The organism is Trinickia sp. (assembly GCF_057351765.1).
In genome coordinates this window covers 112862-170532 of sequence record NZ_JBMRBK010000020.1, presented here as the reverse complement: position 1 = coordinate 170532, position 57671 = coordinate 112862, and the positions used below count along the sequence as shown (strand labels likewise).

The following is a 57671-nucleotide window of genomic DNA, read 5'->3' as shown; positions in this document are numbered from 1 at the left end:
GTGCGGGTTCGTGCCGGGCCAGTTCGTCTCGGTCAAACGCTATGTCGGCGAGCTCGGTGTCGACCAGCCGCGGCAGTACAGCCTCTCCGATGCGCCGCACGGCAAATGGCTGCGCATTTCGGTCAAGCGTGAAGCGGGGCGGGAAGACGTGCCGGCCGGGCGCCTTTCGACATTACTGCATGAGGGTGTCGAGGTCGGCTCGATCGTCGAAGTCACGGCGCCGATGGGCGAGTTCCGCCTCGATCTCGAAAAAACGACGCCGGTCGTGCTGGTCTCGGGCGGTGTCGGCGTGACCCCGATGATGTCGATGATCTCCACGCTCGTGGCCGCCGCGAGCCCGCGCCGCATCGCGTTCGTGCACGCCTGCCGCAACGGTCGCGTGCATGCGTTCAAGAGCTGGCTTGCACAGACGATGGCGACGCATGCGAACGTTTCGCGGGCAGTGTTTTACGAAGAAGTGTCGGAGACCGACCGCGAAGGTGTCGATTACGACCTCACGGGCCGCATCGATTTCTCGCGCATCGCCCATCGAGCGATTCTGCCCGATGCGGACTACTACCTGTGCGGGCCGGTTCCGTTCATGCAGCAGCAGCGCGAAGCGCTGATTGCGCTCGGTGTGGACGCGGCACGCATTCACACCGAGGTGTTCGGCTCCGGAGCGATCTGAACCGGAGGCCGGAACCGCATTGGCGCATCGATGCTTCAGTTGCCGCCGCCGCGGACGATGCGCCGCTGCTTGACGCTCTCCGCCAACCCCTCCAGCACGCCGACGCTTTCGTCCCAGCCGATGCATGCATCGGTGATGCTTTGGCCGTAGGTCAGCGTACAACCCTCCTGCAGATCCTGGCGCCCCGCGACCAGATGCGATTCGACCATCACGCCGACGATGCGCTCGTCGCCGCCCGCGATCTGCCTTCCGATCTCGGCGCACACGGGAATCTGGTTCTCGTGCTTTTTCGAGCTGTTGGCGTGACTCGCATCGATCATGAGCCGCGCCGCGAGGCCTGCTTTGCCGATGGCGGAGCACGCCGCATCGACGCTTTGCGCATCGTAGTTCGGGGTGGTGCCGCCGCGCAGAATCACATGGCAGTCCTCGTTGCCTGCCGTCGAAACGATGGCTGAGTGGCCGCCCTTCGTCACCGAGAGGAAGTGGTGCGGTTGCGAGGCCGCCTTGATCGCATCCACCGCGATCTTGACGTTGCCGTCCGTGCCGTTCTTGAAACCGACCGGGCACGAGAGCCCCGACGCGAGCTCGCGATGGACTTGCGACTCGGTCGTGCGTGCGCCGATCGCGCCCCAGGAGACGAGGTCCGCGATGTATTGCGGGCTGATCATATCGAGGTATTCAGTCCCCGCGGGCATGCCGAGTTCGTTGATGCCGACGAGCAATTCGCGCGCGGCGCGTAGGCCGTCGTTGATCTTGAAGCTGTTATCGAGGTAGGGGTCGTTGATGAGCCCCTTCCAGCCGACCGTCGTCCGCGGCTTTTCGAAGTAGACGCGCATGACCACCTCGAGCTCGCTCGCGAAGCGCTTGCGCTCGTGCACGAGCCGGCGCGCGTAGTCGAGCGCGGCCGCGGGATCGTGGATCGAGCAAGGCCCGACGATGACGATCAGACGATCGTCCATGCCGTGCAGGATGCGATGCATCGCCGTGCGCGCGCCGTAGATCAGATCGGCGACCGGCTCTGTGCACGGAAATTCGCGAATCAAGTGAGCGGGCGGCGTGAGCTCTTTGAGTTCGCGAATGCGGACATCGTCGGTATTGTGCGGGGCCATGCTGTATTTCTCCTTGTCGATTCGGTGTGGGGCGCACCTCTCGTTCCGTTCGGCGTGGTTCCGCGTGGTTCCGGATACGACGGACGAACAGTGAAGGTGCAGGGCTGGCGGGTCGCGGCGAAAAAAAAACCGCCGGACTCGCCGGCGGTTTTTCGGGAATTCAGGTTCGCGTCACGCGCTAACACCCCTCTCGATCCGCCGGCGGACTGAGATGCCAAAAGAAGTAAAAGTAAAACTTCGGGCTCATGAGTGGGGAAAGCGCGTTGGAAACGGGTATCCGGGCTTTATACGCTCTGCCGGCACGGCTGACAAGCCGTCGGAGGGGAAAAAAGCGAAAAATCCACGCGGGGCGACCGAACAACGGATATTTTTCGCGCGCCCGCGCGGATTCGAAGCCGGTTCAAAGCGTGCCGCCCACCGTCATCTTCTCGATGCGCAGCGTCGGCTGGCCGACGCCGACGGGCACGCTCTGTCCTTCCTTGCCGCACACGCCGACACCGGTATCGAGCGACATGTCGTTGCCGATCATCGTCACGTACTTAAGCGATTCGGGACCGCTGCCGATCAGCGTCGCCCCCTTCACAGGGTAGGTGACCTTGCCGTTTTCGATCATGTACGCCTCGGAGGCCGAGAACACGAACTTGCCGTTCGTGATGTCGACTTGCCCGCCGCCGAAGTTCACGGCGTAAAGCCCGTTCTTGACCGATGCGATGATTTCGGCCGGGTCTTTGTCGCCGTTGAGCATGTAGGTGTTCGTCATGCGCGGCATCGGCAGCGCCGCGTACGATTCGCGCCGCGCGTTGCCCGTCACCGGCATTTTCATGAGCCGCGCGTTGAGCGAATCCTGGATATAACCCTTGAGCACGCCGTCTTCGATCAGCGTCGTGCATTGCGTGGCGTTACCCTCGTCGTCGATGTTGAGCGAGCCGCGCCGGTTCGGTAGCGTGCCGTCGTCGACGACCGTGACGCCCTTGGCCGCCACGCGCTCGCCGATGCGTCCGGCGAACGCGGACGACCCCTTGCGGTTGAAGTCTCCCTCGAGCCCGTGGCCGATGGCTTCGTGCAGCAGTACGCCCGGCCAGCCCGGCCCGAGCACGACGGTCATGGTGCCTGCCGGCGCCGGCCGCGCATCGAGATTGACCAGCGCCGCATTGACGGCATCGTCGACATAGCTCGAGAGCACGTCGTCGGAGAAATAGCCGTAGTCGAAGCGGCCGCCGCCGCCGCCCGAGCCGATCTCGCGCCGGCCGTTTTGCTCCGCGATCACGGTGACCGAGACGCGCACCAGCGGCCGCACGTCCGCGGCGAGCACGCCATCGCTGCGCGCGACGAGCACGATGTCGTACTCGCCTGCGAGCCCCGCCATGACTTGCGTGATGCGCGGATCGCGCCCGCGCGCCATCTTTTCGACACGCTCGAGCAGCTTGACCTTCGCCGTGGCGTCGAGCGAGGCGAGCGGGTCGGCGGGCAGATAGAGATCGCGGCCCGCGATGCCCTTCAGGACACTCGCCGCCTGGATCTTTTGCTTGCCGCCGCCTGCCTTGGCGATCGAGCGCGTGGCCTCGGCGGCCTGACGCAACGCTTCGGGCGAGAGGTCGTCGGAGTAGGCGAATGCCGTACGGTCGCCCGCGACGGCGCGCACGCCGACGCCCTGGTCGATGCTGAAACTCCCCGACTTCACGATGCCTTCCTCGAGGCTCCATGCTTCGCTGCGCGTGGCCTGGAAGTAGAGGTCCGCATAGTCGACGCGGTGCGTGAAGATATCGGCGAGCGTACGTGTGAGCAGCGCCTCGTCGAGACCGTAGGGGGCCAACAAGACTTCCTTCGCCGTCGCGAGATTGCGAATGCCGGGTTCGATGATATTCATGCGGATAGTTCGAGAAAGGAGGCTGTGAATGTCGGAATGGCTGGCCGGGTTCGAACGATGGGTCGGTCGGGCATGGCGGCTAGGAGAGGACGCGGTGGCGCCACGCGGGGAGGCTGCGCCGCACTTCGTCGATGCGCGCGCCGTCGATTTCGCCCGCGACGATGCCGGCGCCTTCGTCGGTGCGCACGTCGACGATCTCGCCCCATGGATCGATCAGCATGCTGTGGCCCCAGGTGCGGCGGCCGTTTTCATGCGTGCCGCCTTGCGCCGCGGCGAGCACGTAGCACTGATTTTCGACGGCGCGTGCGCGCAGCAGCGTCTCCCAATGCGCGCGCCCCGTCGTATAGGTGAACGCAGACGGCACGACGATGAGCGCCATATCGCCCATGCGCCGGTAAAGCTCGGGAAAGCGCAAATCGTAGCAGACCGAGAGCCCCACGCGTCCGAACGGCGCTTCGAACGTGCGTACGTCGCGGCCCGGGCGGATCGTGCGTGCTTCGTCGAACGATTCGGCGCCCTTTTCGAAGTTGAAAAGGTGGATCTTGTCGTAGCGCGCGGCCTCGTTGCCCTCGGGATCGAACACGAGCGTCGTGTTCAGCACGCGCTCGGCGTCGGGCGCCGGATCCGTGACGGCGAGCGGAAGCGTGCCGCCGATGATCCAGATGCCGTGCCGGCGTGCCGCGTCGGCCAGAAACCGCTGGATCGGCCCATCGCCGTACGGCTCGCGCACGGCCAGCTTGTCGGCGTCGCGAAAGCCCATGAAGCAGAAGTACTCGGGCAGCAGGACGAGCCGCGCACCGTTGTCGGCCGCCTCGGCGATGAGACGGCCGGCGTCGTGCAGATTGCGCTCGCGCTCGGGCGTGCTGACCATCTGGACGGCTGCGACGCGAAAAGGCGCCGGGAATGCGTGTGGATCGCTCATGGGGGTCCGGTGGGCCTGGCGCACGGCGTGCGTCACTTGCCTGTCGATTCCGTTGCTTCGGCTGGAGCAGCCATCTTACCCCGATCGCCCGTGAGCCGCTCGACGTGCGGTTGCGACCATGACCCCGTTATTGCGTAGTGCGTGGCAAACGCGTGGGCGATCGACTGCGAGAGGGCGAGATTGGCGAAGAAGGCGCCGAGCCCCAGCAACGGATTGACGATCGTCGCCGCGATCACGGCCGAGCCCGCATTGACCGTCGGGGTCACCTGCACACGCAGATCCTGCGTTTCCTTCGCGAGATCGACCGTGCCCGAGAGGTCCGCCCGCGCCGGCGCCGTGACGAGATGGAAGTCGTCCGTTCGACCGATGCCGTCGGCGATGCGGCCCGTGCCCGTCACGCGCTCGAACGGCAGCCCTTCGCCGATGACGTCCCTGAAGTTGAGCGTGACGACGCGCGCGAGGCTTTGCAGGCTCAGCACGCCAAGCAGTTTCGCGACGCCGGGGTCGACCTTGAGGATCTGCCCATGATGGAGATCGAGCGCCATCTGGCCGCGCAGCGTCGGATAGTCGATGGCCGTCGGACCGCCGCGCCAGCCCACCTTGCCCGACAACGTGCCGGCCCCGCCCTTCACCGTGCGCGGCAGGCCGAACTGATCGAGTAGCGCACCGGCGTTGGCGATGTCGAGCTTGAAATCGATCGCCGTGCGGCGCGGCGAATTCCGATCGATGTCGTCGCCGAGCCGGCGCAGTGTGCGCCAATTCGCGGTCGCCGACAGGTGCGCGGCCGGATTCGCGAGATCGAGCTTGTCGAGTTGCCAGACGGGCACGCCGTCTTCATCGGTATTGTGCGCCTGGATGGCGAGCCGGCCGAAGCCACGCCCGCGTACGCTGAGTTCGTCGACGACGAGATCGATCGCCGGCATCCGTTCTGTTGTCGACGAAGATATCTGCCGCACGAGATCGTTGCCCACCGTGACGGGAACGGCCGCCTTCGAGAGGCGCGCCGTCAGCAGCCCGTTGGGGTTGGCCGGCGTGCCGGGTTGCCACGACAGCGTGCCCGTCACCTGATCCGATGCGAGTTGCGCCCGCCAGTCCTCGTCGGAGCCCGTGCCATCGAAGGCGACGTGGGTCCACTCGCGCTCGAGCAGCTTGAGGGTGTCCACATGCGCCGTCAGGCGAGTCGGCATGAACTGGCTCGCGAGGCCGCCGGCCGCCTTCGGCGATGCGGTTCGTGCCGAAGGCGGCGTTTGGATCGGCCTGGCGGCGGCGCGCAGCTCGGCAGCGATTGCGCGCCAGCCATCGCCGTCGAGCGACGCAAGCTCGGCCGTCGTACTGACGCCTTGGGCCGGCATGCGCGCGGCCGTACCGATGCCGATTGCGCCGCGCACCACCTCCAACGCCTGCGGATCGCCCGGTTCGCGGGCACCGCGCCGCAGCAGGTAAGTCGCGCTCGCGGGTCCCAACTGCAGCTCGGCGCGGGCCAACGCCCCGGTCTGCACGTCGGCGTCGGTTTTCGCCGCGTCGACCGAGAGCGAAAACGGCATCGGCGTGCCGAGCGGCTTGTCGAACGGCGCCGGGAAGTCGAGCCCGAGTCCGCTCAGGTCGGAACGGGCTTCGATCTGCGGTAGACCACTCCTCGTGCCGCGCACCGAGATCGTATAAGGCGCTGTGCCATGTAGGTGGCCGAGCAGTGTTCCGGCGGGACCCTCTATGCCGAGTTCGCGGGCGCTGTCGGCGGCGATGCGTCCCGCGATATCGAATGTATAGGCGCCCTTGGCGTCGAGCGCGCCGTTTGCACGTATCTCTCCGCCGAGCCAGCGTCCCGCCACGCGTTCGACGGCGAGCGTGTGCCCGGTGAAACGCACCCGCCCGGTCAGCGCATCGAGCGGTGGCCATTGTTCGCGTGCGAGGCTGTTCCCCTCGAGCCCGACCGTGCCGTCCACGCTTACGTGAGGCTCGGGTCCGCGCGGTACGGTGAGCGTGAGCGCGAGCGTCGCCGGGCCCGTCCCACGCAGCTTTTGCGTCGCATGATCAGTCAGGCTGGCGGCCGCGCTTTCGTTCAGATAGTCGAGGAAATCGGCGAGAGGCCCGTGCGCTTTGCCCTCGATGACGAGGTCCGAGCCGTGGTTGCCGAGATCGTCGATGCGTCCGGTCACCCGGTCCAGCGTGACGCGCTTGTAGCGCGCCCGACCGATATCGAAACGCAGCACGTTTTCGGCGAGCGAAAAGACGCCATCGATGCCGTCGAGCGCCGGCCAGACATCGGGCGCGCCGTTGGCGAGCGTCTTGGCGGGGAACGGCGAGGGATCGAACCGCGCGCCCGTGAACGGCGCAACGATGCGGAAGATGCCGGCTTTCGGATCGCGCGAGTAGGGGAACTGATCGAGCCCGCCATGGACCTCGATGGTCGCGTTGCGGGCGATGCCGTCTTGCAATCCATGTCCGAGGTAATGGCGCAAATGTTCGCCGATGCTCGTCGGCAAATAACGCGGGATGGAAGGGACTTTGGCGCGTTCGATTTTCGCGGAGAGATCGAGGGTGCCGCGCCCATGGCCCGGATTGGTGTAACTCGCGACGACGCTGCCGGCCGCATCGGCGTTTTCGACGCTGAGTTCGGGAACGGTGATCGCGAAGGCCTTGTGCGGCTGGCCGGGCGCAGCGGTGACGGTCCATTGGCCGCGGCCGCGCACCCGATCGAACGCGAGGCGCGGATCGTCGAATTCGCCGGGCAGCGTGAGCGTCGTATCGGCGGTGTCGACGGTGACGCTGCCATGGGCTTCGTCGGCATCGATCGAGCCCCAGAGGTTTTCGACGCCGGGCAGGCCCGCACGCGGATGCCCGGCCGGCGAAAGCCCCGGTGGCGGCTCCTGCGCCGCGAAGCTGATCCCTTCGAGGTCGCCCTTGAACCGGTAGCGCACGATCGGGGCGGTGCCGGAGACGCGCTGCTCGCTGGCAGCCAGCGCGTTGTCGGGGCGCGCGCGCTCCACTTCGATCACGTAGTTGGCGACGAGTCCGCGCGGGTCGAACCGTACGAGTTCGTCGCGAAAACGCTCCGGCACAGGCAGCGCGCGAGTGAATTCCGCAAGCACGCCCAGATCGACGCGATCGCCCGCCACGCTCATCAACTGACCGTGCTCCACATCGGGCACGCGATAGCGGCCCGTGAGCGTGGCGAGCGAGAGCGTGCGCGAGACCGGCGTGCCATCGGCGAGCGGCGGCTGTCCGAGTTCCGCATGCAGATTCGACAAGCGCAGGCGGTAGTCGCGCTGCGGCTCGATATCGGCGGCCCACTCGAATTGGGCGACGGGCAGGTCGAGCCGTGGCTGCGCGGGCCGAACCTGCAAGACGACATCGGCGCCTTGCAGCCGTCCGCGCGCCGAACGCAGTGCGCCGCCCGAAAAGTTCGCCCAGATTTCGTTGTCGATGCGCCCGCCATGGAGCTTCATCGGAATCTTCAGGTAACGCGCGAGCGCGGGCAGCTCGACGGGTCCCGTCGACAAATAGGCCTGTCCATTCCAATTCGCGGGCTTGCCGACTTCCGCCAGCGGCAGATGACGAAAACGCGCGCGAAAATCGAGCGCTCCCTTGAGCACGGTGCCTTCGGGCGGAGCCTGCAACGCTACGCGGTGTTCGAAGGCTCCGTTGAAGATGGCCGCCCGGATGTGGCGCAGGGCAAGCTCGGGGGCTTTACGCTGGTTGTCGCGCCAGCGCAGCGTGCCGTCGCGCAGCACGATGGCGCGCTGCGTGAGCACCCAATTCGAAAACGTGGTGTCGCTGCCGGTGTGAGTGGTCGGCACCTGCACGCCCGCAACGGTGATGGAGCCGTCTGTCGCGCGCGTCACGAGCACATCGGGGTGCTCGACGACGAGGCTCGCCAGCGCGGGCCTGCCCCGCATGAGCGAACTCCACGAGAGGGAGGCGCGGGCATCGGGCACCGAAAGCGCGATGTTGCCGTCGCGGTCGCGGATCGTGAGCCCGGTCACATCGAGGCCCGGCTCCAGTCCATTCCAGTGAGCGGCAAGTTTTTCGATGCGCAGCTCGGCGTGCAGCCGCGCGGAAATGAACGCCTCGATCCGCGGCCGAAAATCGTCGATGCGCGGCAAGACGACATAACGCAGTCCGATGAACGCCGCGCCGAGCGCGAAGTAGACGACGAGGGCGAATGCCAGGGTGGCTTTGAAAACCCGGCGCAGAAGCGGGGGATCGTGGCGCGTGCGTCCGGCAACGGCTTTTTCGACGGATTCCTTGCTGTCGGACATGCTGCGGCAGATCGGGGGTATGGTAGTTTGGCGTTTCGGACGTCGAATGTAACACAGCGCAGGCGCGGGGCGAGGCGCGCAAAGCCCGTGCCGCGTGGGCTGCCGGCGCGATAAACGCCGGCGCGCTCCTCACCCATCCATGTCGTGCGCAACAAGCGAGCCACATCGTTCATGACTGCAACCGCACTGCTGAGTTCCGCCTATTCGTCTTTTACCGCACGCGCGATCGCCGCGCGGCCCGAGCTGAACGGGCTCATTGCAGACTGGGCGCGCGCGCCGATCACGCGCGAGCACATCGACGCCCGATTGAATGCGCTCGCCGCGCTGGAGCGGCAGGCCCGCGGTAGCGCCGAGACCGGGCCGCTAGACGAGGATGCCCTGCGCCGCGTGCTGCGACGGTTGCGCGTGGAGGTGTTCTGCGCGGTCATGGAGCGCGATCTGGCCGGTCTTGCGGATGTCGACGAGGTAACCGGCACGATGACCGATCTTGCCGAGGCCGCCGTCCAGCATGCGCTCGCCACGCTCGAAGCCGAACTCGAAGCGCTCTACGGCGAGCCGCGCGGGCCGAGCGGCGAGCGGCTCGTGCTGGGCGTGGTCGGCATGGGCAAGCTGGGCGGGCGGGAGCTGAACGTATCGTCGGATATCGATCTCATCTTCGTCTACGAGGACGATGGCGAGACCGCGGGCGCGGCGCGGCCGCCCATCTCGACGCAGGAGTTTTTCACGCGCCTCGGCAGGCGGCTCATCGGTGCGCTGGCCGAGCCGACGGCGGATGGATACGTCTTTCGTGTCGACATGCGATTGCGGCCCAACGGCGACGCCGGACCGCTCGCGTGCAGCCTCGGTATGCTGGAAGAGTATTTCTACGTGCAGGGCCGCGAATGGGAGCGTTATGCGTGGATCAAAGGGCGGCTCGTCTCGGAAGGCGCGAGCGCTGCCGCGAAGCGTCTGGCCGCGCAGCTCGACGCGCTCGTCAAGCCATTCGTTTACCGACGCTACCTCGATTACGGGGTGATCAGCGCGATTCGCGCTTTGCATCGCCAGATCGGCGAGGAAGCGAGGCGCCGTGCCTCGATGCGTCCCGACAAGGCGGACGACATCAAGCTCGGTCGCGGCGGTATCCGCGAAATCGAGTTCAGCGCACAGGTGTTCCAACTGATCCGCGGCGGCCAGGATGCCTGCTTCCGCGTCAGGCCGACGCTCGCCGTGCTGCGCTGCGCGGCGGACCGCGGTCTGATCCCGGCCGCCGTGTGCGAGGAGCTCACGCAGGCCTACCGCTTTTTGCGTGTGCTCGAACACCGCCTTCAATACCGGCACGACGCTCAAACGCATGCCGTGCCCGTCGATGCCGACGAGCGGGCGCGCCTCGCGGCCTCGATGGGTTTCGCGGATTACGCGAGCCTCGCGGCCAAGGTGGACGAGTACCGCGAGCTCGTCGAAACGCAGTTCGATCAGATCTTCGCGGACAAGGTGCGCGACACCGGCGGCGAAGCGGCCGAAGCGCGGGCGGCAAGTATCTGGAGCAGTGCGCTCGACGACGATGCGGCCGCGCCGTCGTTGGCCGCGCGCCTCGAGGCGCTGGGCTTTGCCGACGCCGAAGACCTCCTCGCCCGGCTCGTCGGCATCCGTCGTTCGATGCGCTACCAGGGGCTGCCGGAGCGCAGCCGCGAACGGTTCGATACGATTGCGCGGCGGGCTCTCGAGGCGACAGCGGCGTGGGAGCCCGCCGACAAACGCAGCACGACGCTCGCGCGGCTCTTCGACTTGCTCGAGGCCGTGGGCCGGCGCGGCGCTTATCTCGCGCTGCTGAACGAGTATCCGGCCGCGCTCGATCGCGTACTCGCCGTGCTGGCCGCATCGCGTTGGGCGGCCGGCTACCTGACGCGCCATCCGCAGTTGCTCGACGAACTGCTCGACGACGAAGCGATCGCGAGCCCGTTCGATTGGACCGGGTTCAAGGCTTCGCTGCGCACCCGGCTGGCCGCGGCGGATGGCGTCGAGCATCAGATGGACCTTCTGCGGCACGCCCACCAAGCGGAGGTGTTCCGCATCTTGCTGATCGATCTGGCCGGCAAGCTCAGCGTCGAGCAGGTCAGCGACCGGCTGTCGGAGCTCGCCGATTCGGTGCTCGACGTGACGATCGAAGCGGTGTGGCGCCAACTGCCCAAACGTCACCGCGAATCGCCGCGGTTTGCCGTGATCGCTTACGGCAAGCTCGGCGGCAAGGAACTCGGCTATGCCTCGGATCTCGATCTGATCTTTCTGTATGACGACCCGGACGAAGCGGCCGCCGAAATCTATGCCACTTTTACGCGGCGTCTCATCACGTGGCTCACGACGGCGACGGGAGCCGGCACGTTGTTCGACGTCGATTTGCGGTTGCGGCCGAACGGCGAATCGGGCTTGCTGATCACCGATCTCGATGCGTTCCGGCGTTACCAATTGCGCGAGGGCGATGCAGCCAATACGGCGTGGGTTTGGGAGCACCAGGCCTTGACGCGCGCACGGTTTTGCGCGGGCGATGCGCAGATCGGGACCGAGTTCGAGGCGATCCGCAAACAGGTGCTCACGATGCCGCGCGAGGCGGGGCCGCTTGCGACGGAAATCGTCGCGATGCGCGAGCGCGTCGCAGCCGGCCATCCGAACCGCAGCGACCTCTTCGATCTCAAGCACGATCGAGGCGGCATGGTCGATATCGAATTCATCGTCCAATACTGGGTCTTGCTGCACGCCGCGCGCGACCCCGAGCTCATTCTCAATACCGGCAACATCGCGCTGCTGCGCGAAGTAGCACGCTATGGGCTCATGCAGCCGGAAGAGGCGGAGACCGTAGGCGGCGCTTACCGCGCTTATCGCAAACTGCAGCACCGCTTGCGGCTCGATGGCATGGAGAAGGCGCGTGTACCGGCCGCGCAAATCGCCGCCGAACGCGATGCCGTGCTGCGGTTGTGGCAGCGGGTGTTTGGGTGAGGGCTTGCACCGGCGCCAGCGGGCGGAGCCGCGGGCCGCGAGCCGGCGGTCCCTAAGCCGCGAGCATCTCCTTGGCGTGGCGGCGCGTGGTGGCCGTGATTTCGAGGCCGCCCAGCATGCGCGCCACTTCCTCTATCCGGCTCGTACGGTCGAGCTGCGTCACGGTGGACATCGTGCCGCCGTCCGCCGTACCGGCTTTGGCGACCTGGAAGTGGTGATCCCCGCGCGCCGCGACCTGCGGCAAATGCGTCACGCAGAGCACCTGCCGATCGCGGCCCAGTTGATGCAGCAGCCGGCCGACGACTTCCGCCACGCCGCCGCCGATGCCCGTATCGACTTCGTCGAAAATCAGTGTCGGCGTCGGGCTCGCGGCGCTGGCGATCACCGCCAATGCCAGGCTGATACGCGCGAGTTCGCCGCCCGAGGCGACTTTGGCGAGCGGCCTGGGCGGCACCCCTGCGTGGCCTGCCACGCGAAATTCGATCTGTTCGAGACCGTGCGCACCGCCTTCGGCGAGCGGGACGAGCGCGACTTCGAAGCTGCCGCCGGCCATGGACAGCTCCTGCATGCCCGCCGTGACCGCGGCGCTCAATGCTTTCGCCGCCTTCGCACGTGCTTTCGAGAGCTGCTTCGCCTCGCGCAGGTAGGCTTCATGCGCCGTGGCGACGGCCGCTGTCAGCGTATCGAGATCCGCCGCGGCGTCGAGCGCGGCCAATTGCGCGCGGCGTGCCTCGTGCTCGGCCGGCAGCGTTTCCGGTTGCAACCGGAACTTGCGGGCGAGCGAGTGCAGCGCATCGAGCCGGGCTTCGACCTGCGCGAGCCGATCCGGATCGAGCTCGAGCTTTTGCGCATAGTGGGTCAGCGAATAAACGGCCTCGCGCAATTGAATTTCGGCGGGCTCGAGCGAGGCGAGCGTGTCGCCGAGCGCCGGATCGATATCGGCCAGATCGCGCAGTTTCGAGACGATCGAGCCGAGCCGGCCGAGCATGGCATTGTCCGCCTCCGACAGCGCATCGACGGCGCCGCGCACGCCTTCGATCAGATTTGCGGAGTGCGCGAGCCGACGGTGCTCGGCGGAGATTTCTTCCCATTCCCCGGCTTGCGGTGAGAGCTTGTCGAGCTCGGCAAGCTGCCATGCGAGGCGCTCGCGCTCGAGCTGCAGCTCGCGATCGCGCGTTCGAGCGAGCTCGAGCGCATGTTGCGCATCGCGCCAGCTTCGGTGCGCGCTTGCCACCGTGGCGGCAGACGCCGTGAGGCCCGCATGGGTATCGAAAAGCGTGCGTTGCGCATCGGGGCGCATCAATAACTGATGGGCATGCTGCCCGTGGATATCGACGAGCCGTTCGCCGAGCTCGCGTAATTGCGCGAGCGTGGCGGGCGTGCCGTTGATGAACGCGCGTGAACGCCCGTTGGCATCGACGACGCGTCGCAGCATGACCGCGCCGCCCGCTGCGTCGGGCTCGGGCCGCGCGAGCGCCTGGTCGTCGAGCCAGCGTTCGACCTCCGCCGTGGCGCTGAACTCCGCCGTGATATCGGCGCGGCTCGTGCCGGTGCGCACGACGTCGGCGTCCGCGCGTGCGCCCAGCGTCAATGCGAGTGCGTCGATGAGGATCGATTTGCCGGCGCCGGTTTCACCCGAAAAAACAGTAAAGCCGCGGTCGAATTCCAGGTCGAGCGCGGCGACGATGACGAAGTCGCGTATCGAGAGGTGGCGGAGCATGGGAATGGTGAGGTTGACGTCGTGTTCTCGTATGGGTTGCCGACGGCTGAGGCCGCTCGGGCGCCGTGGTCCGTCGGCGCGCCTCGTCTAGAGCGGCCCTGTCGCGTTGTCCGGTTCCTCGCCGCCGGACGGATGCTCGTTCCAATGGAGCTTTTGCCGCAGCGTCGCGTAATAGCTATAGCCGACGGGATGCAGAAACGGCACGGTGTGACGCGAGCGCCGCACTTCGATCGTGTCGTTGAGCTCGAGCGCGGTAAACGATTGCATGTCGAAATTCACGTTGACGTCGCGTCCGCCGATGATCTGGATGCCGAGCTTGCATTCGTCCGGCACGACGATCGGGCGATTCGACAGCGCGTGCGGAGCGATCGGCACGAGCACGAGACCGCGCAGCTGCGGATGAAGAATGGGGCCCTGCGAGGACAGCGCATACGCGGTCGAACCCGTCGGCGTGGCGACGATGAGGCCATCCGAGCGCTGGTTGTACATGAAGCGCCCGTCGACGAGCACGCGCAGCTCCGCCATGCCGGAAAAACCGCTGCGGTTGACCACCACATCGTTGAACGCGAGCGCGTGATAGATCGGCTCGCCCGCGCGCATGATGCGCGCTTCGAGCAGCGTGCGCTCCTCGCGCTCGAAACTGCCCGCGAGCATCTGCGGCACGCGCTGTTGCATCTCGGAGACGGGGATATCGGTGATGAACCCGAGCCGCCCCTGATTGACGCCGATGAGGGGCGTACGATAGGGCGCAAGCTGGCGGCCGATGCCGAGCATCGTGCCGTCGCCGCCCAGCACCACCGCGACATCGGCCCGCGCGCCGATTTCGGCCGGCGTGAGGGACGGATAGCCGCCGATGCCGATATCGCGCGCGGTCTCGGCTTCGAATACCACTTCGAAGCCCCGCTGCGCGATGCAAGCGGCGAGCGCCGCCAGCGGCTCGCCGATGCCGGGCGTGTTGCTGCGCCCGACGAGCGCAACGGTCTTGAACTGGGTGCCAATATTCATGCCGGCATTACACCATAGCTGGGGTCCTAAAAGAACCGTTGTTCCACCCGGTCCCGCAATATTGATTTGTCGCTAGAATGATGACGTGCCGATGAAGGGCGGGCCGCGCGCCGGGACCCGCCGTGCGGCAACCCGAACGCCCCCAGGCGGCCCGGGGACCATCGGCGATTGGCTAAAATTTTGCGTCATGCTAGAACCACGCGCACAAACCTTGTTGAAAACCCTGATCGAACGCTATATCGCGGAAGGTCAGCCGGTCGGCTCGCGCACGTTGTCGCGCTATTCCGGGCTCGAATTGAGTCCGGCGACGATCCGCAACGTGATGTCGGACCTCGAGGAGATGGGGCTCGTGGCCAGTCCGCATACGTCGGCGGGCCGGATCCCGACGCCGCGCGGCTACCGTTTGTTCGTCGATACGATGCTGACGGTCGAATCCGTCGCGGACGAGGAAGCCGTCACACGGGCCGTCAAACGGACGCTGCAGCCCGGCGAGCCGCAAAAAGTCGTCGCGGCGGCGGCCAGCGTGCTGTCGAACCTGTCGCAATTTGCCGGCGTCGTGCTGACGCCGCGTCGCAGCCACGTGTTCAAGCAGGTCGAATTCATGCGGCTGTCCGACAAGCGCATTTTGCTGATCATCGTGACGCCCGAGGGCGATGTCCAAAACCGCATCATGGCGACGCGGCGCGAATATTCCCCCTCGCAACTCACTGAAGCGTCGAATTACATCAATGCGCACTTTGCGGGGCTCTCGTTCGACGAGGTCCGCCGGCGGCTGCGCGAGGAAATCGACGAACTGCGCGGCGACATGACGGCGCTCATGCACGCGGCGGTGACCGCGAGCACGGACGAATCCGACACCGGCGAAACGGTGCTGATCTCGGGCGAGCGCAATCTGCTCGAAGTGGCGGACCTTTCGTCCGACATGGCGCGGCTGCGCAAGCTTTTCGACGTATTCGACCAAAAGACGAGCCTCCTGCAATTGCTGGATGTGTCGAGTCATGCGCAGGGCGTCCAGATATTCATCGGTGGCGAATCGAATCTCGTCCCGATCGAGCAAATGAGCGTCGTGACGGCGCCTTACGAGGTCAATGGGACGATCGTCGGCACGCTCGGTGTCATCGGGCCGACGCGCATGGCCTACAGCCGTGTGATCCCGATCGTCGACATCACCGCGCGATTGCTGTCGACCGCGCTCAGTCAGCACTAGACTTTGGCGCGGCGTCGGCACCGGTAGGTCGCCGGCGGGCCATGGGCGAATGATGCACGGTGCGGGCAAAGCCCCGCCATTGGCCGGATGGCCGAATGTCGGGCAGCACGGGCGGCTCGCTATAATGCCCTTCACGTGAACCGAGCTTGTGCCGCGCCGCTCAAGCCTTGCTACGATTGCCCATGCGCTTCGATCTCGAGCTGCCGTCGCAGCCTGCCACGTCTCATCGCGTCGCCGTGCTGCTGATCAATCTCGGCACGCCCGATGCCCCGACGCCACGCGCGGTGCGCCGGTATCTCGCGCAATTCCTGTCGGATCCGCGCGTCGTGGAAATCCCGGCGCTCGTCTGGCAGCCGGTGTTACGCGCATTGATCCTGCCGTTCCGGGGCCGCTCGTCGGCCCGAAAGTACGCGTCCGTCTGGATGCAGGAAGGCTCGCCGCTGCGCGTCCACACCGAAAAGCAGGTCGAAACGCTGCGTACGCTGCTGCATGCGAACGACTATCCAGTGATCGTCGAGTATGCGATGCGCTACGGCACGCCGGGCATCGGTGCGATGCTCAACCAGTTGAAGCTGGCGGGCGCCGAGCGCGTGTTGTTGATGCCGATGTATCCGCAATATTCGTCGTCGACCACGGCGACCGCGTTCGACGCCGCATTCGCGGCGCTCGGGCGCATGCGCAATCAGCTCGAAATCCGCACCGTGCGGCACTATGCGGATCATCCGGCCTATATCGGCGCGCTGGCCGAGCAGGTGCGGGCGTACTGGGCTGTCCATGGCACCCCGAATTTCGCCTCGGGCGACAAACTGATTCTCAGTTTCCACGGCGTGCCCAAGCGGACGCTCGATCTGGGCGATCCCTACCATGGCCAATGCCAGCAGACGGCGGCAATGCTGACGACGGCGCTCGGATTGACGGCCACCGAATGCCTCGTCACGTTCCAGTCGCGGTTCGGCCGCGCGCAGTGGCTGCAGCCCTACACCGCGCCGACCCTGCGCGAACTCGGGGCGGGCGGCGTGCGCCGGGCCGATGTCTTCTGTCCGGGCTTTACGGCCGATTGCCTGGAAACGATCGAGGAAATCGGGATCGAGGTCCGCGACGAATTTCTGCATGCCGGCGGCAAGGAATTTCATCGCATTCCATGCCTGAACGCCGCACCGGCCTGGATTGCCGCGCTGGGCGAAATCGTCGCGCAGCAGCTTCAAGGCTGGCCGGCGCAGGCGCCAGCCGCGGCCGGCGCGCTCGCATGACCACGCGGCGCTTCCAAAGCGCACCGGCGTGCGCGCACTTGCGGGCGGCGGGCAGGATCGTTGCGCGCAAGCGTACGGACGCGGTGCGCGCCCCGAGCCCATTTCAGCGATTGCCATGAACTTCAAGATTTCGACGGAACCGGGTGCGCGCCTGCGCATCGACAAATGGCTCTGGGCCGCGCGCTTTTTCAAGACGCGGTCCGTGGCGGCTGACGCAGTGGACAAGGGCCGCGTGCGAATTGGCGGCGCGACCGTGAAGCCAGCCAAGGAAGTCCGGGTGGGCGATCTGGTCGTGATAGAAATCGACCGGCTCAGCTGGGAAGTCCGCGTGGTGGGTGTATGCGAGGTGCGCGGGCCGGCCGCTGTGGCACAGACGCTTTACGAGGAAACGCCGGAAAGCCGCGCGAAGCGCGCGGCCGAGGAGCAACGGCGCCGTACCTATCGCGAGCCGGCAGCCACGCTGCACGGGCGGCCGACGAAGCGCGACAGGCGCGTCATCGACAAACTTTCAGGTGGGGATTGAAAAGTTGCTCGAAAGTGGCATGGACGGCACCATATTCCGTCGTTCTGTCGGTGACGGCGCCGGAGATGCAGATGGTCGTGGTCCCCGCGACGAGTACCAGCGCGACCACCGCAATTGCAAAGGTCAGTTTCACGGTACTCCCCCAATGGAGATGAGCGGGCACGGACACGAAAAGCGGTTCGAAACGATGCTGCCGGGCGCCATGCAGTGCTCGCGGGTCGCGGGCCTTGCACGGAAAAACACCTAGACGAAAACCAGTGTAGGGCAAACCAGAATGGTGCTCAATGCGGTTTCGGTACTGGTGCCGTAACCAGTGTTACCGTTCGTTTCCCATGCACGGGACCGGTGCGAAAAAGCCGCGTTTGCCTCTTGAAACGCCATATGGCGCCCCCATTTGCGCCGGGATGCGTGAGCGTGGAGTTGCTTTTCCGCAACAAACAGCGCTCCGGCGGCGCGGTGACACACACCCGAGCGAGCCGGCGCGCGAAATGCACGCTCTGTACGACTTCACCTTTAGGACGATTTCGCGACATGGAACACCCGCAAGACAACCCCGCTGATCAGAACCCCGCTTCGGCAGGCGATACGGCGCAACCCATGGCTGAGAGCGTCGCCACGCAAGCGGCACCCGCTGCCGAGGAATCGCAGGCGCAGGCCGCCAACCAGCAGGCTGCCAATCAGGCCGAGACGGCACTCGCCGAGGCTCAGGCCAAGCTCGTTGAACTCGAGGAGAGCTTCCTGCGCGCCAAGGCCGAGACCGAAAACGTACGCCGCCGCGCGGCCGAAGACATCTCGAAGGCGCGCAAATTCGCGATCGAGGCTTTTGCCGAGCACCTGCTTCCCGTGGTCGACAGTCTCGAGGCCGCGCTGTCGGACTCGTCGGGCGACATCGCGAAGCTGCGTGAAGGCGTCGAATTGACGCTGCGCCAGTTGACGGCCGCCATGGAAAAAGGACGTGTCGTGGCACTGAACCCTGTCGGCGAGAAATTCGATCCGCACCAGCACCAGGCCATCTCGATGGTGCCGGCCGATCAGGAGCCCAATACCGTCGTATCGGTGTTGCAAAAGGGTTATGTCATCGCCGACCGCGTACTGCGGCCGGCCCTCGTGACGGTGGCCCAGCCCAAGTAACCGCGCCGGGCGCCCGGGCGCAACGCAAAAAACCAATGACCGCATTGGCCCCGGGGCCTTGAAAACGATGCGCGAGCACTCATGTTGAGTGCAGTTATGAATCGAGCAGGAGCGGCTCCCCGGTAGGCGCCGCTGCTACGGACTGAAAGTCAGGAGATTAGGAAAAATGGGCAAAATCATCGGCATCGACCTCGGCACCACGAATTCGTGCGTGGCGCTGATGGAAGGCAATCAGGTCAAGGTGATCGAAAATTCGGAAGGCGCCCGGACGACGCCGTCGATCATCGCGTACATGGAGGATGGGGAAATCCTCGTCGGCGCGCCGGCCAAGCGTCAGTCGGTGACGAACCCGAGGAAAACGCTCTTTGCGGTCAAGCGCCTGATCGGCCGCCGCTTCGAGGAAAAGGAAGTGCAAAAGGACATCGGCCTGATGCCCTACGAGATCGTCAAGGCCGACAACGGCGACGCCTGGGTGAAAGTGGGCGACAACAAGCTCGCGCCGCCGCAAATCTCCGCCGAAGTCCTGCGCAAGATGAAGAAGACCGCCGAAGACTACCTCGGCGAGCCGGTCACCGAAGCGGTGATCACCGTGCCGGCGTACTTCAACGACAGCCAGCGTCAGGCCACGAAGGACGCGGGCCGGATCGCCGGTCTCGAAGTCAAGCGGATCATCAACGAGCCGACGGCGGCCGCGCTCGCGTTCGGTCTCGACAAGGCCGAGAAGGGCGATCGCAAGATCGCGGTCTATGACCTCGGTGGCGGTACGTTCGACATTTCGATCATCGAAATCGCGGACGTCGACGGCGAGATGCAGTTCGAAGTGCTGTCGACGAACGGCGATACGTTCCTTGGCGGTGAGGATTTCGACCAGCGCATCATCGATTACATCATCGGCGAGTTCAAGAAAGAGCAGGGTGTCGACCTCTCGAAGGACGTGCTCGCGCTGCAGCGTTTGAAGGAAGCGGCCGAGAAGGCGAAGATCGAGCTGTCGTCGAGCCAGCAGACCGAAATCAATCTGCCGTACGTCACCGCGGATGCCTCGGGGCCGAAGCACTTGAACCTCAAGATCACGCGTGCGAAGCTCGAAGCGCTCGTCGAGGATCTGATCCAGCGTACGATCGAGCCGTGCCGCATCGCCATCAAGGATGCGGGCGTGAAGGTGAGCGATATCGACGACGTGATTCTCGTCGGCGGCATGACGCGCATGCCGAAGGTTCAGGAAACGGTCAAGGAGTTCTTCGGCAAGGAGCCGCGCCGCGACGTGAACCCGGACGAGGCGGTGGCCGTGGGCGCCGCGATCCAGGGGCAGGTGCTGTCCGGCGACCGCAAGGACGTGCTGCTGCTCGACGTGACGCCGCTGTCGCTCGGCATTGAAACGCTGGGCGGCGTCATGACGAAGATGATCAGCAAGAACACCACGATTCCGACGAAGCACCAGCAGGTGTATTCGACGGCGGACGACAACCAGTCGGCCGTGACGATCAAGGTGTTTCAGGGCGAGCGCGAAATGGCGGCCGGCAACAAGCTGCTCGGCGAGTTCAACCTGGAGGGCATTCCGCCCGCACCGCGTGGCGTGCCGCAGATCGAGGTGACGTTCGACATCGACGCGAACGGTATCTTGCACGTCGGCGCGCGCGACAAGGGTACGGGCAAGGAAAACAAGATCACGATCAAGGCGAACTCGGGCCTGTCCGAAGCCGAGATCGAAAAGATGGTGAAGGATGCCGAAGCCAATGCCGAGGAAGATCACCGTCTGCGTGAGCTGGCCGATGCCCGCAACCAGGGTGACGCGCTCGTGCACAGCACCCGCAAGGCGCTGACCGAGTACGGCGAGAAGCTCGACGCCGGCGAGAAGGAGAGCATCGAATCGGCGCTGAAGGAGCTCGAGGAAACGTTGAAGAGCGGCTCGAGCGACAAGGCGGCGATCGAAGCGAAGATCGAAGCCGTGGCCAAGGTCTCGCAAAAGCTCGGCGAGAAGATGTATGCCGACATGCAGGCGCAAGGCGCCGCGGGTGCGGCCACCGGTGCCGGCAACGGTGCGAGCGCAGGCCAGGCGTCGAGCAAACCCGCGGAAGACGACGTGGTCGACGCGGACTTCAAGGAAGTGAAGAAGGACTAAGCGAAGGCTTAGCCGAAACGGCGGCCGGTACCCTTCGGGGGGCCGGCCGGTGACGCGCCTGGCGAACCTTCGGGTTCTCCGGGCACATTTGCTTTATGGGCGGCGTGCTTGTGACGGCTGCGAAGCGGTAGCCGGCGAGGGGCATGTCCGAACGAGTCGGAAGACTCCACAGCATGTGAAAGGAGCGGTCGTGCGCGCTGCGCGGCCGGTGGTGAGCCGATGGCGAAACGGGATTACTACGAGGTTCTGGGCGTTGCGAAAAACGCGAGCGACGACGAGATCAAGAAGGCGTATCGCAAGCTCGCGATGAAGTATCACCCGGACCGCAATCCAGACAACAAGAATGCGGAAGAGCACTTCAAGGAGGCGAAAGAGGCCTACGAAATGCTCTCCGATTCGCAAAAGCGTGCGGCGTACGACCAGTACGGTCACGCAGGCGTCGATCCGAACATGGCGGGCGCCGGTGCGCACGGCTTTGGCGGCTTCGCCGATGCGTTCGGCGACATCTTTGGCGACATCTTCGGTCAGGCGGCCGGCGGTGGCGGCCGTCGCGCGGGCCCGCAGGTCTATCGCGGCGCCGATCTGCGTTACAGCATGGAAGTCACGCTGGAGCAGGCGGCGCACGGTTGCGAGACACAGATCCGCGTACCGACGTGGGTGGGCTGCGAGGTCTGCCACGGTTCCGGGGCGAAACCCGGCACGAAGCCCGAAACCTGCCCGACCTGTCATGGAGCGGGCGCGGTGCGCATGTCGCAGGGCTTTTTCAGCATCCAGCAGACTTGCCCGAAGTGCCACGGCAGCGGGACCTACGTCCCCGATCCCTGCACGAACTGCCACGGCGCCGGCAAGGTGAAGGAAACGAAGACGCTCGAAGTGAAGATTCCGGCGGGGATCGACGACGGCATGCGTATTCGCTCGTCGGGCAACGGCGAGCCGGGTGTCAACGGCGGTCCGCCGGGCGACTTGTACGTCGAGATCCATATCAAGCCGCATTCGGTCTTCGAGCGCGAAGGCGACGATCTGCACTGCCAGATGCCGATCCCGTTCACGACGGCGGCGCTGGGCGGCGAGATCGAGGTGCCTACGCTTGCAGGCCGCGCGAGCTTCACGGTGCCCGAGGGGACGCAATCGGGCCGGACGTTCCGGTTGCGCGGCAAGGGCATCAAAGGCCTGCGTTCGAGCGTGGCTGGGGATCTATACGTCCATGTGCAGGTGGAAACGCCCGTGAAGCTGACCGACACGCAGCGCGAACTGCTCAAGCAGTTCGAGAAATCGCTCGTGGAGGGCGGGCCGCGCCATAGTCCCCAGAGCAAAAGCTGGTTCGACAAGGTAAAAAGCTTTTTCGATTGACCTCGAGCGAGAGGCGCCGGGCAGTCCGTTGCTGCGGGTATGAACGATGAATGTTGACGAACGCGGCACGGTATTCGCGCTGCTCGACGATTGCGACGCGAGCGCGGCGTGCCGTTCGAGCCGTTTGTACACGCGCTTCGTGCGCGAGCACGTAGCGCGTGAGGCTTCGAAGCTCGACGAAGTGTGCGCTGCCGCCGCGGCCGATGTGCGCGGCGGGCTTCATGCGCTCGTTCTCGGCGATTACGAATTCGGGCGCGACCTGCATCTCGCGCGAACCCATTCGACGCAGCGCGGCTCAGGCTCGCTGCGTTTTTTATTGTTCGAGCGATGCGAGAAGCTCACGCGCGACGAAGTCGACGCTTGGCTTGCCGAGCGCGATCGCCTGGATGGCGCCGCGTTCTCGCAAGATACCGGCATCGACCCATCGGTGGCGGGTACGGCCCATGTTGCGGAAAGCGTGACGCCCGACGAATTCGATGCGGCGATTGCCGCCGTTCACGAGGCATTGCGCGCGGGCGAGTCCTACCAGATCAACTACACCTATCGACTGAAGTTCGATGTGTTCGGCTCGCCGCTCGGGCTGTACCGGCGGCTACGCGCCAGACAGCCCGTACATTTCGGCGCACTCATCGCGCTGCCGGCGGATCGGTGGATCGTTTCGTGCTCGCCGGAACTCTTCATCGAAAAGACCGGCGCGCGGTTGCGCACGCGCCCGATGAAAGGAACGACGGCGCGGGGCCGCACGCCCGAGCAGGATGCACGCGCCGAAGCGTTCCTGCGCAGCGATCCGAAAAACCGCGCCGAGAACCTGATGATCGTCGATTTGCTGCGCAACGACGTCTCGCGCGTGGCGAAGATCGGCTCGGTGCAGGTGCCGGCGTTGTTCTCGATCGAACCGTATCCGTCGATTTGGGCGATGACGTCGACGATCGAGGCCGATCTGATCGACGGCGCCTCTTTTGCCGACATCATGCGGGCGCTTTTCCCCTGCGGCTCGATCACGGGTGCGCCCAAACACCGGACGATGGAACTCATCGACGAGATCGAGACCACGCCGCGGGGGCTTTATACCGGAACGATCGGTTGGTACGACGCCCCTTCCGATAGCACTCCGGACGCGCCGCATCCGTGCGGCGACTTCTGCCTGTCCGTGACGATCCGCACTTTGACACTCGACGCGCCGGACGAAGCAACGGGGTTGCGCGCCGGAACGATGGGCGTGGGCGGCGGGATCGTGCTCGACAGCGTCGCGGCCGACGAACTGGCGGAGTGCCGGCTGAAGGCGAAATTCCTGACCGGCGCCGATCCGGGCTTCGAGCTGTTCGAAACGATGCGGGCTTCGCGCGAGGCGGGCGTGGCGCATCTCGACCGCCATCTCGCGCGTCTTGCAGCCAGCGCGGCCGAGCTCGGTTTTGTTTTCGAGGAGTCGGCACTGCGCGAGCAGATCGCCGAGCGTTGCGCGCATTTGAGCGCCGGCGGCGAACATCGTTTCCGGCTTGCGTTATCGAAGGAGGGGCGGGCCGTCATCGTGACTGCGCCGCTCGTTCCGGTCGTGACGCTCGGCGGACCGGCAAAAGGCGATGAGGCGGAGGGGTCGTTCGTTGGCGTGCTGCTGGCTCCCGAGCACGGATTTGCGCCGATGCGCTCGAACGACTGGCTGTTACGGCACAAGACGACGCGTCGCGCCGAATACGATCGCGGCTGGCGCGAGGCCGAAGCGCATGGTGCGTTCGACACGCTCTTTTTCAACGAGCGCGGCGAGTTGACCGAGGGCGGCCGCTCGAACGTCTTCGTCAAGCTCGAGGGCCGCTGGTGGACGCCGCCCCTTTCCGCGGGTGTGCTGCCCGGGGTGATGCGCGCGGTACTGCTCGACGATCGCGCGTTTGGCGCCGCGGAGCGGGAGCTGACCTTGCGCGAGCTTCACGCCGCCGAAGCGTTGCTGATATGCAATGCCTTGCGTGGCGCGCTGCCGGCGCGGATCGTACCGGTACAGCAGGACGAAGCCGGGCCTCAGTGAGGCTCAAAACTCGTGTTCGGGGCTCGGGAACGTCCCATCCTTGACGGCCTTCACATAGGCCTCGATCCCTGCCGCGATGCTCGGCGCGCCGGCCATGAAGTCCTTGACGAAGCGCGGCCGCTTGCCCGGATAGATACCGAGCATGTCGTGAAGGACGAGCACCTGCCCCGAGCAGTCGAGCCCCGCGCCGATGCCGATCGTCGGAATCCGCAATTCGTTCGTCACGCCCGAGGCCACCGCGGAGGGAATGGCTTCCAGCACGATCAACTGCGCGCCGGCATCCTGAACCGCTCGGGCATCGCTCACGAGCTGCGCGGCAGCGGCGTCGGTCTTTCCCTGTACCTTGAAACCGCCGAACGCATGCACCGATTGCGGCGTGAGCCCCACATGCGCGCAGACGGGCACGGATCGTTCAACGAGATAGCGCACCGTATCGGCGAGCCATTCGCCGCCTTCGAGCTTCACCATCTGCGCGCCGGCGCGCATGATTTTGACCGAGCTGGCAAACGCCTCGGCCGGCGTACCGTAGCTGCCGAAAGGCAGATCGGCCACCACGAGCGCGCGCGGATCGACGCGTGCGACGCAGCTCGTGTGGTAGGCGATGTCCTCGAGCGTGACGGGCAGCGTCGTCGTATGTCCTTGCAGTACATTGCCGAGCGAATCGCCGATCAAGAGCACATCGACGCCCGAGCGATCGAGCAGGGACGCGAAGCTCGCGTCATAGCAGGTCAGCATCGCGATTTTTTCGCCCGCGTCGCGCATCGCCTGGAGCTTCGGCACGGTCACCTTGGGCCGGCTGGTTTCCTGCAGGTAGGTCATCGGATGTCCCGTTCCCGGAAAGAGAGTGGAAAGCGCCCGGCCAGATCGCGGCCGGGCTGCTCACTGTGCTTTGACGAAGCTCGCCTTGCGGCCGCGCATCGTTTCGATGCGCTCGACGACGAGTTCGAGATCCGCTGCCGACTCGAGCGGATTCAAATGCTCGGTATTGACGGTCAACACCGGGCAGGCATCGAAGTGATAGAAGAATTGGTCGTAAGCTTCGGCAAGTTTGCGTAAATATGCCTCGGACATCGGCGCTTCCTCGGGCCGGGCGCGCTTTTGAACGCGCTGCAGGAGCGTCGCGGGGCTCGCTTGAAGATAGACGACGAGATCGGGTACGGGCGCTACGGCGTCGAGATGGCCTGCCAGCTTTCGATAAAGACGCCACTCCTCGTCATCGAGCGTGATGCGGGCGAAGATATCGTTCTTTTGCGCGATGTAGTCCGCGACGAGCGACGCGCCGTTGGCGAGCGCTTCGGCTGCTTCACGCGCTTCGTCGATGCGCTGCAGTGCGAAGTGCAACTGCGTAGGCAGCGCATAGCGCGCCATATCGCCATAAAACCGCGCGAGAAAGGGATTCTCGTTGGCGCGTTCGAAAAGAGGCCGCATCGACCAGCGCTCGACGAGTCGTTCTGCGAGCGAGGTCTTGCCTGCTCCGATGGGCCCCTCGATCGCGAGGTAGCGGCACGGCGCGCGGCGATCCGGCGCCTCGACGGTGATGGCGGGATGAGTCATCGGCAATCGCTGTCGGTGGAAGGAGGCGCCTCGCGCTTGATACCAAGCTTGTCGAGTAACGCACAGCGGCAGGTTTGAACCTTCTCGATGCGCTGATCGGCGACCGCCGCAACGAGCGCCTTCGCGGGACCGACACCGGGAATCGCAAGCTCGGGGTCGATTTCGAGGAGCGGTACCAGCACGAACGCGCGTTTGGCGGCGCGCGGGTGGGGAATCGTCAAATCGGTATCGTCGATGCGCTCTTCGCCGTATAGCACGATATCGAGATCGAGCGTGCGCGGAGCGTTGTGAAACGGGCGCTCCCGCCCGAACTGGTGCTCGATGCGGTGGCACAGCGCGAGTAGGGCATGGGGACTGAGCGTCGTCTCGACTTTGACGACGAGATTGTAGTAGTCGTCGCCTTCGGCATCGATCGGTCCAGTCCGATAAAGGCTCGACTTGGCGAGCACGGTGATGGTGTGCTGTTGGGCAAGGCAGACGACCGCATCCTTCAAGGACTGCCGGGCATCGCCGAGATTTGCACCGAGGCCGAGATAAGCAACCGTCATCACATGGCTTCCTACGACTCCACGACTTGACCACTCCGGACGCGCACAGCCGCGCCCGTCACTCCTCGCGCACGTCGTGCGTGGCGGGACTGACCGCATCGCTCGACGATTCCGCTTCGCCCGTCTTGGCGCGGCTGCGGCCGCCGCGGCGCCGGCGCTTGCGCGGTGCCCGCTCCCGGCCGCCTTCCGAAAGCAGCGCTTCGCGCGCCGCCGAATCGCCCTCGATGAAGGCCGTCCACCATTGGCCGATCGACGGATCGAGTTCGCCCGACTCGCAGCGCAGCAGGAGGAAATCATACCCCGCTCTAAATCTTTGGTGTTCGATGAGCTTGAGCGCGCTGCGCCCCGAGCGTTTTTCCAGGCGCGCCTGCAATCCCCAGATCTCGCGCATGTCGGCCGAGTAGCGCTTGTGGATGGCGAGCTTCTCGGTTTGCTTGTCGAGCACATCGTCCATGGCGCGATGCAGCGCGGGGACGGGATATTCGCCGTCGCGCTCGAATTGCTGTGCGCGCTGTTGCATGTCGTGCCAGAGCAGCGTGGCGAATAAAAAGCCGGGTGAAACCGGTTTGCCGGCGCGCACGCGTGCGTCCGTATTGTTCAGGGCGAGCGTGACGAACGATTCGCCGTGCGGCTGCTCGAGCACGACATCGAGCAAAGGCAGCAGCCCGTGGTGAAGTCCTTCCTTGCGCAACTGCTGGAGGCACGCGAGCGCGTGGCCCGACAGCAGCAGTTTCAGCATTTCGTCGAACAGCCGGGCGGCCGGCACGTTGTGGATGAGATCCGCGAGCGCCGTGACCGGTGCGCGGGTGGCATCGTCGATCTCGAAGCCGAGCTTCGCGGCAAAGCGCACGACGCGCAGCATCCGGACGGGATCCTCGCGATAGCGCGTCGCCGGATCGCCGATCATCCGCAGCATGCGCGCCCGGACATCGGCCATCCCGTTGTGATAGTCGAGCACCGTTTGCGTCGCCGGATCGTAGTACATCGCGTTGATCGTGAAATCGCGCCGCGTCGCATCCTCGTGCTGCTCGCCCCAGACGTTATCGCGCAGTACGCGTCCGCTGGCATCGACGGCGTGCGTACGCCGATCGAGTTCGTCGCGGCGCGACCGTCTGCCCGGCGCGCCGCCCGCGGGCGCCGCTTGCGGCGCGTCCTGCGGCGTGTCGACGAGTGCCCGGAACGTCGAGACTTCGATGATTTCCTGTCCGAACTGGACATGAACGATCTGAAAGCGCCGCCCGATCAGCCGCGCGCGGCGAAAAAGCTTCTGGACTTCTTCGGGCGTCGCGTCCGTCGCGACATCGAAATCTTTCGGCGCAATGCCAAGCAGCAGATCGCGGACGGCTCCGCCGACGATGAATGCGCGGTAGCCGGCCTGCTGCAGCGTATCGGTGACGCGAACCGCGTTGCGCGAGATCAGCGTCGGATCGATGCCGTGAATGTCCGAGGACAGAATGACGGGAACGTCGGGCTCGGGCGGCGCACTCTTGCCGCCTGCGCGCGCAGGCTTGCGGCGCGGTTTCGCGGGACGTGATTCGTTCTCGTCGAGCGGCGGCGAATCCTGGTGCGACCGAGCGGCCTCGGGTGCGTCGACGGGCGCGGGCGAGTCGTGGCCCAGCAGTTTGCGGATGAGTTTCTTGATCACGACGGTTCAAAAAGATCGAGGATGCGCCAGCCTTTCGCTTCGGCGTGCGCGCGCAGCGTTGCGTCGGGATTGGTCGCGATCGGATCGGTGACTTTCTCCAGCAGCGGAATATCGTTATGCGAATCGCTGTAAAAGTAGCTGCGCTCGAACCCGGCAAGCGTTTTGCCGAGCGACGCCAGCCATGACTCCACGCGCACGATCTTCCCTTCGCGGTAGCTCGGCGTGCCGGCGCCTCGGCCTGTGAACGCCGACCCGGGCTGGCCGTCGACGGTTTCGACTTCACAGGCGATCAGCATTTCGACGCCGAACGCGTCGGCGATCGGCCGCGTGATGAATTCGTTCGTCGCCGTGACGATGCAGCAGAGGTCGCCCTTGTCCTGATGGCTGCGCACGAGTTCGAGCGCGACCGGAACCAGTGCGGGCCGGATGACTTCGTGCATGAACTGCTCGTGCCAGGCCGCCAGTTGCTCGCGCGAATACTTGGCAAGCGGCGTGAGCATCGCTTCGAGGTACGCATGGATGTCGAGCTGGCCAGCCTTGTAGTCGGCGTAGAAGCGATCGACGTCAAGCATGAAGCGCTCGGAGTCGACAATGCCCAGCTTGACCATGAAGCGGCCCCATTCGTGGTCGCTGTCGGTCGGGATGAGCGTGTGGTCGAGGTCGAAAAGTGCGAGATGGGTCATGAGGGCGCATTTTACTTGAACCGGCGCGGGCCAGTGGCCTGAGCGCCGGGCGGCGCATCCGCCGATCGTTCGGACGGGCTCGCGTCCACGTCCTGCGCGCCCTGCCAGGCGGCCGGCTGAGCGAGCATGGTGCGCAACAGCGGCAGCGTGACGGCGCGCTTTTGCTCGAGCGAGAAGCGGTCGAGCGCATCGAGCAATGCCATCAGACTCGGCATGTCGCGGCGAAAGTGCGTGAGCAGATAGCTCGGGACGTCCTCGGCTAGCGCAATGCCTCGCTCCCTGGCCGCTTGCCTGAGCACGGCGGCTTTGCGGTCGTCCGGCAGGGGAGCGAGGTGAAAGACCAGCCCCCAGCCGAGCCGGGTACGCAGATCCTCGCGCACGGCCAGCGCGATCGGCGCGGCATTGCCGGTGGCGACGAGCGCCGCCGACGGCTGCGCGCGCACCTCGTTGAAGAGGTTGAACAGGGCGACTTGTTGCGCGCTCGAGAGCTTATCGCAGTCGTCGATCGCATAGATCGGCACGCGCGCGTCGAACGAGAATGCCGCGAGCGCGCTTTGCGGGCCGACGAAGCGGGCGCGCTGGGGCCCCGTGCTATGCACGAGCGCTGCCAGCAGATGGCTGCGCCCGCTGCCCGGCTCGCCCCAGATGTAGAACGTGCGGTCGGCCACCGGGCCGGCCGCGAGCGCGCCGTCGAGCTCGGCGAGCCGCGTGACGAGCTCCGCGTTGGTCCCGGCGAAAAAATTGTCGAATGTCGAGGGCGGCGGCGTGCCCAGATCGAGCGTCAGTTGGCGCAGCACGGTCACGGTCAGTTCTTGTAAAGCCCGCTTGCCAGGTAGCCGCGGCGCACTTCGCGCAGCGCAGTCGAGAGGATGGCACTGACGGGCAGGGCGAGCAGCACTCCGAAAAAGCCGAACAACTGGCCGAATGCGAGCAGCGCGAAGATCACGGCGAGCGGATGCAGGCCGATGCGCTCGCCGACGAGCCGCGGCGTCAGAATGAAGCTTTCGAGAATCTGGCCGATGCCGTAGACGACGGCCACCGCCGCGAAGCCGTACCAGTCGCCGAACTGCAGCAGCGCGGCGAGCAGCGCGAGGATGAGCCCTGTCGCGAAGCCCACGTAGGGAATGAAGACGGCAAGGCCGGTGAATACGCCGACCGGCAGCGCGATTTCGAAGCGGGCGACGCTGAGCGCGGCGGCGTAATAGATGGCGAGGATGCCCATCACGAGCAACTGGCCGCGCAGATATTGCGAAAGCGTGCCGTCCATCTCGATGACGAGCTCGGTGGTTTTCGCGAGCCAGCGCCGCGGCACGAACGAGGCGACGCGCGCAAGCATCATGTTCCAGTCGTACAGCAGGTAAAAGAGCACGAGCGGCACCATGACGAGGTCGCCCACCACCGTGATCATCACGTTGCTGCTGGTGCGCACCGATTTCCAGACCGCCAGCGCGACGGCCTGCGCGCTGCCTTCGATCTGACTTGTCAGCATGTCGCGCAGGCTCGAGAAATCGAAGACGTCGCCAAAGCCGAGGAACGCGAGTTTCGGCTGAGCCCAATCGTGCAGCCGCGCGATGAGCCCCGGGATCTGCTGTTGCAGTTGCGGGCCTTCGCGCCGCACGACGGCGAACACGAGCAGCACCAGCAGCGTCACGAGCAGCGCGAAAAACAGCATCATCACGAGCGCGGCGAGCCCGCGCGGCACGCGCTTGCGCACGAGCCATCCCACTCCGGGTTGCAGGATGTAGGCGAGGATCGCGCCGAGCAAAAACGGGGTGAGCACGGGGCGCAGCAGCCATAGGAGCATGCCGAGGCCGAGTGCGACGGCACCCCAGAAAAGGGCCTGGCGCTGATAAGGCGTGAGAAGCGGAGAGTTCTGCGACAAAAGCGTTTCCTGGTGGGTCGGCGAGCGGTTCGGGACGGCCTGCCGACGAGTAGCACGGAATCGAAGCCGACATCAGTTAAAATCGCATTTTACCGACCTTCTCGCACTCCCCCATGAATCAACCGAAATCGGCTCCGGATGGGCAGCATCCGGCTCAGGGTCTGTCGTACCGCGATGCGGGCGTCGATATCGACGCGGGCGACGCGCTCGTCGACGCAATCAAGCCGTTTGCGAAGAGGACGCTGCGCGACGGCGTGCTGGGCGGCATCGGCGGTTTCGGCGCGCTTTTCGAGGTGCCGAAGAAATACCGCGAGCCCGTGCTCGTATCCGGCACGGACGGCGTCGGAACGAAGCTCAAGCTCGCGTTTCATCTGAACAAGCACGACACGGTCGGTCAGGATCTCGTCGCGATGAGCGTCAACGACATCCTCGTGCAAGGCGCCGAGCCGCTTTTCTTCCTCGATTACTTCGCCTGCGGCAAGCTCGATGTGGGCACCGCGGCCACGGTCGTGAAGGGTATCGCCCAGGGCTGCGAGCTTGCCGGCTGTGCGCTGATCGGCGGCGAAACCGCTGAAATGCCGGGCATGTACCCCGATGGCGAATACGATCTGGCCGGTTTTGCGGTGGGCGCGGTCGAAAAGAGCAAGATCATCGACGGCAGCACGATCGCCGCGGGCGACGTGGTGCTCGGGCTCGCGTCGAGCGGCATTCATTCCAACGGGTTTTCGCTCGTGCGCAAGATCATCGAGCGCGCCAACCCTGATCTTTCGGCGGATTTTCATGGCCGCTCGCTGGCCGACACGTTGATGGCGCCCACGCGCATCTACGTGAAGCCGCTGCTCGCGTTGATGCAGAACATCGCGGTCAAAGGCATGGCGCACATCACGGGCGGCGGTCTCGTCGAGAACATTCCGCGCGTGCTCGGCGAGCACCTGACGGCTGAACTTCGCAACGGCGCGTGGCCGATGCCGCCGCTCTTTTCGTGGTTGCAGCAGCACGGGGGCGTGGCCGATGCGGAAATGCATCGCGTCTTCAATTGCGGGATCGGCATGGCCGTCATCGTGGCGGCGGCGGACGCCGACGAGGCGATCCGACAACTCGGCGCAGCCGGCGAAGCCGTCTGGAAAATCGGCGTCGTGCGTGCGCGGGCCGAAGGCGAAGCGCAGACGATCGTCGTGTAAAGGGCTCGCAAGCGCCGTCGTTCGCGTTCGCGCGACGGGCGGGCCGCATCGAAAAAGCCGCTCGGCCTATGCTCGAGCGGTTTTTTTTCGCTCAGCGCGTATCGAGCGCGCGTTCTATCGCTTCGACGGCGTCGTGCGTGGCCGAGTCCTCGCAGCAATCGATGACGATGCGCTCCGTCATCGCGCGCAGCCAGGTCAGTTGCCGTTTGCACAACTGCCGTGTCGCAAAGATCGCTTTGTCCCGCATCGTGGCCGAATCGATCGTTCCATCGAGGTATTCCCAGGCCTGCCGGTAGCCGACGCAGCGCATCGAAGGCATCGACGGATCGAGATCTCCGCGCGCGCGCAACGCGGCCACTTCATCGATGAATCCGGCCGCCAGCATCGCATCGAAGCGCCGCGCGATGCGCGCATGGAGCGCGCCGCGGTCCGACGGCTCCAGCGCGATCGGCACGAACCGGTACGGCGACGCTTCGCGGCTTCCCGCCGCCGAGGCGAGCAGTGTCGACATCGGCTGTCCCGCAACGAGATAGATTTCCAGTGCGCGCTGAATCCGCTGCGCATCGTTCGGCGCGAGCCTTGCGGCCGTAATGGGGTCGACGGCGGCAAGCCGGGCATGCAAAGCCGGCCAGCCCGCGCGGGCAGCCTGCGCTTCGAGCTCTGCCCGGATGTCCGCGTCGGCGGCGGGCAGGTCGTCGAGGCCGTGCGCCAGCGCCCGGTAATAGAGCATCGTGCCGCCGACGAAGAGCGGAATGTGGCCGCGTGCGCGAACCTCGTCGATCAGCCGCAATGCGTCGGCGCGAAATTCGGCGGCCGAATAACTGGCGGTAGGCTCGACGATGTCGATCAGATGATGGGGTACCGCCGCGCGTTCGGCCGGTGTCGGTTTGGCGGTGCCGATATCGAGCGTGCGATAGACCAGCGCGGAATCCACGCTGACGATCTCGATCGGCAGCCGCTCGGCGCAAGCGAGCGCGGCGGCGGTCTTGCCCGATGCCGTCGGGCCGAGCAGGCAGGCAATGGCAGGCCGATTCATGCCGTCTCGCTCACTGCCCGCGCATGAAGAGGCGATCGAGATCGGCGAGCGAAAGCTGGTACCAGGTGGGGCGCCCGTGATTGCATTGGTCGGCGCGTTCGGTCGCCTCCATCTGTCGCAACAGCGCGTTCATCTCGTCGAGCGTCAGGCGCCGGTTCGCACGCACCGCGTGATGGCAGGCGAGCGTGCCAAGCAGCTCGTGCTGCCGCTCAGTCAGTACGCGCGAGCCGCCGTAGGCCTGCAGGTCGGCGAGCACGGCACGCGCAAGGGCGGGCAAATCCGCGTCTTTCAGCAGCGCCGGTACCGCGCGAATGGCGAGTGTGGTGGGGGAGAGCGCCGCGAGGTCGAAGCCGAGCGCATCGAGCGTCTCGCGTTCTTCCTCGACCGTGCCGATTTCGACGGCGTCCGCGGGCATCGAGATCGGCAACAGGAGCGGCTGCACCGCGATCGCACGCTCGGTGAGCGCGCGCTTGAATTGCTCGTAAAGGATGCGCTCGTGAGCTGCATGCATGTCGACGATCACGAGGCCACGCGCATTCTGCGCGAGCACATAGATGCCGTGGATCTGGCCCAGCGCATAGCCGAGCGGATGGTCGTCGTCCGTTCCGGGTGCGCCGGCATGCGTGGTATAGAGCGGCTCGGCACTGTCGCGGGCTTCGAGCATGCCGCCGACGGCGTGCGTGGCCCCATCGGCGCCGCCGGCTTCGATGTCCTTGCGCCCGAACAACGCATCGTAGAGGGCCAACGGCTGCGCGACCGGCAGCCTGCCCTGCGTCATGCGCGCATCGCGCATCCAGGTCGTGCCCGAGCGGACCGTGGCCGATGGCGTCGCGCCAACCGGTGCCGATGGCGCGAGTCCGCCGGAGCCCGGCCAATTCGACCCCTGCTGCGGCTCGGCCGCGAGGTGAGTGGCGTGTCCGCCGGCCGTGGTTTCCGGCGAGGCGCCCGCTTCCCGCGCCAGCGCTCGCTGCAGCGCGTGAAAGACGAACTGGTGCACGGCGCGGGAATCGCGAAAGCGCACCTCGATCTTCGAGGGATGCACGTTCACATCGACCGCTTCGGGCGGCAGATCGAGAAAGAGCACATAAGACGGATAGCGATCGCCGTGCAGCACGTCCTCGTAGGCTGCGCGCACGGCGTGCGTGAGCAGCTTGTCGCGCACGAAGCGGCCGTTGACGAAAAAGTACTGCTGATCGGCGCGGCCGCGGCTTGCGGTCGGCAGTCCGGCGCAGCCGTAGAGCGCGAGCGGTCCGGCCTGCTCGTCGAGCGGCAGGTGCGCGAGCGCGAAGCCTTCGCCGAGAATCTTCGCGACACGCTGGGCCGGCTCGCTCGCGTTCCAGTGTTCGAGCGCGCGCCCGTTGTGAAGCACCGAAATCGCCACGTCGGGGCGCGCGAGGGCCGCGCGACGGATCATTTCGATGCAGTGGCCGAGTTCGGTCTGCTCGCTTTTCAGGAACTTCCGGCGCGCCGGCGTGTTGAAGTAAAGCTCGCGGATTTCGATGGTGGTGCCAACGGCGCCGGCCGCGGGCGACAATGCGCCCGTTTGAGCGTCGATACGCGTGGCGTGCGGTGCGTCCGCGGTGCGGCTCGTAATGAACGTTTCGGCGACCGAGGCGATCGAAGCGAGCGCCTCGCCGCGAAAACCGAGCGTCGCCACGGCTTCGAGTTCGGCGAGCGATCGAATCTTACTCGTCGCATGACGCATCAACGCGAGCGGCAATTCGGCCGCCGGAATGCCGCAGCCGTCGTCGGCGATCGAAATCCGCTTTACGCCGCCCGCGTCCAGCACGATGCGCAGCGTTTTCGCACCGGCATCGAGCGCATTCTCCAGCAGCTCTTTGACGACGGAGGCCGGCCGCTCGACCACTTCACCGGCCGCAATCTGGCTGATCAACTGGTCGGGCAGCGGGGCGATCGCGCGCAGGGAGCGGGCGGGCGTGCTGTCGGCGCGCGTGGGCGGTTCGGGGAATTCGGACATGCCGCGATTATAGCGATTGGCGCCATGCCGGTCCGGGCGGCGCATCCGGGCGATGCGCTGTTTCGAGGATGGGCGCGGCACTTTCGGTATCATGGCGCGAGCGCTTTGCCGCCTGCGCTGTCGCGCGCGGAATTTTTCTCAAAGGGATGCATTTGGATACGCTGCTTCATTTCGTCGGCCTGGTGCTGCACATCGACGCGTTTCTTGGCGACTTCGTCAATCAATACGGCGCGTGGGTGTACGCCGTGCTGTTTTTCATCGTCTTCTGCGAGACCGGGCTCGTGATCCTGCCGTTCCTGCCGGGCGACTCGCTGCTTTTCATCGGCGGGGCGTTTTGCGCGACGGGCGAGATGAACCTCACCTGGCTCATCCTGCTGCTACTGACGGCGGCCGTCGGAGGCAATAGTCTGAACTACGCGATCGGCCGTGCGATCGGGCCGGCCGTGTTCAATACGCGTATTCGCTATCTCGAGCGCTTTCTCGATCGCGCGGCGCTGCAAAAGACGCACGATTTCTACGAGCGGCATGGCGGCAAGACAATCGTGCTGGCGCGCTTCGTGCCTGTCGTACGCACGTTTGCGCCGTTCGTCGCCGGCGTGTCCGGTATGAGCGTTTCTCGCTTTCAGTTCTTCAACGTGGCGGGCGCCTTGAGCTGGGTACTGCTGCTCGTGCTCGCCGGGTACTTCTTCGGCAATATCCCGTTTATCCGCCAGTACCTGAATATCATCGTGCTCGTGGGGATCGGCGCCGCGATCGTGCCGCTTGCACTCGCGGCGCTTTGGAAGGTGTGGCGCAAGAAGACCGCAGGCCCGGTCGTGCACAAGCAAAGCGGACGTCCTTGAGCGGCGTCGATGCGGGCAAGGCCGTGTGACGGTTCGTCAACGAGAGCCAAGAGCTAAAGCAAAAAGGCGTCGCACGCCTTGCCGACCATGACCATCGATACCGGCCACGCCGCCGCGGCGCACCTTCAGGACCCGAGCCATTACGCGAGCCCCGAAGCCGCGCCGCCGCGTTCCCTGCGGCTCGCCAAAGACGCGCTCGCGGGCGTGTCGATCGCCGGTCTGCTACTGCCCGAAGCCGTTGCTTATGCGGGCCTCGCCAATCTGCCTCCGCAGGCGGGCGTGGTCGCGCTGCTCGTTGGGCTGCTCGTCTATGCCGCGCTCGGCAGCAGCCGGTTCGCGATCGTCTCGGCGACGTCGTCGTCGGCCGCCGTACTCGCAGCGACGGTGAGTGCCGTGCCGGGCGCCCGTCTCGCAGCTGCCGCCGCGCTCGTCGCGGCCGCGGGCGGCCTTTTCCTGCTGGCTGGCGTCGCGCGCTTGGGCGGCGTGTCGGATTTCATCGCCAAGCCGGTGCTGCGCGGATTCGCCTTCGGCCTCGCGTTGACCATCACCCTGAAGCAGATTTCCAGCATCGTCGGCGTGAAGTCGCGATTCCCGGATGCGCCTCGCATCGCCTACGACCTCCTGGTTCAGGCGCCGCAATGGAATCTGCATAGCGTCGGCGTCGGAGCCGTTGCGCTCGCCATTCTCTTCGCGCTCGGTCGCCGCGCGCGGATCCCGGCCACACTCGTCGTCATCGTGCTCGGCATCGGGGCCGGCTATTGGATCGACTGGCATCGCTGGGGTATTCCGATCGTCGGCGATATCGATTTGCGCAACGTGCATTTCGGGCTGCCCGCCTTTCAGCGCACCGAATGGCTCGAAACGGTGGAGCTCGCCTTTGCGCTGATGCTGATTCTTTACGCGGAGTCCTATGGCTCGATCCGCACGTTTGCACTCAAGCATGGCGATAGCGTTTCGGCGAACCGCGACCTGCTTGCGCTCGGGGCGGCGAATGTCGCGTCGGGTCTGCTGCAGGGTATGCCGGTCGGTGCAGGCTACTCCGCCACCTCGGCAAACGAGGCGGCGGGGGCGCAAACGCGTCTGGCCGGGCTCGCCGCGGTATGCGTGATCGCGCTCATCGTGTCGTTCCTGTTGCCGCAGCTCGCGCGCACGCCCGAGCCGGTGCTCGCCGCCATCGTGATCTACGCGGTGAGCCATTCGATCGACCCTGGCGTGTTCCGGCCTTATTGGGTCTGGCAGCGGGATCGTTTGCTCGCGATGGCCGCGCTGGCGGCCGTGCTCGTGTTCGGCGTGTTGCACGGGCTGCTCGCGGCGATCGCGGTGAGCCTGTTCCTGACGTTGCGCAGCTTGTCGATGCCGGTGGTGAGCGTGCTGGGCCGCCTGCGCGGGAGCCATGACTTCGTCGATATTGCCGCGCACGCCGACGCGCGACCGATCGATGGCATCGTGATCGTGCGCCCGGAAGTGCCGCTTTTCTTCGCCAACGTCGAACGTGTGCTCAGCGAGACGCGCGCTCGTGTCGGGGCCTACGTGCCGACGCCGCATACTGTGATGTTGAGCCTGGAGGAGTCGCCCGACGTCGACAGCACCTCGATCGAGGCCTTGCGCATCTTTGCCGCCGAGTTGCGCTCGCGCGCTCAGACGCTCGTGTTGGCTCGTTTGAAACCCAGGGCATTGGCGGCGCTCGGGCGCGCCGTCGATGAAACGCTGCCCGCGCAAGCATTGCGCGAGCTCAGCGTCGATGAATGCGTGCAATCGGTACTCGACGGGCTCGGCGCACCCGCGAACGGCAACCCGTCCGCGAGCGGCGCCTGAGCGCCGATCAAGGCAGCGAGATCGTCAGATTGGCCGATTCGGCCTCAGGCTTGACGAGCTGCGAGTAAGGCGCAAGCGTATGGAGCGTGGAATCGCGCAAATACGTATGGAGTCCGAAATACGCACCGAGCGCGACGAGCGCGAATACGGCGCCGATGGTCCACAGCGGCACCTCATGCTTGAGCCGGTGCGCGATCTGATCGGGCAGCGGCCAGTGCGGCGCGAACGACGCGCGCTTGCCCTTCATGTGGGCAATTTCGTCGCCGAGCCGGGCGCTCAGGTAGGCGAGCTTTTCCGGCCCTTCGAGCAAATACTTGCCTTGAAAGCCGAGCAGCAGACACATGTGGAACACTTCGAGCGACTGTAGGCGGGCGACGCCCTGCGCGCGGCACGCTTCGAGGTGATCGAAGAACTTTTCGCCCGCGAGCTGCTCGCCGAAGAGCACGAGCTGCAAAGGACGACGCTCCCAATCCGCACGAATCTTGAATGAAGAGGCGAGCACCGCTTCGTCGATCGCCGCGCAAAACGCGAATTTGGCCGCGTAGACATCGTCGGCGGGTGCATTGAGCTTTTTCGCGCCGCGCTCGAAATCCGCGAGAAACGACTGCACGCGCGAGCTGAACTCTGTCGCGTCGCCTGGCTCGCGCCCTTGCTTGAGCAGAAACAGCATGAAAAAGCCGTCATAGAGCAAATCGCGCAGCGAGCGCGCCTGGGCGCCGGTCTCGGTGCTCGACGCGGACGTCGCCGGCGGTGCGCTGCCGCCGAAAAGGGAAGGGACTTCGGTCACGATGTCACCGCAATGAGTTCGAGTTTGAGATCGTTGATGCCCGACGGCGTATAGATCATCGCCGACTGTGCCTGCAGCATGCGCTCGTATAGCGTGCCCCGCGCGTCCAGCGAGAAGTAGCATGCACCGGGGCGTACCGGCACGGCGGGCGGCACTTGCGGCGTGTAGACGAGCTTCACGCCGGGCATCGCGGAGAGCACGAGCTTGTCGACGTCGTCAGGCGCGCCGACCTTGAAGCGCGCGGGGACGGCCTCGACGAGTTCGACAGGTGCCATGTCCGCCGAGACGGCGATGAAGAAGGTGGTCTTCTCGTCGATCTTGCCCGAATCGAGGCGGCCGATATGAAACGAAGGGCGGACCTCTTCGAGCGCGATCGCGAAATGGCGCGTCGAAATCACGGTCTCGAGCAAGTCGCGCACGATGGTGTCGAGCGTCTCGAACGCGGGCCCCGGATCGTCATGTCGATACGCGGGCAGATCGGTGAGCGAATAGCGTTTGGAAAACGTCATCAATTGACCGGCGAGTCGCAGCAGCTCCTGAAAGAGCCGCTCCGGGTGCAGCGATGCGTGCTGCAGCAAATGCACGAGCGATGCGACCGCCGCATTCGCGGTATGCAGCAGCCAGAACGAGGCGATGTCGCCCGAGCGGAACTCGATGATGTTCTTCGTCGGCTCGCGGTGAAACCCGTAAAGCGCGCTCACCTTCGCTTGCAGTGCATCGATGAGCTGACGCAAGCACTGGTGCAGCACGGGCGATGCTTCGATGGCAAGCGTCGGCGGCACGAACGTCTCGTCGAGCTCGAAGCCCGAAGCCGCCGTGCGCTTCACGCGCGCGATCGGCACCGCGATCAGTTGAGCGCGCGGTTCGTTGTGGCCGATCAGTTTGACGCGCGTCTTGAGGAACGTGAGATTGGCCGTTGCCGCATCGGTGAACTGGTCGGCTACTGGCAACTGCTTGCTCGCGTAGCGCGACCCGAAGCCGCCGTTCGTTTCGCCGGAATCGTGGTTGCCCGTGTCGCGCAACGGATGCAGCGCGAGATAGAAGACGAACTCGCTGACGCCGTCGGGCAGCGTATCGAGCGAGATCGATTCGGGCAACTCGTCTGCCTGCGGGGCCGTATAAAGCGTGCCGTCCGGGAAGATGAGCGAGAGCTCCGCGATTCGCAACGACTTGTTGTTGAGCGAATCGGGATCGAAGCGCACCGAGCGTACGCCCCAGTTGTACGGTTGAATGGCGCGTATCGATTCGAAAACGCGCGCCTCGTGATAAGCGTCCTGTTGCTGGAAATGTTGAGGCCTGAGAAAAAGGCCTTCTCCCCAAAGCAATTTCGCCGAATAACTCATCTCGAATCCGCAAGGAAAGTCAAAACGCCGCGCATGCGGTCATAAAAGGTGCATTCAACATGCATTGACTGCTCATTGGTGCGTGCCTTCATCCGCAAGACACCGATGACAGCATATTCAACGCAGGCATAGGCAGACCCGGATCGGGCGGAATGACCGTGCCGTTCGCGACGGTCATCGCACAACTGTGAAGGCCGATCATTATGCCGGATTTCTCCGATTTCACCGGATCGAAGGCGAATTTCCATCGCCGCATGGCGGGATCGCGAAAGAGCGCGACGATACCGAACGCCTGCGCTTCACGCGAAACCTTCTCCACCATTTGATAGCGCTGGCCCGGAATCAGCGTCACCTCGCGCACGCCGAGCAAATCCGCGCCCAGGGCGCTTTTTTCTTTCGCCGGGTCGGTAAAGGCGTCGAAGCCGGCCTGCTGGAATGAAGTCGGATCCTTGAGTACGTATAGCCGCACGACCACGGCAAGCGGATGCCTGTCGTTGGCCGCATTCAGGTTGGGCGCGGCGGCGAGCGTCAGCGAAATGTCGCGCGGCGGTTTCTGCGAGTCGGGCACGGCGGGCTTGCCGAGGCCGGCCACCTGGAGCGCGGCCGACGCTGCGGCGCCGAGCATGGGCACACCGGCGGCGCACCCCGAGAGTGACAAGGCGACCGCAAGCGGTGCCATGGCGTGTCTGAAATATGGCCTCATCGAACTAATCCGGCCGATGCCGGTGCTCCATCCAAAGTGTGGGAAAAGCAGCCGGAACGGCGCCTGCAATCCTTTAAAACTAGAAAACGGACAAGTTTGTATAGTGGCTAATACGCCGCCCCGTCCGGCAAATTTTGCTTAATGCGGAATCAACTCAAAATAGACTCGGAAAATGTTTCCTCCCCGCCCGTGTCCGTTCCTTATTCAAAGAATTCCTACTCGACCTATATCACACGATAGAAGTTGAATTATGGAAATTTGGCCGGTACTATACGCGCGCACTCGCCGCAAAGCAAAGCTGTGGTTTCCGGGCGAATTAAATAAACCGCTAGGCGGTACCAACAAATCATGAAACAGCGACTTTCTATAAAACTTTCCGCGGCGGTGCTCGTATGCGCCGCTATCGCTGGCTGCGCGACACAGCAATCGGCTCAGCAAACCACACCCGAGGCATTCAACAAGGCGCTGGCCGATGCCGACACCGTCGCAAAAGGCGGTGACAAGGACAAAGCGATCGCGCTGTATCAACAGTTGACCAAGGCGGACCCGACACGCGAAGAGCCGTGGTCGCGCATCGCTCAAATCCAGTTCGATCAAAACCACTACGGTCAGGCGATCGTCGCCGCGCAAGAAGCCTTGCAGCGCGATTCGACCGATCGCGCGGCCAAGAGCGTACTGGCCGTGAGCGGCCTGCGCATTGCCACGCAGTCGCTCGGCGAATTGAGGCAGGACGCCGCGCTTGCGGGCGACGCGAAGAGCGACGCTCAGACGCTCGCTCACGAACTGCGCGACACGCTCGGGCAGGCAACGCTCTTCCCGGAAGAAGTCGTGCAGAAAAAGCCCGTGGCGAAGCGCCGCCGCATCGCGCGTCATCCGGCGCCGGCCGCGAAAGAAGCCGGGGCGGATGGGGCGAACGCGGCAACGACGGCGTCCAAGCCCGACGAACCCGCCGCCGCAAAGCCGGCCGGCAGCGGCGCAGATCCTTTCAGCGCGCTTCGCTGAACGGTCCGTTTGAACCAACGTTTCGGGGAGCCGCCGATGGCGAAGAAAGAAAGTATTCAAAAGCGCTTGCAAAAAGTGCGTCCGCCGCGCGTGCAACTGACCTATGAGGTCGAGCGCGGCGATGCGATCGAGGTGAAGGAGTTGCCGTTCGTCGTCGGCGTCGTTGCCGATCTGGCCGGGCAATCGGAAGTCGAGCAGCCGAAGCTGCGCGAGCGCAAGTTCGTCAATATCGATCGCGACAATTTTGACGATGTCATGAAAGGCCTGGAGCCGCGCGCGGCTTTTCAGGTCAAGAATCGATTGACCGACGCGGGTGGTTCGTTTGCGGTCGACCTGCGTTTTCGCTCGATGGCCGACTTCAGCCCGGACGAGGTCGTCAACCAGATCGAGCCGCTGCAACGCCTGCTCGACGCACGCTCGAAGCTTGCCGATCTGCGCAACAAGCTCGCGGGCAACGACAAGCTGGAAACCTTGTTGAGCGAAGTGCTCGCCAACACGCAGCAGCTGCAGACGTTGACGGGCACGGCGCGCGAGAGTGACAACGACGCGGACCAGGACAAGCAGGGCGAGTGAGCCCGAGCGGGGGTGATATGAATCAGCAAACGGCCATGGCGAGCACGGCGCTCGCGGAAACGAGCACGGCAACGTCGTTGCTCGACGAGATCGTCGAAAAAAGCAAAGTCGCGAAATCCGATTCGGAGCATGCGCGGGCAAAAGACCTCATCAGCGAGCTCGCGCACCAGGTGCTCGAAGGCACCGTCGTCGTATCGGACAATCTGTCCGCTACGCTCGACGCGCGCATTGCGGAGCTCGATCGCCTGCTCTCCGTTCAGTTGAGCGAAGTGATGCATGCGCCGGAGTTTCAGCGCATGGAAAGCACCTGGCGCGGACTCGAATACCTGTGCAAGGAGAGCAACACCGGTTCGACGATCAAGATCAAGGCGCTCCATGCGGCCAAGCGCGAGATCGTGCGCGACTTCAAGAACGCGTCGGAATTCGATCAGAGCGCGCTGTTCAAGAAGGTCTACGAGGAAGAGTTCGGCACGTTCGGCGGCGCACCGTTCGGCGCGCTGGTCGGCGACTTCGAGATCACACGTCAGCCGGAGGACATGTACTTCATCGAGCAGATGTCGCATGTCGCCGCCGCCGCCCACGCGCCTTTCATCACCTCGGCGTCGCCCGAGATCATCGGCCTCGAATCGTTTGCCGATCTCGGCAAGCCGCGCGATCTCGGCAAAGTCTTCGATACCGTCGAATACGCGAAGTGGAAGTCGTTCCGCGAGTCCGAAGACTCGCGCTACGTCGGCCTGACGCTGCCGCGGTACCTGGGGCGCCTGCCGTTCAATCCGAAGGACGGCCTCGTTGCGGACTCGTTCAACTTCGTCGAGGACGTGGACGGCACCGATCACAACAAGTACCTCTGGTGCAACGCCGCGTGGGCGTTCGCCGCACGGCTCACGGCCGCGTTCGACGATTTCGGCTGGTGCGCCGCGATTCGCGGCGTGGAAGGCGGCGGACTCGTCGAGGATCTGCCCACGCACACGTTCAAGACGGACGACGGCGAGATCGCGCTGAAGTGTCCGACCGAAATCGCGATCACCGATCGGCGCGAAAAGGAGTTGAGCGATCTCGGGTTCATTCCGCTCGTGCACTGCAAGAATTCGGATTACGCGGCGTTCTTCGCGGCGCAGTCGGTACAACGGCCGAAAAAGTACAACACCGACAGCGCAAACGCGAATGCCGTACTGTCCGCTCAACTGCAATACATTTTCTCGGTCTCGCGCATCGCTCACTACCTGAAGGCGATGATGCGCGACAAGATCGGCAGCTTTGCCTCGGCGCAAAACGTCGAGACGTTCCTGAACCGCTGGATCTCGCAATACGTCCTGCTCGACGACAACGCAACGCAAGAGCAAAAGGCGCAGTTTCCGTTACGTGAAGCGTCGATCCAGGTGGCCGAGATTCCCGGCAAGCCGGGCTCGTATCGCTCGGTCGCGTTCCTGCGTCCGCATTTTCAGCTCGACGAGCTGTCGATTTCGCTGCGGCTCGTCGCGGACCTGCCCAAGCCGGCAGGCGCCTGACACCTAAATCCAATTTCAATTTAACGGGCCGGGGCCGCTGCCCGGCTCGCTTTTAAACCGCCACTTCGGGAGTCGAGAAGCCATGAAAGATATGTTTTTGAAGTTCGGCAACCCTGCCATCCAAGGCGAATCCGCCGACAAGGACCACACCGGCTGGATCGAGTTGAATTCGTGGGCGCATTCGATCGTCCAGCCGCGCTCGGCAACGGCGTCGACGGCAGGCGGCCATACGGCCGAGCGCTGCGAGCATGCCGACATGACGTTCACGAAAGACATCGATGTCGTCAGTCCGCTGCTTTATCAGCACGCTTCGGGCGGCACGACGTTCGATGAAGTCACGATCGACTTCATGCGTGCGGACGGCGAGGGCAAGCGCGTCAAATACCTCGAAATCAAGCTCAAGTACGTGATCATTTCGAGCATTGCGCCGAGCGTGGTGGGCGAAGGCCTGCCGAGCGAGACGTTCTCGCTCAAGTATGCCGCCGTCCAGTGGAAGTACACGCAGCAGAAGGTGGGCGGCAACCAGGGCGGCAATGCGCAGGGCGCCTGGAGCCTCACGAAGAACGACAAGACCTACGCGGTCTGATGTTGCGAAGCGGGCGGCATGCCGGTGTCCGCACCGGTATCCGCCCGTGCCGTTCCGAGGGTAGAGCGAGGCGCGCACGTACCGATGAAGCGATTCGAACCGAGCTTGCTCGACAAGCTTTTCGACGACGATCCGCATTCGCCGGCACCGGCCGCGATGCGGCAGATGTCGCTCGACGAGCTCAAGAGCCGCGTAGCGCGCGATGTCGAGGCACTGCTCAACACGCGTATCGTGTTCACCGAAGGACAGCTCGAGAAACTCGTCGAATGCCAGCGTTCGGTCTTGACTTACGGGTTGAACGACTTCGCGGGACTGAGTCTCGCAAGCCACGCCGATCGCGGGTTCATTTGCACATCGATTCGTAACGCCATCGCGCGGCACGAGCAGCGATTGCGCGAAGTGACGGTTTCGTTGGAGTTGAACGCGCAATCGACCAATGCGCTTTACTTCGCGATCCGGGCGAAGCTCGTCGTCCACCCGGCCGAAGAGCCGGTCAGCTTCGATGCCATGCTGCAGGCGTCCACGCTGCAATACTCCGTCACCCGCTCGCGGCGCAGCACCGATGCGTCGCGCAGCCGCGTGTACGAGTGATTAGAGGCAGGCCAAGAAACGGAGCGAAGCGCCCGCGCTCGGGGAATATAGATGGAAGCGTTGCTGCCTTATTACGAGCGGGAGCTGGCATTTTTGCGGCAGTATTCGCGCGAGTTCGCGGATCGCTACCCGAAGATCGCGGCCAGGCTTGCCATCAGCGGCGAGCAAAGCGATGACCCGCATGTCGAGCGGATGATCGATTCCTTTGCGCTGCTCGGCGCGCGAATCAACAAAAAGCTCGACGACGAATATCCGGAGTTTGCCGAGGCACTTTTCGAAGTGCTCTATCCGCACTACCTGCGTCCGTTTCCGTCCTGCTCCATTGCTCAGTTCGGCGCGAGCGCCGCGACCGCGCCGCGCGCGCCGGTCGTGATTCCGCGCGGGACTCTGCTCGAGAGCCGCGAGGTTCGGGGCGTGCGCTGCCAGTTCCGTACCGCATTCGACGTCACGCTGGCGCCGGTCGCCATCACGCGGGCACGCTATCGACCGCTCGCCGCGTTGCCCCCCAATGCCCCGGTGTTGCCGGGCAATGTCTCGGGGGTGCTGTCCTTCACGTTCGAGAGTACGTCGCCCGATATGGGCTTGCATGCGTCGGGACTCGCGACGTTGCGCGCCTATCTTCACGCCGAGCAGTCGTTTACCGCGGCATTGGCCGATTGCATTTTCATTCGGGCTACGGCGGCCTACGTCGAGGTGGGCGATTCGAGCGAGCCGGAAGGGGCGGCCGAGCCGGGGGCCTGGAGGCGGCTCGAGGGCATGCCGATCGAGCAGACCGGCTTCGCCGACGATCAGGCGCTGATCGATTACCCGGCGAGATCGCACCCAGCCTACCGTTTGCTGACCGAGTATTTCGCGTTTCCCGAGAAATTCGATTTCATCGATTTTGGCCTGGCGGAGATGCTTCGGACCAGTGGGCCATGCCGCCGGCTGACGCTGCATGTGGCGATCAGGCAGACGCGCGGGGAAACGCAGGCGCCGCGACTCGTCGAAACGCTGTCGGCGCACCATCTGCGTCTCTTTGCGACGCCCGTCGTCAATCTCTTCGCGCGACGCGGCGAGCCGATTCGCATCAGCCACGAGGCTGTCTCGTATCCCGTCATCGCCGACGCCCGCCACGCGCACGCTTACGAGGTCTATTCGATCGATGCCGTTCATGTGGTGAAGGAGTGCGTCGGCGAACAGGCTGTCGAGGAGTTCCGGCCGTTTTACGCGCTGCATCACGACGAGCCGTCTCAACTCGGCCGATATTGGTTTGCGCGTCGCAATGCGCGGGTTGCGCAGATGAGCCCGGGCTACGAAACCGAGCTGTCCGTCGTCGATGCGCATTTTTCGCCCGCGCGCGCCATGACGAGCACGGTGAGCCTCGCGCTCACCTGCACGAATCGCGATTTGCCCGCGCGGCTCGCGATCGGCCTCGAAGGCGGCGATTTGTTCGCCGACCGAACGATTTTCGACGGGCCCGTCTCGATGCTGTGCCGCCCCACGCCGAGCGTGCGAATCGAGCGTGGCGCGTCGATGCATTGGCGGTTGATTTCGCATCTCGCCTTGTCGGAGGTCTCCCTTTTACGCGAGGATCTATCGACTCTGAAGGAGCTGCTCGTCCTCTACGATCTTCGGCGCACCCCGGCTTCGATCCGTCACATCGAAGGCATCGTCGCGCTCGAAGCGCGGCCTGCTGTCGTATGGCTGCCCGGCAAGCCGTTCGCGACGTTCGTGCGCGGTAACGAAGTGCGCCTCACCGTCGACGAAACGCATTTCGTCGGCACGAGCCTCGCGTCGTTCATTCGCGCGCTCGATATGTTTTTCGGACTCTACGTCAGTCTGAACAGCTTCGTACAACTGGTTGCCGTGTCCAAGCGCACGGGCGAGGAGATCATGCGATGCAAGCCGCGCAGCGCCGATTCGATGCTGGCGTAGTGGAGCGGCTCCTCGACGAGCCGTACCGCTTTCAATTTTTCCAGGCCGTGCGCGTGCTCGAGGTGTGGTTCGCGCAGCAGGTGTCGCGCCGCGCCGGCGAACGCGTCGCCGGACGTATCGGATTCCGCAGCACGTTGTCGTTGACGTTCGCGCCGAGCGAGCTCGAGCGCGCAGTTTCCTACGATCACGCGGGCGCTGCGCTCGCGAACCCCGAGGAGCGCCGCGCGGCGATGGCGGACCAATCGCTCGCGCGGATCGAACTGACGCCGTCGTTCTTCGGCATGTTGGGTGGCCAGGGCGCGCTGCCGCTGCATTACACCGAGCAGCTCGCCGCTCGCGAACAGTTGCAGCGCGACCGGGCCGCGCGCGAGTTTTTCGATGTGTTTTCCGATCGGGCGACGGCGCTTTTTTACGAGGCGTGGAAAAAGTATCGCCTGCCGTTTCATTACGAGCTCGATCGGAACGAACGCTATCTCCCGCTGCTGCTGGCGCTTGCGGGACTGACCCATGTGCCGACGCGCGCCGCGCTGCAGCGCGGTCCCGGCGCGCTCGTCGACGAAGCGTTGGCCGGCTTCGCGCTGCCGATCCGGCATCGGCCGATGTCCGCCGCCTATTTGGCGCGTGCATTGTCGGAATACTTTCGCGTGCCCGTGCAGGTCGAGCAGTTCATCGGCAAGTGGTACGCGGTGCCGGCCGAACGTCTTTCGCGGCTCGGCCTGGCCAACGCAAAGCTCGGCGCCACCGCGCTCGCGGGAGAGCGCGTCTGGCAACGCGATATGCGTGCGCGGCTCGTGGTCGGTCCGCTCAATAAAAAGGACTACGAAGCATTTCTGCCGGGCGCTGCGTCGGCCATCGCGCTTGAGCGCATGCTTTCGATTGCGGCCGGCGACATGCTCGAGTACGAGGTATGGCTCGTACTGGCGCGCGAAGAGGTCGGCACGAGCCAGCTCGGCGCAGGCGCGCGGCTGGGCTGGGATGCCTTTCTTTGCACGCGCGAAGCGGTGTGCGATCGCGACGACGCACGCTACGAACTGAACCTCATCCATTCATTCCCAGACACAGGAACTGTCGACTCATGAGCACGCCTCTGAAGACCCTCATTGCCAAGCTCGACGCACTGTGCCTCGATGCGGCCACGCGTGCCGCGAGCCTGTGCCTCGCCCGCGGTCACTATGAGGTCGACCTCGAACATTTGTTTCTCGCTCTGCTCGACGATACCTCGAGCGATCTCGGGATCGTGCTGCGCACGAACAGGCTGAGCGCCGACACATTGCGCCGCGATCTCGAGCGCGAGCTCGGGCGCCTGAAAACCGGCAACACGCGCACACCGGTGTTTTCGCCGCATCTGATCGCGCTTTTCGAGCAGGCGTGGTTGATTGCGTCGCTCGATTCGCATGCGGCGCGCATCCGCTCGGGGCACCTGCTGCTCGCGCTGCTCGGTGCACCCGATCTGGCGCAGTTTGCACAGCGGATGTCGGCCGTTTTCGCCGAGGTGCCCATCGAAGCGCTGAAGCACAAATTCGACGAGATCACGGCGGGATCGCACGAGGCTGAGGCGGTGCCGGTGCGCGCGAGCCGAGGCACGGATGGCTCGGGCGAGGCGGACGGCGCGATACCCGGTCTAGCCGTGCCCGGGGCATCGAAGACGCCCGCGCTCGATACCTATACGACGAATCTCACGCAACGTGCGCGGGAAGGCAAGATCGATCCCGTCATCGGGCGCGAAGCCGAGATCCGGCAGACCATCGACATCCTGATGCGGCGCCGTCAGAACAACCCCATCCTGACCGGGGAGGCCGGCGTGGGCAAGACGGCGGTCGTCGAGGGGCTCGCGCTGCGCATCGCGGCCGACGATGTGCCCGAGCCGCTGAAAGGCGTGGCGCTGCATGTGCTGGACATGGGGTTGCTGCAGGCCGGCGCCAGTGTCAAAGGCGAGTTCGAAAATCGTTTGAAAAACGTCATCGACGAAGTGAAGAAGAGCGTCGTGCCGATCGTTCTTTTTATTGACGAAGCCCACACGATCATCGGCGCGGGCGGACAAGCGGGGCAAAACGATGCGGCGAATTTGCTGAAGCCCGCGCTCGCGCGCGGAGAGCTTCGCACGGTCGCCGCCACGACCTGGAGCGAGTATCGCAAGTACTTCGAGAAGGACGTCGCGCTTGCGCGGCGTTTTCAGGTCGTGAAGATCGACGAGCCCGGCGAGGCTTTGGCGGCCGCCATGGTGCGCGGGTTGGCGCCGCGCATGGAAGCGCACTTCAATGTGCGCATTCTCGATGAGGCCATCACCGAGGCCGTGCGTCTTTCGCACCGGTATATCACGGCGCGTCAATTGCCCGACAAGGCCATCGGCGTGCTCGATACCGCCTGCGCAAAGGTCGCGCTCGCGCACGGATCGACACCCGCCGCGATCGACGATGCGCGCAAACGGATCGAGCGTATCGATGCGGAGATCGCTTCGCTCGAACGCGAGGTCGCAGGCGGTTCGGCTGGAGCCGGGCATGAAGAGCGGCTTGCCGAGCTGCGCGCTGCGCGTGCGACCGACGTCGAAACGCTTGCGGCCGACGAAGTGCGTTATGAGCAGGAGCGCGCGCTCGTGACGCGTATCGGCGAGTTGCGTGCGGCGCTCGAGACGGCGAGCGCCGACGAGGCCGACGCCGCCCGCGCGGCGCTGGCCGAGCAGATCTCGTCGTTGCAGGCGATCCAGCAATCGAGGCCCATGGTGCCGTTGCAGGTCGACGGCCATGTCGTCGCGGAGATCGTCGCTTCGTGGACGGGCATTCCGCTCGGACGCATGGTGAAGGATGAGCTTCGCACCGTGCTCGGTCTGAAGGATCTGCTCGCCGCGCGCGTAATCGGACAGGACCATGCGCTAGAAGCGATTGCGCAGCGCGTGCGCACAGCCAGCGCGAATCTGGAAGACCCGAATAAGCCGCGCGGCGTATTTCTGTTCGTCGGACCTTCGGGCGTGGGCAAGACCGAGACGGCGCTGGCGCTCGCCGATATTCTTTACGGTGGCGAGCGCAAGCTCATCACCATCAATATGAGCGAGTATCAGGAGGCGCATAGCGTATCGGGGCTCAAAGGGTCGCCTCCCGGATACGTCGGCTATGGCGAGGGCGGCGTGCTGACGGAAGCGGTGCGGCGCAATCCCTATTCCGTGGTACTGCTCGACGAGATCGAAAAGGCGCATCCCGATGTGCTCGAGATGTTCTTTCAGGTGTTCGACAAGGGAACGCTCGACGATGCCGAAGGGCGCGAAATCGACTTCCGGCATGCGCTGATCATCCTGACGTCGAACGTCGGATCTTCGGCCGTGATGCAGGCGTGCCTGAACAAGCAGGCCGAAGAATTGCCCGATGTCGACGCGCTCTCGGAGATGTTGCGCCCGCAACTTTACAAAACGTTCAAGCCGGCCTTTCTCGGACGCGTCAAGGTGATTCCATATTACCCCATTTCCGATGACGTTCTCGCCGAAATCATCGAACTGAAGCTCGAGCGTATTCGCGATCGGATTGCCGCCAATCACCGCGCACAGTTTTCGTGGGACGAGTCGCTCGTCGATGCGGTGCTGGCGCGTTGCACCGAAGTCGACTCGGGCGCGCGCAACGTCGACCATATTCTGAACGGTACGCTGCTGCCCGAATTGGCGCAGCAGGTACTGGGACGGGTGGCGCAAGGGGACCGGATGGAGAGGATCGCCGTGCGTGCCGGCGAGGACGGCGAATTCGAATACAAGGTGGCATGAGATGGCAATCGATCTTGCACCGCTTTTGGCGCCGTTGGACGGCGCATCGACATGCGGCGAGGATATGTTGTTTTCGAACGATTTTGACGAAATTCAGCATGCGCGCCGTTTCGACGATCCATCGCTCGACCAGGGCGAGTGGGTGACCGAGATCAAGGAGGCCAACTGGAGCCTCGTGATCGAACGGTGCACCGAGCTGCTGAGCAAGCGGACGAAAGATCTGCGCGTGGCCGCGTGGTTGACCGAGGCGCTTGCGATCAAGCAAGGGATATCGGGTTTGACGCAGGGCTACACGTTGCTGAGCGGGCTTTGCGCTCAGTACTGGGACAAGGTGCATCCGCTGGCTGAGGGGGAGGACACCGAGTACCGGCTCGGCAACGTGACCTGGCTCGTGGCTCGCACTGCGCAACTGCTGCGCGAAATGCCGTTGACGCAGACATCGAGCGCCAGCTTTACCGCCATCGATTGGGAGGTCGCGTCGAACGTCGCGCAGGCGATCAAGCGCGACCCCGATCATGCCGACGACATTGCGCGCGGCAAACCCTCGTTCGAGCAGATCGATGCGGCGAAGCGTGCGACGCCGGTGCCGTTTTATCGCGCATTGTTGGCCGATCTGAAGGCGTTCGAGGCGGCGATGCTCGCGCTCGAACAAGAACTCGAGACACGTGCGCAAGAGGCCGCGCCGAGTTTTCGGCAAGTCAAGGATTCCTACGCTTTCGTCCACGGGCTGGCGGAGCGATTCGCGCGCGACGTTGGCGTGAGCGTCGAGGCGCCCTCGGGCAGCCCCGCTCAGTCGCCATCGGCACCGAGCGTCGAGCGCGCCGAGCCGACATTCAAGACGCCGCTTTCGCAAGGAACGCCAATGGTTTCGACGCCGCAAGCCCGGCATTCGGGCGTGATTCAAAACCGTGCCGATGCGGTGGCGCAATTGCGTGCCGTTGCCCAGTTCTTACGGGCAACGGAGCCGCATAGCCCGGCGGCCTATTTGGCGGACAAGGCCGCGGAATGGGCCGATATGCCGCTGCATCAATGGTTGGCTGCCGTGGTGAAAGACGACGGATCGCTCGCGCATTTGCGCGAGCTGCTCGGGGTGAAGCCGGACGCGCAATGAGCCTTCGCGCCGGATGCGGTATGCATCGATACGTGGCCCGACTTACTTCCCGACACGAAACTCGATTCGCCGATTACGCGCGCGTCCATCGCTGGTATCGTTCGACGCAATCGGTTGATCGGGCCCGACGCCCATCGTCGTCATCGATTGCGGCGCGATACCCTTCGTCACGAGATAGCCTTTGACCGCGTCCGCCCGGGCCTGACTCAATGTGATATTCGAGGCGCGATTGCCCGAGTTGTCCGTGTGCCCGATGATTTCCACCGTTTTGCCGGACAGCCTGGCGAGCGCCGCGGCCATCTGATCGAGGATCGAACGCCCCTGCGGCGTCAGCATCGCGCTTCCGGTCTCGAACTCTATCGTGCGGTTCGCCAGCGTGCTATCGAGCACACCTTGCTCCGAAGCGCTGACGCGCAAGCCGTTCTTGATCGTGTACGTGGGATTGAGCGCATTGGCCATATCGCTGGCGATCTGCTGGCGCTGCGCCTCGTTGCCGACCTCGCCCTTGACGTCGATCTGCGTCCCGTCGATCTTCAACTGCCCCTTGCTGATTTGCTTCAACTGGGGACCGATGAGCTTTTGGACATTGGCAGCCCAGTTCGGCGGCGTATCGACATTGCCCACCTCGATCTGATCGACGACGTTTGCGGCGCCGTACGTGTCGCGCAGGCGCTGCAGCACGGCCGCGCGCGTCGATTCGTCGGGTACCTTGCCGCTGGCGACGACTTGTCCCGGCGTCGCGTTGACCGGCGGTGGAACGCGTGTCGCGGTGTTGGCCGCGCCAGGCTGCTGCCCAGCCTGCGCGGCCTGGCCGGACGGCTGCGTCGGCGCTATCGGAGTCGAGCGGATGCCGATACCGCTGTTGTCGACCGGAGAAACATTGACGGGCCCCGCTGTATCGGCGAATGCGGCGCCGGCTGTCAAACCGGCCGCCCCGGCGAATGCGGTAACGGCCGCTATGCGCGTCAGCACGCGAGGAAGAATTGCAACCATCGTCTTACGCCCCGATGAATGCTTCTCTGAACGTATCGATGGCGATACGCAGCGAGAGCTGAGGTTGCTCCAGATAGCTGACGAGCTTGCTGATGCCCGGTTCGTTTTGTGCGTGTTCGTCGACCCATTCGGGATCGTCAATATCGATGTTATGTGTCGCATAAGCCTGCGGATCGATGACGCTATGAAGCGTTTTTGCGGATGCGCCGTTGAAGCCGATGACGAGACGCTCGCGTTCGGCAATGGTACCGATGAACACCGCGACCTCGAAATCGGCTTGCGAGAGAAACGGTGCGACGAGTTCGAGCCAGAACGCCGCAACCAGGCTTCGGTAGAACGTGTCGTTCGGCAACGGCAAGGTGAGTCCGCGCTCGAGATGCCGGGATTTGCTTTGCATCACGGGCTTGAGGAGCGAGCCGAGTGCGTGCATCGCGCCGCGCAGTCGTACCGGATGGCCGCTGGCGAGCAACATCTGCTCGAGCCCGGCCAAGGTTTGATGCTCGACGAAATCCGAAAACGTGCCGTCGTGCGAATTCGATTGTCCGGCGTCGATCGAGACCTGGGTGTCGCCCAATGCCTGCAGCGCGGCGCTCGGCTCGGTGCACTCGTAAAGCTCTCGCATCTGAGCCGCGGCGCGCGACCAGAGCCGCGCGAATGCGAGCGGACTGCGCGCGAGGAAGGCGAGCGGGCGCTCGACCTCGAGGGCGGTTGCCGCGACCAGCGGAAAGCGCCGCGACGAGACATCGTGGCTCGCCACCATGTGACCGGCGATGGCAAGCTTGCTTTGCGAACCGAGGAACGCGAAGTTCATCGGCGGGGCGTTCTCGTAGACGATCTTCCAACGCGGATCTTCGGCAAGCAGCTCCATCGCTTGCGCAATCCAGCGGTCCAGCGTTTGCAGGAGCTGCGCATTGTTCGTGCTTTTGACGAAATCGCCGCGCGAGGGAATTTTGCCGAAATAGGCCAATTGCGCCTGGACCGATTGCGTCATTGCGCGGCTCCCGGGTTCGTGGCCGCGGTAGGGGTGGCGGCCGGATTGGTCGATACGGTGCGCGGCGAGTCGATGCTCGGCGTCGAACCGGAAGTGGCAGCGCCCGAAGCGGCGGCCGTCGTCACGCCCGAAGCGAGTGCCGTTGCCGGCGTCGAGCCGCTTGCGGCCGCGGCATTCGCACGGGCTGCCGCGACGTCGACGACGCTCGCAGGCAGCCGTGTACCGCGCAAGCTCTGTTGCTGGGGCGCATCGCCGCTGCCGGCTTGCGGTTGCGACGTACTGACGATGCGCATGCTGAAGGCGACGGTCACATCGCCTTGCGTCCACGACAGGTCGAACGTGCCATCGGCATTGCGCTTGCGTTGTGCCGAATTGATCAGCTTCTCGAGCCCGTAGCGCCCGGGTTCGTTGACGAGCTGAATCGTGCGGCCATCGAACGTCGTCGCCGTGAGCGTGGCACCGGCAGCGCCCTGCGGGTTGGGCCATACGAAGTTGGCCCACTGTGCGGGCGTATTGCGGTAACGCAGTTGCTGGCCGTCGATCGTCAGCGTGTATTCGGTCGTCTTTGCACCGGGCTGAGGCAGGATCTGGAAGACGGTTTGCGGCTCCGCCGTCGCTTGCGCCCCGCCTGCCGCCGCGCCCGAAAGCGGAGCGACCCAGCGTGCGAACCCGCTCGAGAAGTCGGGCGTGAATGCTACGCCCATGCCGCCCCACGTGCGCGGGCTCAGCGTATCGCCGCGCCTGACCGCGAGCGGCCCCAGCGTGGTCCCGACAAACTTCGAAACGGCGCCGTCCGGGCCGAACACCTGCGCGATTTCGCCGGCACCGGCCTCGACCTTCGCATTGGCCATGAACGGATACTTGTTCGCAAGCGATGTCTGGAACGGCTGGAGCACCTGTGCGTTCCACACCTTGTTCACTTCGTCCCCGGCGGGCCCGATCACGACGGCGAACGCCTGCATCAGTGGCCGCACGAGTAGCGGACGCAGCGCCTTGCGTTGATCGTCGGTCAGACCGGTGAGCATCTGCTCGTCGACGAACTTCAGCGAATCGGCAAGCTCCGAGCCGTTGCCTTCGAGCGTTTGCTGCATCAGCTCGCGCGCGCCGGGGCCGGGGTCGCCCTGATTCTTGAGCAGATTGAAGCGTGTGCGCACCTTCGAGAGCGTCTCCATGTAGCCTCGAAGCAAGGAGTTGTCTCCCTGCTTGGCGACGATGCGCGCAAGGCCGGTGAATGCCGTGCCCACCGGGCCCATCGTCGCCGGCGCGAGCGCGCCCGGATCGATGTCGATGCCGGCGTTTTGCGCCGCCTGCTCGCGTGACGAGAACATCCGCTTGAACCAGCCGCTCACGCCCTTTTGCGCACGCTGCAGCGTAGTGGAAGCGAGTGCAGGATTGTCCCAGGCGGTCTGGTCGTACGCCGTCTCGAAGATTTTGCGGATCGGCGAATCTTGGGGGTCGCCGAGACGGTTCATGGATGCGACGGCCTGATCGAAGCTGCCGAAGTCCTGAATGGCGATACCCTGCATGAAGCGCTGCCAGTGCTGCGCATAGTCGGTCTTGTACATGCCGACCAGCGCTTTCTGGATTTGTTCGGGGCTGCCCTCGAGCGTGAGGTCGTCCTGCGACGCGGTGTTGAGCACCCAGTCCTTGGCCTGCAGCTCTTTCGTGGCGGCATCGCGAATGGCGGGCTGCACGTACTGGAACCAGGCATCGCGCGTGAACGTGCCCGGAATCGCATAACTGCCGGCGACGAGATTGGCGTTGTTGTCGCCGACGATGCGCGCCACCGTCATCGGCGCGAACCGTGTCGAAGCGCGCGCCTTGATTTCCTCGTACACGCGCTGACGCGCCGGCATGCCGCGCACGACGTGGCGCAGATTCTCGCGCGTCTGATCGACGAGCGAAAGATTGGCGTCGATCATCGGCCAGTCGTCGTCGGATACACGCGAGAGATAGAACGTGATCATGCGTTCGGCACTCCTGATCATGTCGCCGCGCGGCATGTTGCCGCGATTCGTCTCGAGCCAACCCCGCCAGAAACGCGCGAGCTGATCGGTCAGATGAGCCGCCTCGACATGGCGCTTGTCCGACAGCATCAGGTAGGTCTTGAGTGCGTTATAGGCATCTTCGACGTTGGTCGGTGAGGCATCGCTGTAAAGCCCGCCTTGCGCACTTTGCTGACTCAGCGCCGACGTGCCGCTGCGCGCGGAAACGGTCACGGCGCCCGATTCGGGGGGGCGCGTGAGCGGTGTCAGCTGATCGGGATGCGCATTGACGTCGCGCAGGAACGATGCAAGGTTCTGCGAGACCGGATCGAGCATCAATTGCCTTGCGCCGCGGTAGTACTCGGCGAGCAAGCGCTGCTCGATGCGATCGCCCTGATACAGGCCGAGCGAGACGGAGAGCGGCCGATCGCGGCGGAACTGTTCGAGTTGATCGATGCGGTCTTCGAGAATGTCCATTGCCTGCAGGCGCGATTGCAGGTCGTTGTGGCCTTGCTGAATGCGAACGACGTTGTCGAGATCGGCTTGCACGTTTGCGACGAGCTGCTGATTGCCGATCGTGGACCACGTCCAGCCGCCGAGCGCCAGTGCCAGTACAGCGACGAACGTGAAGAACGTGCCGTAGCGCAGCCGTGTCTTGGCTGGGCTCGCGAACTGTCGCACGGTCTGACGATCGGCGAAGATCACCTTCGAGAACAGATCGCGCAGGAAAAAGCCGTTTTGCGAGGAGGGCGCCTGCGGCGCGGGAAGATTGTCGGTCGCCAGGCCGAAGCGCGTGCCGATGCGAAGCGCCGCGGCGCTGTTCGTCTGCCCCTCTTGCAGTGCGCTCGTGAAATAAAAGCCGCGCAGGATCGGCTTGTATTGGAATGGATTGTTCTCGAACAGCGTCGCGAGGAACATGCGCAGCGCCGGCTTGATGGCGAGGAATTCGAGCGGGAAGCTCAGTTGCCCGGGCGACAGCTTGTTGCCTCGATTGATCGACATCTGAGCGATGCTGATTTCCTTCAAGCCCTCGTAGAGTTCCTCGAAATGCTCGTCGAACAGCGCGACGACGTCCCGTCTTTCATCGGGTTCATAGGGCAGCGTGGCGCCCCAGACGCGTTCGTATTCATGGCGCTCGCCCCCGCCGAAGAATTCGGCGAAGCCCGTGATCAGGTCGGCCTTCGTGAACATGACGTAGACCGGGGCGAAGACCTCGAGCTTCTCCGTCAATTCCTGCACGCGCTGGCGCAAGCTGCGGGCGAGGTTGATCGTGGCATCGGGACGGCTCGACGTCAGCTCCGCGATGCTTGCCGTGACGATGATCCCGTTGATGGGCGCCTTAGGCCGATAGCGTTTGAGCAAACCGAGAAAACCGAGCCATTCCGTGCGATCTTCCTCGTGCACCGAATAGCGGCCGGCTGTGTCGAGCAGGATGCCTTCGGTCGTGAAGAACCAATCGCAATTGCGCGTGCCGCCGATCCCGTGAATCACCGCGTCGTTCTTGTCGGCGAACGGAAACTGGAGCCCTGAGTTCAGCACGGCGCTGCTCTTGCCCGCGGCAGGATTGCCGATCACGATGTACCACGGCAGCTCGTAAAGCGCGGAGCCGCCCGATATCTGTCCGATCTTCGATGTCTTGATCGTGCGGACCGCATCGACGAGCCGCGTGCGCAGAACGTCGAGCTCCGCTTGCTTGGCAGGCTGCTGGACCGCGGCGGCCTTGTCGGCTTGGGCCTGTTGTTCGAGCATTTCGCCAAGCTTGCTGTTGGCACGCCGGGCGGCCAGGCGCCGCCAAAGCCAGACGACGAGCACGATGAGCACGAGCGCAGCGAACGCCGCGCCGGGCCACGCGAGCGGAATGTCGAACCAGAGCGCGCCTCCGAAGAGGATGACCGCGACGACGAGCAGGCCGAAAACGGTCATCGTGCGTTTATGGGTGAGCGCATTGAGCAGGCGTTGCATAAGACGTTCTTCTATATGAATGGCGCGACGACAGCGCGGCAAAAGCAGCTTTTGATTCGATTACCGGGTGGAAACGGAAAGGGCGGCGGCGCGACGCAGAACAAATCCGGGCTTGTGGTATTCGACGTGCCCCAGATCCATCAATTTCCATCGTCCGCCCCAGGTCAAGCCGACCTGTTCGGCCGTTTGCCCGTACAGCTGATAACCACGCATGGCCCACGGATCTTTTTCCGAAATGACGAGCTTGCCGTCTCGCAAAAAGGCGTTATCGGCGGCAAGGCCGTATTGGTGATAGCTCTGATATGCGGCAGCATTTGTGACACCCCCCAGCTGCGCCAGCCGGTTTTGTCGATCCGGACTTCGGTAACCTTCGAGCAAAGCCATTTCATAGCCGTATTGCTCGCGCATGATTTTGTACACGAGCAACAGCCGCGTTCTAAAGTCCGCATCCAGCAAACTCCAATCGCGACTCGCGTCGCGTAATGCTGGACGGACCTGTTCGACTTCTTGCGTCGCGAAAACCTCCGGCGGCAATGGCGGCGGTGGAACGAGCTGTTCGCCGTGCAGCAAAGCGGCGATTTTCTCGTCGGGCGC

General features: G+C 64.7%; 43 protein-coding genes (2 of these 43 running past the window's edge). 21 read left to right on the top strand and 22 right to left on the bottom strand.

Features of this window, described 5'->3' with window-relative positions; all coding sequences use genetic code 11:
- Positions 1 to 667 carry the 3' portion of an NO-inducible flavohemoprotein gene (gene hmpA, locus ACO1XS_RS04175; protein ID WP_486390068.1) on the top strand. The gene continues 539 nt to the left of window position 1, outside the view, so the window shows 667 of its 1206 coding nt (coding positions 540–1206); its start codon lies beyond the left edge, outside the window; it ends in the stop codon at positions 665 to 667.
- Between the two features lie 35 nt (positions 668 to 702).
- Here the strand turns inward: hmpA and aroG are convergent, their stop codons facing one another.
- The 4 genes from aroG to ACO1XS_RS04155 form a co-directional block, all read right to left on the bottom strand.
- Positions 703 to 1776 (bottom strand): 3-deoxy-7-phosphoheptulonate synthase AroG, encoded by a 1074-nt coding sequence (gene aroG / locus ACO1XS_RS04170; RefSeq protein WP_331567966.1) that lies wholly within the window; start codon positions 1774 to 1776, stop codon positions 703 to 705.
- Positions 1777 to 2176: 400 nt separating this feature from the next.
- Positions 2177 to 3643, bottom strand: coding sequence for a metalloprotease TldD (gene tldD, locus ACO1XS_RS04165; RefSeq protein ID WP_331567965.1), 1467 nt, complete (start codon positions 3641 to 3643; stop codon positions 2177 to 2179).
- A 79-nt stretch (positions 3644 to 3722) separates the two neighbouring features.
- A complete protein-coding gene (locus ACO1XS_RS04160) occupies positions 3723 to 4565 on the bottom strand; it encodes a carbon-nitrogen hydrolase family protein (RefSeq protein ID WP_331567964.1) in 843 nt (280 codons plus the stop codon).
- A 32-nt stretch (positions 4566 to 4597) separates the two neighbouring features.
- Entirely contained in the window at positions 4598 to 8824 is a 4227-nt protein-coding gene (locus tag ACO1XS_RS04155; protein WP_331567963.1) for a YhdP family protein, read from the bottom strand.
- Between the two features lie 171 nt (positions 8825 to 8995).
- Here ACO1XS_RS04155 and glnE point away from each other — a divergent pair, with 171 nt between their 5' ends.
- Positions 8996 to 11794: a bifunctional [glutamate--ammonia ligase]-adenylyl-L-tyrosine phosphorylase/[glutamate--ammonia-ligase] adenylyltransferase gene (glnE, locus tag ACO1XS_RS04150; protein WP_331567962.1), complete on the top strand. Its 2799-nt coding sequence runs from the start codon at positions 8996 to 8998 to the stop codon at positions 11792 to 11794.
- A 52-nt stretch (positions 11795 to 11846) separates the two neighbouring features.
- Here glnE and recN read toward each other — a convergent pair whose 3' ends face one another.
- Both recN and ACO1XS_RS04140 read right to left on the bottom strand, forming a co-directional pair.
- Positions 11847 to 13514: a DNA repair protein RecN gene (gene recN, locus ACO1XS_RS04145; RefSeq protein WP_486390067.1), complete on the bottom strand. Its 1668-nt coding sequence runs from the start codon at positions 13512 to 13514 to the stop codon at positions 11847 to 11849.
- A gap of 87 nt (positions 13515 to 13601) precedes the next feature.
- Positions 13602 to 14519, bottom strand: coding sequence for an NAD kinase (locus tag ACO1XS_RS04140; RefSeq protein WP_331567960.1), 918 nt, complete (start codon positions 14517 to 14519; stop codon positions 13602 to 13604).
- Between the two features lie 187 nt (positions 14520 to 14706).
- Between ACO1XS_RS04140 and hrcA the strand changes: the two genes are divergently transcribed.
- The 7 genes from hrcA to ACO1XS_RS04105 all read left to right on the top strand — a co-directional run bounded on the left by hrcA (position 14707) and on the right by ACO1XS_RS04105 (position 24116).
- Entirely contained in the window at positions 14707 to 15726 is a 1020-nt protein-coding gene (hrcA, locus tag ACO1XS_RS04135; protein WP_331567959.1) for a heat-inducible transcriptional repressor HrcA, read from the top strand.
- Between the two features lie 182 nt (positions 15727 to 15908).
- Entirely contained in the window at positions 15909 to 16976 is a 1068-nt protein-coding gene (gene hemH, locus ACO1XS_RS04130; RefSeq protein ID WP_486390066.1) for a ferrochelatase, read from the top strand.
- 115 nt (positions 16977 to 17091) lie between these two features.
- Complete coding sequence (locus ACO1XS_RS04125; RefSeq protein WP_331567957.1) at positions 17092 to 17499, top strand: RNA-binding S4 domain-containing protein; 408 nt, start codon at positions 17092 to 17094, stop codon at positions 17497 to 17499.
- A 531-nt stretch (positions 17500 to 18030) separates the two neighbouring features.
- Positions 18031 to 18630, top strand: coding sequence for a nucleotide exchange factor GrpE (gene grpE / locus ACO1XS_RS04120; protein WP_331567956.1), 600 nt, complete (start codon positions 18031 to 18033; stop codon positions 18628 to 18630).
- Between the two features lie 166 nt (positions 18631 to 18796).
- Positions 18797 to 20749 carry a molecular chaperone DnaK gene (gene dnaK, locus ACO1XS_RS04115; protein ID WP_331567955.1) on the top strand — a complete coding sequence of 651 codons (1953 nt, stop codon included), beginning with the start codon at positions 18797 to 18799 and terminating at the stop codon, positions 20747 to 20749.
- 219 nt (positions 20750 to 20968) lie between these two features.
- On the top strand, positions 20969 to 22099 hold the full coding sequence (gene dnaJ / locus ACO1XS_RS04110; RefSeq protein WP_331567954.1) for a molecular chaperone DnaJ: 1131 nt from the start codon (positions 20969 to 20971) through the stop codon (positions 22097 to 22099).
- A gap of 46 nt (positions 22100 to 22145) precedes the next feature.
- Positions 22146 to 24116, top strand: a complete 1971-nt coding sequence (locus ACO1XS_RS04105; RefSeq protein WP_486390065.1) for a chorismate-binding protein — start codon at positions 22146 to 22148, stop codon at positions 24114 to 24116.
- Between the two features lie 3 nt (positions 24117 to 24119).
- On the opposite strand, the gene panB is transcribed toward ACO1XS_RS04105, so the two are convergent.
- From panB to ACO1XS_RS04070, 7 genes are read right to left on the bottom strand one after another with little or no spacing between them, the layout of a single operon-like run.
- Positions 24120 to 24935, bottom strand: a complete 816-nt coding sequence (gene panB, locus ACO1XS_RS04100; RefSeq protein ID WP_331567952.1) for a 3-methyl-2-oxobutanoate hydroxymethyltransferase — start codon at positions 24933 to 24935, stop codon at positions 24120 to 24122.
- A 60-nt stretch (positions 24936 to 24995) separates the two neighbouring features.
- Complete coding sequence (locus ACO1XS_RS04095; RefSeq protein ID WP_331567951.1) at positions 24996 to 25670, bottom strand: deoxynucleoside kinase; 675 nt, start codon at positions 25668 to 25670, stop codon at positions 24996 to 24998.
- The gene (folK, locus tag ACO1XS_RS04090) at positions 25667 to 26218 is read right to left on the bottom strand and encodes a 2-amino-4-hydroxy-6-hydroxymethyldihydropteridine diphosphokinase (RefSeq protein WP_331567950.1); all 552 of its coding nucleotides are present in this window, start codon (positions 26216 to 26218) and stop codon (positions 25667 to 25669) included. The genes ACO1XS_RS04095 and folK overlap by 4 nt, the downstream gene beginning before the upstream one ends.
- A gap of 58 nt (positions 26219 to 26276) precedes the next feature.
- The gene (pcnB, locus tag ACO1XS_RS04085; protein WP_486390064.1) at positions 26277 to 27863 is read right to left on the bottom strand and encodes a polynucleotide adenylyltransferase PcnB; all 1587 of its coding nucleotides are present in this window, start codon (positions 27861 to 27863) and stop codon (positions 26277 to 26279) included.
- Positions 27860 to 28546, bottom strand: a complete 687-nt coding sequence (locus ACO1XS_RS04080; RefSeq protein WP_486390063.1) for a histidinol-phosphatase — start codon at positions 28544 to 28546, stop codon at positions 27860 to 27862. The genes pcnB and ACO1XS_RS04080 overlap by 4 nt, the downstream gene beginning before the upstream one ends.
- 11 nt (positions 28547 to 28557) lie before the next feature.
- Positions 28558 to 29349 carry a DnaA regulatory inactivator Hda gene (hda, locus tag ACO1XS_RS04075; RefSeq protein ID WP_486390062.1) on the bottom strand — a complete coding sequence of 264 codons (792 nt, stop codon included), beginning with the start codon at positions 29347 to 29349 and terminating at the stop codon, positions 28558 to 28560.
- A gap of 2 nt (positions 29350 to 29351) precedes the next feature.
- Entirely contained in the window at positions 29352 to 30428 is a 1077-nt protein-coding gene (locus ACO1XS_RS04070; protein WP_486390061.1) for an AI-2E family transporter, read from the bottom strand.
- Positions 30429 to 30541: 113 nt separating this feature from the next.
- On the opposite strand from ACO1XS_RS04070, the gene purM reads away from it, so the two are divergent.
- Entirely contained in the window at positions 30542 to 31609 is a 1068-nt protein-coding gene (purM, locus tag ACO1XS_RS04065) for a phosphoribosylformylglycinamidine cyclo-ligase (protein WP_331567945.1), read from the top strand.
- Positions 31610 to 31700: 91 nt separating this feature from the next.
- Here the strand turns inward: purM and miaA are convergent, their stop codons facing one another.
- Entirely contained in the window at positions 31701 to 32645 is a 945-nt protein-coding gene (miaA, locus tag ACO1XS_RS04060) for a tRNA (adenosine(37)-N6)-dimethylallyltransferase MiaA (RefSeq protein WP_486390060.1), read from the bottom strand.
- 10 nt (positions 32646 to 32655) lie between these two features.
- Positions 32656 to 34623, bottom strand: a complete 1968-nt coding sequence (gene mutL, locus ACO1XS_RS04055) for a DNA mismatch repair endonuclease MutL (protein WP_331567943.1) — start codon at positions 34621 to 34623, stop codon at positions 32656 to 32658.
- Between the two features lie 146 nt (positions 34624 to 34769).
- On the opposite strand from mutL, the gene ACO1XS_RS04050 reads away from it, so the two are divergent.
- Together ACO1XS_RS04050 and ACO1XS_RS04045 are read left to right on the top strand one after the other, a co-directional pair.
- Positions 34770 to 35465 carry a DedA family protein gene (locus ACO1XS_RS04050; protein ID WP_331567942.1) on the top strand — a complete coding sequence of 232 codons (696 nt, stop codon included), beginning with the start codon at positions 34770 to 34772 and terminating at the stop codon, positions 35463 to 35465.
- A gap of 87 nt (positions 35466 to 35552) precedes the next feature.
- On the top strand, positions 35553 to 37280 hold the full coding sequence (locus ACO1XS_RS04045) for a SulP family inorganic anion transporter (protein ID WP_486390059.1): 1728 nt from the start codon (positions 35553 to 35555) through the stop codon (positions 37278 to 37280).
- 7 nt (positions 37281 to 37287) lie between these two features.
- Here ACO1XS_RS04045 and icmH read toward each other — a convergent pair whose 3' ends face one another.
- The 3 genes from icmH to tssJ all read right to left on the bottom strand — a co-directional run bounded on the left by icmH (position 37288) and on the right by tssJ (position 40113).
- Positions 37288 to 38067, bottom strand: a complete 780-nt coding sequence (gene icmH, locus ACO1XS_RS04040) for a type IVB secretion system protein IcmH/DotU (RefSeq protein ID WP_331567941.1) — start codon at positions 38065 to 38067, stop codon at positions 37288 to 37290.
- On the bottom strand, positions 38064 to 39410 hold the full coding sequence (gene tssK, locus ACO1XS_RS04035; RefSeq protein ID WP_331567940.1) for a type VI secretion system baseplate subunit TssK: 1347 nt from the start codon (positions 39408 to 39410) through the stop codon (positions 38064 to 38066). Before tssK ends, icmH begins: the two co-directional genes overlap by 4 nt.
- A gap of 88 nt (positions 39411 to 39498) precedes the next feature.
- Complete coding sequence (tssJ, locus tag ACO1XS_RS04030; protein WP_486390058.1) at positions 39499 to 40113, bottom strand: type VI secretion system lipoprotein TssJ; 615 nt, start codon at positions 40111 to 40113, stop codon at positions 39499 to 39501.
- A 348-nt stretch (positions 40114 to 40461) separates the two neighbouring features.
- On the opposite strand from tssJ, the gene ACO1XS_RS04025 reads away from it, so the two are divergent.
- The 9 genes from ACO1XS_RS04025 (at position 40462) to tssA (ending at position 51146) form a co-directional block, all read left to right on the top strand.
- Complete coding sequence (locus tag ACO1XS_RS04025; RefSeq protein ID WP_331567938.1) at positions 40462 to 41115, top strand: tetratricopeptide repeat protein; 654 nt, start codon at positions 40462 to 40464, stop codon at positions 41113 to 41115.
- Positions 41116 to 41151: 36 nt separating this feature from the next.
- Entirely contained in the window at positions 41152 to 41688 is a 537-nt protein-coding gene (gene tssB / locus ACO1XS_RS04020; RefSeq protein WP_331567937.1) for a type VI secretion system contractile sheath small subunit, read from the top strand.
- Between the two features lie 17 nt (positions 41689 to 41705).
- Positions 41706 to 43196, top strand: a complete 1491-nt coding sequence (gene tssC / locus ACO1XS_RS04015; protein WP_331567936.1) for a type VI secretion system contractile sheath large subunit — start codon at positions 41706 to 41708, stop codon at positions 43194 to 43196.
- Between the two features lie 82 nt (positions 43197 to 43278).
- Positions 43279 to 43782 carry an Hcp family type VI secretion system effector gene (locus tag ACO1XS_RS04010; protein WP_331567935.1) on the top strand — a complete coding sequence of 168 codons (504 nt, stop codon included), beginning with the start codon at positions 43279 to 43281 and terminating at the stop codon, positions 43780 to 43782.
- Between the two features lie 84 nt (positions 43783 to 43866).
- On the top strand, positions 43867 to 44373 hold the full coding sequence (gene tssE / locus ACO1XS_RS04005; RefSeq protein WP_331567934.1) for a type VI secretion system baseplate subunit TssE: 507 nt from the start codon (positions 43867 to 43869) through the stop codon (positions 44371 to 44373).
- A gap of 51 nt (positions 44374 to 44424) precedes the next feature.
- The gene (tssF, locus tag ACO1XS_RS04000) at positions 44425 to 46290 is read left to right on the top strand and encodes a type VI secretion system baseplate subunit TssF (protein ID WP_486390057.1); all 1866 of its coding nucleotides are present in this window, start codon (positions 44425 to 44427) and stop codon (positions 46288 to 46290) included.
- The gene (tssG, locus tag ACO1XS_RS03995; RefSeq protein ID WP_486390056.1) at positions 46254 to 47369 is read left to right on the top strand and encodes a type VI secretion system baseplate subunit TssG; all 1116 of its coding nucleotides are present in this window, start codon (positions 46254 to 46256) and stop codon (positions 47367 to 47369) included. The genes tssF and tssG overlap by 37 nt, the downstream gene beginning before the upstream one ends.
- The gene (gene tssH, locus ACO1XS_RS03990) at positions 47366 to 50035 is read left to right on the top strand and encodes a type VI secretion system ATPase TssH (protein WP_486390055.1); all 2670 of its coding nucleotides are present in this window, start codon (positions 47366 to 47368) and stop codon (positions 50033 to 50035) included. The genes tssG and tssH overlap by 4 nt, the downstream gene beginning before the upstream one ends.
- A 1-nt stretch (position 50036) precedes the next feature.
- A complete protein-coding gene (tssA, locus tag ACO1XS_RS03985; RefSeq protein WP_486390054.1) occupies positions 50037 to 51146 on the top strand; it encodes a type VI secretion system protein TssA in 1110 nt (369 codons plus the stop codon).
- Between the two features lie 42 nt (positions 51147 to 51188).
- On the opposite strand, the gene ACO1XS_RS03980 is transcribed toward tssA, so the two are convergent.
- The 4 genes in view from ACO1XS_RS03980 to ACO1XS_RS03965 are tightly spaced (at most 60 nt apart) and all read right to left on the bottom strand, a layout consistent with a single transcriptional unit that may run on beyond the window.
- A complete protein-coding gene (locus ACO1XS_RS03980; RefSeq protein ID WP_486390053.1) occupies positions 51189 to 52139 on the bottom strand; it encodes an OmpA family protein in 951 nt (316 codons plus the stop codon).
- Positions 52140 to 52143: 4 nt separating this feature from the next.
- Entirely contained in the window at positions 52144 to 53130 is a 987-nt protein-coding gene (tagF, locus tag ACO1XS_RS03975; RefSeq protein WP_331567928.1) for a type VI secretion system-associated protein TagF, read from the bottom strand.
- A complete protein-coding gene (gene tssM, locus ACO1XS_RS03970; RefSeq protein WP_486390052.1) occupies positions 53127 to 57077 on the bottom strand; it encodes a type VI secretion system membrane subunit TssM in 3951 nt (1316 codons plus the stop codon). Before tssM ends, tagF begins: the two co-directional genes overlap by 4 nt.
- Positions 57078 to 57137: 60 nt before the next feature.
- Positions 57138 to 57671: the 3' portion of a M15 family metallopeptidase gene (locus tag ACO1XS_RS03965; protein ID WP_440559452.1), read on the bottom strand. Its footprint extends 330 nt past the window's final position; 534 of the gene's 864 nt are visible here — the last part of the coding sequence; its start codon lies off the right edge, out of view; it ends in the stop codon at positions 57138 to 57140.

Excerpts from the sequence above, each read along its gene's own strand:
- tagF (WP_331567928.1), bottom strand. The coding sequence starts at position 53,130 with ATGACGCAATCGGTCCAGGCGCAATTGGCCTATTTCGGCAAAATTCCC.
- ACO1XS_RS04010 (WP_331567935.1), top strand. The coding sequence starts at position 43,279 with ATGAAAGATATGTTTTTGAAGTTCGGCAACCCTGCCATCCAAGGCGAA.
- tssH (WP_486390055.1), top strand. The coding sequence starts at position 47,366 with ATGAGCACGCCTCTGAAGACCCTCATTGCCAAGCTCGACGCACTGTGC.
- tssB (WP_331567937.1), top strand. The coding sequence starts at position 41,152 with ATGGCGAAGAAAGAAAGTATTCAAAAGCGCTTGCAAAAAGTGCGTCCG.
- tldD (WP_331567965.1), bottom strand. The coding sequence starts at position 3,643 with ATGAATATCATCGAACCCGGCATTCGCAATCTCGCGACGGCGAAGGAA.
- dnaK (WP_331567955.1), top strand. The coding sequence starts at position 18,797 with ATGGGCAAAATCATCGGCATCGACCTCGGCACCACGAATTCGTGCGTG.
- panB (WP_331567952.1), bottom strand. The coding sequence starts at position 24,935 with ATGACCTACCTGCAGGAAACCAGCCGGCCCAAGGTGACCGTGCCGAAG.
- ACO1XS_RS04045 (WP_486390059.1), top strand. The coding sequence starts at position 35,553 with ATGACCATCGATACCGGCCACGCCGCCGCGGCGCACCTTCAGGACCCG.
- mutL (WP_331567943.1), bottom strand. The coding sequence starts at position 34,623 with ATGTCCGAATTCCCCGAACCGCCCACGCGCGCCGACAGCACGCCCGCC.
- tssM (WP_486390052.1), bottom strand. The coding sequence starts at position 57,077 with ATGCAACGCCTGCTCAATGCGCTCACCCATAAACGCACGATGACCGTT.
- aroG (WP_331567966.1), bottom strand. The coding sequence starts at position 1,776 with ATGGCCCCGCACAATACCGACGATGTCCGCATTCGCGAACTCAAAGAG.
- tssC (WP_331567936.1), top strand. The coding sequence starts at position 41,706 with ATGAATCAGCAAACGGCCATGGCGAGCACGGCGCTCGCGGAAACGAGC.
- ACO1XS_RS04125 (WP_331567957.1), top strand. The coding sequence starts at position 17,092 with ATGAACTTCAAGATTTCGACGGAACCGGGTGCGCGCCTGCGCATCGAC.
- purM (WP_331567945.1), top strand. The coding sequence starts at position 30,542 with ATGAATCAACCGAAATCGGCTCCGGATGGGCAGCATCCGGCTCAGGGT.
- ACO1XS_RS04155 (WP_331567963.1), bottom strand. The coding sequence starts at position 8,824 with ATGTCCGACAGCAAGGAATCCGTCGAAAAAGCCGTTGCCGGACGCACG.
- ACO1XS_RS04105 (WP_486390065.1), top strand. The coding sequence starts at position 22,146 with ATGAATGTTGACGAACGCGGCACGGTATTCGCGCTGCTCGACGATTGC.
- dnaJ (WP_331567954.1), top strand. The coding sequence starts at position 20,969 with ATGGCGAAACGGGATTACTACGAGGTTCTGGGCGTTGCGAAAAACGCG.
- ACO1XS_RS03980 (WP_486390053.1), bottom strand. The coding sequence starts at position 52,139 with ATGGTTGCAATTCTTCCTCGCGTGCTGACGCGCATAGCGGCCGTTACC.
- tssE (WP_331567934.1), top strand. The coding sequence starts at position 43,867 with ATGAAGCGATTCGAACCGAGCTTGCTCGACAAGCTTTTCGACGACGAT.
- hrcA (WP_331567959.1), top strand. The coding sequence starts at position 14,707 with ATGCTAGAACCACGCGCACAAACCTTGTTGAAAACCCTGATCGAACGC.
- hemH (WP_486390066.1), top strand. The coding sequence starts at position 15,909 with ATGCGCTTCGATCTCGAGCTGCCGTCGCAGCCTGCCACGTCTCATCGC.
- folK (WP_331567950.1), bottom strand. The coding sequence starts at position 26,218 with ATGACGGTTGCTTATCTCGGCCTCGGTGCAAATCTCGGCGATGCCCGG.
- ACO1XS_RS04160 (WP_331567964.1), bottom strand. The coding sequence starts at position 4,565 with ATGAGCGATCCACACGCATTCCCGGCGCCTTTTCGCGTCGCAGCCGTC.
- tssG (WP_486390056.1), top strand. The coding sequence starts at position 46,254 with ATGCAAGCCGCGCAGCGCCGATTCGATGCTGGCGTAGTGGAGCGGCTC.
- ACO1XS_RS04025 (WP_331567938.1), top strand. The coding sequence starts at position 40,462 with ATGAAACAGCGACTTTCTATAAAACTTTCCGCGGCGGTGCTCGTATGC.
- ACO1XS_RS04080 (WP_486390063.1), bottom strand. The coding sequence starts at position 28,546 with ATGACCCATCTCGCACTTTTCGACCTCGACCACACGCTCATCCCGACC.
- tssK (WP_331567940.1), bottom strand. The coding sequence starts at position 39,410 with ATGAGTTATTCGGCGAAATTGCTTTGGGGAGAAGGCCTTTTTCTCAGG.
- recN (WP_486390067.1), bottom strand. The coding sequence starts at position 13,514 with ATGCTCCGCCACCTCTCGATACGCGACTTCGTCATCGTCGCCGCGCTC.
- ACO1XS_RS04095 (WP_331567951.1), bottom strand. The coding sequence starts at position 25,670 with ATGACTCATCCCGCCATCACCGTCGAGGCGCCGGATCGCCGCGCGCCG.
- miaA (WP_486390060.1), bottom strand. The coding sequence starts at position 32,645 with ATGAATCGGCCTGCCATTGCCTGCCTGCTCGGCCCGACGGCATCGGGC.
- ACO1XS_RS04050 (WP_331567942.1), top strand. The coding sequence starts at position 34,770 with ATGCATTTGGATACGCTGCTTCATTTCGTCGGCCTGGTGCTGCACATC.
- ACO1XS_RS04140 (WP_331567960.1), bottom strand. The coding sequence starts at position 14,519 with ATGAATATTGGCACCCAGTTCAAGACCGTTGCGCTCGTCGGGCGCAGC.
- glnE (WP_331567962.1), top strand. The coding sequence starts at position 8,996 with ATGACTGCAACCGCACTGCTGAGTTCCGCCTATTCGTCTTTTACCGCA.
- tssA (WP_486390054.1), top strand. The coding sequence starts at position 50,037 with ATGGCAATCGATCTTGCACCGCTTTTGGCGCCGTTGGACGGCGCATCG.
- grpE (WP_331567956.1), top strand. The coding sequence starts at position 18,031 with ATGGAACACCCGCAAGACAACCCCGCTGATCAGAACCCCGCTTCGGCA.
- tssF (WP_486390057.1), top strand. The coding sequence starts at position 44,425 with ATGGAAGCGTTGCTGCCTTATTACGAGCGGGAGCTGGCATTTTTGCGG.
- tssJ (WP_486390058.1), bottom strand. The coding sequence starts at position 40,113 with ATGAGGCCATATTTCAGACACGCCATGGCACCGCTTGCGGTCGCCTTG.